The following is a 57671-nucleotide window of genomic DNA, read 5'->3' as shown; positions in this document are numbered from 1 at the left end:
CTCATGACACCGACCCTCCTCCCCGCCCTCCGCGCCGCCGCCGGGGACGCCCCCGCCACCACCGCCGGGCAGGGGCAGCTGATCCTCGCCGCCGTCGTCGGCATCGGCGTGATCGTCGTGCTGATCACCTGGCTGAAGCTGCACCCCTTCGTCTCCCTGCTGATCGGAGCGCTGACGACGGGCCTGATCGCGGGGCTGGCGGCGGCGGACGCGGTCGCCAGCTTCGCGCTGGGGTTCGGCAACACCATGGGCGGCGTCGGCATCCTCATCGGCCTCGGCGCGATGTACGGCAAGCTCCTCGCCGACTCGGGCGGCGCGGACCGCATCGTGGACACCCTCATCGCCCGCTCGAGAACTCGCGCGCTGCCCTGGATGATGGGCTTCGTCGGCGCGCTGATCGGGCTGCCGATGTTCTTCGAGGTCGGGCTCGTGCTGCTGATCCCGGTCGTGATCCTGGTCGCCCGCCGGAGCGGTCTGCCGCTGATGAAGGTGGCGATCCCGACGCTCGCCGGCCTCTCGGTGATGCACGGCCTCGTCCCGCCCCACCCCGGACCGCTGGTCGCGATCGACGCACTCGGCGCGAACCTCGGCGTGACCCTCGCGTTCGGCGTCCTGGTCGCGGTCCCCACCGTCGTCGTCGCCGGCCCGCTCTTCGGCCGGGTCGCCGCCCGCTGGGCGCCGGTGGAGACGCCGCCGCTCTTCGGCGAGGGCGCGGGCGAGACGCGCGAGCACCGCCCGGGCTTCGCCGCCGCGGTCGCGAGCATCCTGCTGCCGGTCGTGCTGATGCTGGGCAAGGCGATCGCCGACATCGCGGCCCCGGGCTCCACGGACGCCTGGAAGGGCGCCCTCGACTTCCTCGGCACGCCGACCATCGCGCTGGGGATCGCGCTCCTGGCCGGTCTGGTCCTGCTCGGCCGCGGCGGCCGGATGAACCGCACCGAGCTGCAGGCCTCGCTCTCGAGCTCGCTGCCGCCGATCGCGGGCATCCTGCTCATCGTCGGCGCGGGCGGCGGTTTCAAGCAGGTCCTCGTCGACACCGGGATCGGCGGGGTGGTCGCCCAGCTCGCGGAGGGGAGCGGCGCCTCGGCGCTGCTGCTCGCCTGGCTCGTGGCCGTCGTGATCCGCGTCGCCACCGGCTCCGCGACCGTCGCCACCGTGACCGCCGCAGGGATCCTCCAGCCGCTGACCGAGACCATGGACGGGCCGATGGTCGCCCTCATGGTGCTCGCGATCGGCGCCGGCTCGGTGTTCCTGTCGCACGTCAACGACGCCGGGTTCTGGCTGGTGAAGGAGTACCTCGGGCTCAGCATCGGCCAGACGCTCAAGACCTGGACCGTGATGGAGTGCCTGGTCTCGGTGACCGGGCTCGCCGGGGTCCTCCTGATCGGTCTCTTCGTAGGAGGTATCTGATGACCGCTCTTCCCACCGTCCCCGTCCGCGCCGTCGTCGTCATGGGCGTCTCCGGCAGCGGCAAGTCGACCGTCGCGTCGCTCCTGGCGCGCCGACTGGGCTGGGAGTTCCTCGAGGGGGACGACCTGCACCCGCAGGCGAATGTCGACAAGATGCACGCCGGCATCCCGCTGACCGACGAGGACCGGGCGCCCTGGCTGGCCGAGATCGCCCGCGTGGTGGACCAGCGGATCGCCGCGGGCGGCTCGGTCGTCGTGACCTGCTCTGCTCTGCGCCGCCGCTACCGCGACGTCCTGCGCCGCGACGACCTCGTCTTCGCGCACCTCGCGGGATCGAGGGACCGTATCGCCGGGCGGCTCGCCTCGCGGGTCGGCCACTTCATGCCGACCACGCTGCTCGACTCGCAGTTCGAGGCGCTCGAGCCCCTCGGCGACGACGAGCTCCACGTCACGGTCGACGTGGGCGGCGCTCCGGAGGAGGAGATCGCCGAGATCCTCGGGGGGCTCGGCCTCGCGCCCGCGGGCGCCTAGAGCAGCAGCGACTCCACCGGCACGGCCGGGAGGTCGAAGGCCGCGGCGACGGCGGTGTTCGTCACCCGGCCGTCGTGGGTGCTCAGGCCGCGGGCGAGCGCCGGGTCGGCGGCCAGGGCGGCCCGCCACCCGCGGTCGGCCAGCGCGAGCGCGTAGGGGAGCGTCGCGTTGGTGAGCGCGCGGGTCGAGGTCTCGGGGACGGCGCCGGGCATGTTCGCGACGCAGTAGTAGACGCTCCGGTGCACGGGGAACACCGGGTCGTCGTGCGTGGTCGGACGCGAGCCCTCGAAGCAGCCGCCCTGGTCGATCGCGATGTCGACCAGCACCGAGCCCGGCTTCATCGTGGCGACCATCTCGTCGGTCACCAGCTTGGGCGCCTTGGCGCCCGGGATGAGGACGGATCCGATCACGAGGTCGGCGTCGGCCAGCTGCGCGGCGATCTCGTAGGCCGAGGAGGGGCGGGTCTGGATCGCGCCCTGGAAGCGGTTCTCGAGCTGCGCGAGGCGGGGGAGCGAGAGGTCGACGATCGTGACGTCGGCCCCCATGCCGAGGGCGTTCGCCGCGGCGTGCTCGCCGGCCGTGCCGCCGCCGATCACGACGACCTTCGCCTTCGGAGTGCCGGGGACCCCGCCGAGTAGCGTGCCCCGTCCGCCGACGGCACTCATGAGGTGGTAGGCGCCGACCGTGATCGACAGGCGCCCGGCGACCTCGCTCATCGGCGAGAGCAGCGGCAGCCGCCGGTCGTCCAGCTGGACCGTCTCGTAGGCGATGGAGGTCGTCCCCGCCGCGAGCAGCGCATCGGTGCACGGGCGGGAGGCGGCGAGGTGGAGGTAGGTGAAGAGCACCTGGTCGCGGCGCATCCGCGGGTACTCGGCCTCGATCGGCTCCTTGACCTTGAGGACCAGCTCGGACTCGCCCCAGACCTCGTCGGGCCCGTCGACGACGAGGGCGCCGGCGCGGCGGAAGTCGTCGTCCGACACGCGCGAGCCCAGGCCCGCGCCGGCCTCGACGAGGACCTCGTGGCCGCGGCGCACCAGCTCGTGGACGCCGGCCGGAGTGGCGGCGACCCGGTTCTCGTTGTTCTTGATCTCGGTGGGGATCCCGACGCGCACGGCGGCTCCTTCGCTGCGGCCCGCGGGGCGGGCGGTGGGCGCCGATCCTGCACCGGCTCTGCCCCCATCGTGCGAAGATCGTGCCCGGAGCGGAGGAACTCCGCAGGATCGGTCGGAAGTCACCGCACGGGCCGAAGGTTCGTCGGCGGAGTGAGGGAGCGGGCGCATGCCACCGAAGGATCTGCACGACCTCGACGACCTGGATCCGGTCGATCGGACCCTGGTGCGCCTCCTCCGCGCCGACGCGCGGACGCCCAACAGCCGGCTCGCCGAGCGCGCCGGCATCGCCCCGTCGACCTGCGTCGCACGCGTCCGGGGCCTCGTCGAGCGCGGCGTCATCACCGGCTTCACCGCCGAGCTCGACCCGGCGGCGCTCGGCCTGACCCTGCAGGCGCTGATCAGCGTCAGCATCCGCGTCGGCCAGCGCCAGGCGATCACGCGCTTCGCGGAGGAGATCCGCGCGCTGCCCGAGGTGGTGCAGGTGTTCTTCCTCGGCGGCTCGGAGGACTTCATCATCCACGTCGCGGTCCGCGACTCCAGCGACGTGCGGGACTTCGTGGTCTCGAACCTCTCGGCGAATCCGGCGGTGGCCTCGACGCGCACGAGCCTGGTGTTCGACCACCACCGCAAGGGCCCGGCGGTCCCCGAGTAGCGCGAGCCGGCGCGGCCCGAGCGGCCGCTCGGCCCGCGCCCGTCCCCCGGGGCTAGTGCGCCCCGGGGTTCACGTCGCCGCCCCCGCGCTGCATGAGTCCGGGGATGCGCTTGGCGAGCCCCGGGATCGCCTCGTCCGAGATCGAGATCCGCGTGTCGCGCAGGCGCTGGCGCAGCAGGGTCTCGACGTCCTCCTCCGGTCGCAGCTCGGCGTCGCCGGCGACCTGCAGCAGCAGGCCGCGCAGCTTCTCGTCGAGCTGCGCGTCGTCGCTGCCGTGCTGGATCGGATGGTCCTGGGATGCGTTCGTCATGCCTCCATGCTGGCACCGGCGACCCCGTGCCGAGAGGACTTGCGCCGCGGCAGGATGGTCGCATGCCGTTCACCCGCGCCGAGCTCGCAGCGTTCCAGGACCGCACCGTCGAGGACCTGCTGGGCGACGACGTCCGGCTCCTCTTCGTCGGCATCAACCCGGGACTGTGGACCGCCGCCACCGGCGCGCACTTCGCCCACCCCGGCAACCGCTTCTACCCGGCGCTCGTCGCGGCCGGGATCCTCGAGCGCGCGCCGCGCGTGTCCGAGGGGATGAGCGCCGCGGACCGCGCGGAGCTCGTCTCCCGCGGCGTCGGCATCACCAATCTCGCCTCCCGGGCGACCGCCCGCGCCGACGAGCTGACCGCGGAGGAGCTGCGCGAGGGCGCTCAGCGGCTGGTCGCCACCGTGGGGCGGGTGCGGCCCCGGGCCGTCGCGGTCGTCGGCATCACCGCCTACCGGATCGCGTTCGGACGCCGCAGGGCGGTGCAGGGCAGGCAGGAGGAGGACGTGGCGGGCGCGCCGCTCTGGGTGCTGCCGAACCCGAGCGGCCTGAACGCGCACGACACCGTCGCCTCGCTCGGGCGCGCCTACCGCGAGCCGGCGCTCGAGGCGGGGATCGTCTCTTCCGACGCGCTCCTGCCCGGGGACGTCGGACCCCGCCCGCAGGAATAGCCGTCGACCCCCGGAGGTTGCAGAAGTCCATGAGTATGCATGAAGTCAAGTTCGGCGTCGACACGTTCGGCGACGTCACCGCCGGCCCCGACGGCGCCCCGCTGCCGCACGGCCAGGTCCTCCGCGACGTGGTCGAGGAGGGAGTCCTGGCCGACCGGGTCGGCATCGACTTCTTCGGGATCGGCGAGCACCACCGCGCCGACTTCGCCGTGAGCGCACCGGACGTCGTGCTCGCCGCCATCGCGGCCCGCACCGAGCGCATCCACCTCGGCTCCGCCGTGACGGTCCTCTCCTCGGACGACCCGGTGCGCGTCTACCAGCGCTTCGCCACCCTCGACGGACTCTCCGGCGGCCGGGCCGAGGTCATCCTCGGCCGCGGCTCCTTCACCGAGTCCTTCCCGCTCTTCGGCTACGACCTCGCGCAGTACGAGGTCCTCTTCGAGGAGAAGCTCGACCTCTTCCACGCCCTGATCCAGGGCGGCCCGGTCACCTGGCAGGGCAAGACCCGCCCCGCGCTCACCGAGCAGAGCGTCTACCCGACCCTCGACAACGGCACCCTCCGCACCTGGATCGGCGTCGGCGGCAGCCCCGAGTCGGTCGTCCGCGCCGCCCGGTACGGCTTCCCGCTCGTCCTGGCGATCATCGGCGGCTCGCCGGCCCGCTTCCGCCCCTACGTCGACCTCTTCGGCCGCGCGCTCGACCAGCTCGAGCAGCCCCGCCTCCCGGTCGCCGTGCACTCGCCCGGCTTCGTCGCCGACACCGACGAGGAGGCGCGCGAGCTGTACTTCCCGCACCACAAGGCGATGATGGACGCCATCGGCCGCGAGCGCGGCTGGTCCCCGATGACCCGCGAGCGCTTCGAGGAGGAGGCCGGCCCCGACGGCGCCATCCACCTCGGCTCGCCCGAGACGGTCGCCCGGAAGATCGCGCGAACGGTCGAGGCCCTGGGCATCGACCGCTTCGACCTCAAGTACAGCGCCGGGACGCTGCCGCACCCGGCGATCATGCGCAACATCGAGCTCTACGGCACGCAGGTCATCCCGCGGGTGCGCGAGCTGCTCGCGCACTGACCCCCGCCGGGCGCCCGTTCCCCCGCTGGGCGCTCGGCGCGTTCTGAGCCGACGCGGTGCGCGCTCCCACCGGGCGCCCGGCCCGCGTCGATACACTCGGAACCCCCCGCCCCGACCCTCCCGGAAGCACATGCCCGACAGCCACGCCGCCCGCACCCCCTACGAGGTGCTGGGCGTCGCCGCCACCGCGTCCGACGACGAGCTCCGCCGGGCGTACCGGCTCCGCCTCCGCGAGACCCATCCGGACACGGGAGGCGACGCCGCGTCGTTCCACGCGGTGCAGCTCGCCTGGGAGCGGATCGGCAGCGCCTCCGCCCGCGGCGACTACGACCGAGGCGCTCCCGCCCCCGGGAGGTCCTCCCCGCAGTCGCCGTACACAGGCTCGCCGCGCCCGCAGACCGCCTCGGCCGTGCGCGCCCGCTCCTACGGTCACCCGGGAGGCGCGGCGCGCGAGTACTACCTGCGCCTGGTGCGCGAGTGGCTCGGCCGCGGCGTCGAGACCGAGGACCCCTTCGACCCGGCGATCGTCCGCTCCGCTCCTCGCGAGATCCGCTCCTGGCTCGCGAAGGCTCAGGCCGAGGAGGCGACGGCCGCGCTCGTCGGCGCGCTCGGCATCGCCTACACGATCTGGAACGACGTCGCGGTCGGCGACGGCGGGCTCAAGATCGACCACCTCGTGCTCGGGCCGGCCGGCCTGCTCGCGCTGACCTCCGCCGACTGGGGCGACCCGGTCCGCCTGAGGAAGGGCGAGCTCGAGGGCCCCGGGATCGCCGAGGACGAGAAGCCGATCGCCTCGCTCGCGAAGGCCGCGCGCCGTCTCGGCCGCGAGCTGGGCGTCCGCTTCTCGACGAGCGTCGTGGTCGTGCCGGACGACGCGCTGGAGCAGCCGTTCGAGCAGGTCGAGCGCGGCCGGCACCAGGGCGCCGTCGTCATCCGCCGCTCGCTGCTGCCGCAGCTGCTGCGCTCCGGCACGGACGACCCGCGGCTCGGCGGGTACGGCGAGTCGTTCGAGGTCCGCACCCGCGTGCAGAACCGCATCCGCTTCGTCTGACACCGCGCTAGCCGCCGCTCGCGACCGGGGCAAGGGGTTAGCGCGCATCCGGCCCCCCGCCCACCATGGGACGTGCCCCCGGGCATCCCACGACGAGCGGAACGAGGACGGACCATGGTGCGATTCGGATACACCCTGATGACCGAGCAGAGCGGACCCAAGCAGCTGGTGGGCTACGCGGTCGACGCCGAAAGGCTCGGCTTCGAGTTCGCGGTCTCGAGCGACCACTACTCGCCGTGGCTGACCGAGCAGGGGCACGCCTCCTACGCCTGGACGCTGCTCGGAGCGGTCGCGCAGGCCACGTCGACCATCGACCTCACGACCTACGTCACCGCGCCGACCATCCGCTACCACCCGGCCGTGGTGGCGCAGAAGGCTGCGACGCTCGCGATCCTCTCCGACGACCGCTTCACGCTCGGCCTCGGCTCGGGCGAGAACCTCAACGAGCACGTCGTCGGCGAGGGCTGGCCCTCGGTCGCCGTGCGCCAGGACATGCTCGAGGAGGCCGTCCACCTCATCCGCGAGCTGCACACCGGCGAGCTGGTGACCTGGGAGGGCGAGTACTTCCGCGTCGACTCCGCCCGCATCTGGGACCTGCCGGACACGCCGGTCGAGATCGGCCTGGCGGTCTCGGGGGAGAAGTCGATCGCCCGCTTCGCGCCGATCGGCGACCACCTCATCACGACCGAGCCCGACGCCGAGCTGATCTCGCAGTGGACCGCGGTCCGCGGTGCGGACGCCGCCCCCTCGCGCACGATCGGCCAGATCCCGATCTGCTGGGCGCCGGACAAGGAGCAGGGAGTGGCGCTGGCCCACGAGCAGTTCCGCTGGTTCGCCGGCGGCTGGGCGGTCAACTCCGATCTGCCGACCCCCGCCGGCTTCGCCGGAGCGAGCCAGTTCGTGCGCCCGGAGGACGTCGCCGAGCAGATCGCCTGCGGCCCCGACCTCGACGAGCTCGCCCAGAGCTTCGTGCCCTACATCGAGGCGGGCTTCACCGACATCGCCCTCGTCCAGGTCGGCGACGAGCTGCAGCAGCGGTTCCTCGACGAGGCGGCGGAGGGGCTCCTGGAGCGCCTGCGCGCACTCGCCCCCTGAGGCCGCCGGCGGGTCGCGCGGTCAGAATCCGCGGAGGCGCTCGATGTCGCGCCGGTCGCGCTTCGTCGGGCGGCCCGCTCCGCGGTCACGGACGATCACGCCCGGCGCGGACTCCCGGGGTGGCGGCGGGGGCGTCCGGTCCTCCATGCACTCGGCGGCCACCGGCGCACCGACCCGCTTGACCACGAGTCCGCGGACGATCAGCTCCCGGTCGAAGCCGCCGATCCGGGCGCGGACCTCATCGCCCACCCGCACGGTCTGCGCCGCCTTGGCCCGCTCGCCGTTGACGCGGATGTGGCCGGCCCGGGCCGCGGTCGTCGCGGCGGAGCGCGTCTTGTAGATGCGCACCGCCCAGAGCCACGCGTCCACCCGCACGGCACCGGTCACCGGGATCTGCATCCCCCCAGTCTACGAACGGCGCCCGCTAGCCACCCACCCCGCGGTCCTACACTGGCCGCCGACAAGGAGGTTCCCATGAACCGAGACGACAGCATCTACACCGGAGCGGACGACGCGCTGCGGAGCGGCGACGACCGCATGGTCGCGGCGAACGACAGCTCCGGAGCCGGCGGAACCCGCGGCGACGTCGGCATGAGCACGACGAGCGGCGAGGGCACCGGGGTCCCCACCCGCGGCGCGCCTCCGCAGAGCGGATCCCCGTCCGAGCTGCGCCCCACCGGCTTCCCGCACGCGGGCCTGGAGTTCTCGCTCGTCCCGTCCGGGCACGAGGAGTGGCGGATCGAGCACCCGGGCGGTCGCACCGTCGGCGTCCTCGCCGTCATCTCGCACGCGGGCGAGGAGTCGGAGGCCGTGTTCGTCACGCGCCGCGTCGGCTCCGAGGACGCCGTGGCCGAGGGCACCGACTGGCGCGGCATCGTCTCGGCCGTGATCAACGACGAGGCGGCGGACGAGCGCGATCCGGTCCAGCTCGACCCCACCGTCGAGCACGTCCGCGGCGGACTGATCAGCCGCGGCCCCGCGGACGTCGACGGCCTCTCCTGAGCCCTCTCTCCTCCGGGACGCCGTCCGCGCTCGGCGCGGGGCGTCCCACGGAGGAGGGTCGGACGCTCAGCGGGCGAGCAGCGCGGCGTTGATCCGGGCCGAGAGGTCGGCGTCGACGCGGCGGTCGGTCCCGTCGACGGCGCGGACGGGAGCGGCGTTGCGCGCGCTCGAGACCAGCCACGCCGCGTCCGCCGCCTCCAGATCGCCCGAGCGCAGCGGACGCACCGCCGTCCCGAGGCCGAGGCCCGGCGCGAGCGCGAACAGGTCGGCCTGCGTGGTGCCGGGCAGCAGCCCGAGGCTCGGCGGAGGAGTCACGAGCTCCCCGCCCGTCAGCAGCACGAGGTTCGAGGTCGGCCCCTCGAGCAGGTAGCCGTCGCTCGACACGAACAGGGCGTCGTCGGCACCGCGCCGGGCGGCCTCCCGCGCGGCCGCACGGTTCACCGCGTACGAGAGCGTCTTCGCGCCGGCGAGCAGCCAGGGGGACGTCGACTGCACGTCCGAGCGCAGCCCGCGGTCCAGGAGCACCACGCGCAGGCCGTCGCGGCGGGCCGGGCCGAAGTCCGGGCTGGTCTGGACGAAGACGACGCCGGTGGGCCGCCCGCCGCCCTCGACGCCGCGGGTCAGGATCGTCTTCACCATCGCCTCGGCGACGGGCGGGTGCGCGGCCACCGCCGCTCCGATCGCCTCGAGCCAGGCGGGCCGGTCCGGCCGGGGCAGGTCGAGCATCCGGGCCGAGCGCTCGAAGCGGTCCAGGTGCGCGTCGAGCGCCTGCAGCCGTCCGTCGACCAGGTTGATCGTCTCGAACACGCCGTCGCCGCGGGTGAAGCCGAGGTCGGTGACGTCCAGATCGCCGCGCCCGCTCGGATCGATGCGGTGCGCGGGTCCTCCCGGCGAGTGCGCCTCGGCGTCGAGGGAGGGCCGGTCGAGGACGACGAGGGTCTCAGCGGGCATGGGCGGTGCGGTCCTTCCGGGAGCGGCGGCGGGGGAAGAAGCGGAGCAGCGCGATCGTCAGCAGGGCGCCGATCAGGGAGCCGCTGCCGTTCGAGACCAGGTCCTGCACGTCGGAGACGCGGGTCGGCAGCCACAGCAGCTGCGCGGTCTCGACGGCCGCCGACACGGCGAGCCCGATGGCGGCGGCCCACAGGCGGCGCCCCGCCGGCAGCTGCGCGGCGATCAGCGCACCGAGCGGCACGAAGAGCAGCACGTTCGCGGTGAACTCCGCCACGTCGAAGTCGAACCAGCCGGTGAGCGGCGTGGAGGCGAGGAAGGCGATGATCCCGCGGATCAGCGCGTTGGGCTCCCCGGCCGGGTAGGGCGCGGGCGTCAGCGTGATCAGGGCGATCAGCGCGAGCCAGGCGAGCGTCGCGAGGCGGAGGGGTCTCGAGCGGCGCATCGTCCGATTCTGCCAGCCCGTCGGGGTCGGGCGCGGCGGGCGCGGTGTGGGAGGCTGGAGGGCATGACCAGCGAGGACCCCGGCGCGGACGCCGTGCTCCCGCGCCACCCCTTCGACGCGTCGCTCGGCGACGGCTGGGTCGAGATCGGCGACGGACGCCGCTTCTGGGGGCGCTTCGGCGCCGCCGGCCTCCTCCTGCGCGATCCGTCGGGACGCGTCCTGCTCCAGCACCGCGTCAGCTGGAGCCACTTCGGCGACACCTGGGGGCTGCCCGGCGGCGCCCGTCACCCCGAGGAGACGGCCTTCGAGGCGGCCCTCCGGGAGTCGGAGGAGGAGGCGGGCGTCCCCGCCGACCTGATCCTGCCCGTGCTCTCCAGCGTCGTCGTGATCGGACCGTGGAGCTACTCCACCGTCCTGGCCGAGTCCCGCGAGCACTTCACTCCCCGCATCAGCGACGCCGAGAGCACCGAGCTGCGCTGGGTCGCCCCCGACGAGGTCGACTCCCTGCCGCTGCACCCGGGCTTCGGAGCGGCCTGGCCGGGTCTGCGCGCGCTCGGCTCCTCGATCCCGGTGCTCGTCGTGGACGCCGCCAACGTGGTCGGCTCACGCCCCGACGGCTGGTGGCGCGACCGCGCCGGCGCCGCGGAGCGCCTCCTCGCCTCCCTGGCCCGCCTCGCGGAGGCCGGCGTCCCCGGCCGTCTCCTGGGGATCGACGCCGACACGGTCTGGCCGCGCATCGCCGTGGTGCTCGAGGGAGTGGCGCGCGCCGCCCGTCCGGAGGCGGGCGCTCTCACGGAGCGGCTGACGGTCCACGCGGCCGACGGCTCGGGCGACGACGCGATCGTCGAGCTGGTCGGCGCGCTCGAGACCGCGGTCGTCGTGACGGCCGACCGTGGACTGGCCGCCCGCGTCGAGGCGCTCGGGGCCGCCGTGGTCGGTCCGAGGTCGCTGCTCGACCTCCTCGATCCCGCCCGGGAATAGGCCGCGGGGGCACCCGGTTGCATCCCCCATGGCTACGACTGCGATGACCCTCGACTCCCACGACCAGACGATCGCCGACGGCATCGTCCTCATCGACTTCTGGGCCGACTGGTGCGGCCCGTGCAAGCAGTTCGCTCCGGTCTTCGAGGCCACGAGCGAGAAGAACGCCGACATCACCTTCGCGAAGGTCGACACGGAGGACCAGCAGCAGCTCGCCGCGAGCTACGGCATCTCCTCCATCCCCACCCTCGTGGTGTACCGCGACGGGATCCCGCTGATGGCTCAGCCCGGCGCCCTGCCCGCCCCCGCGCTCGACAACCTGATCGAGCAGGTCCGCGGCCTCGACATGGTCGAGGTGCGCCGTCAGTACGAGGAGGCGAAGGCCGCTCAGGAGGCCGGCGTCGCCCCGCAGGCCTGATCCGCCCGGCGCCTCGACCCGCTCCGCAGGCGGGAGGCGCCCGCAGACGCACGAGAACCCCCGGCAGCCGTGAGGCCGCCGGGGGTTCCGTCGTTCCGAGCCGGGATCAGCCGGTGTTCTGCAGACCTGCCGCGACTCCGTTGACCGCGAGCAGGAGCAGCCGCTGGTTCTGCTCCGTCCCGGATCCGCCCGGGTCGGTGCGGAGCGCCTTCAGTGCGCGCAGCTGCAGGAGCGAGAGCGCGTTGACGTACGGGGTGCGCAGGCGCACGGCACGGCCGAGCACGCGGTGGCCCGTGAGCAGGCTCTCCTCGCCGGTGATCGAGAGCACCCACCGGCGGGTGAGCGCCATCTCGTCGAGCACGAGTCCGGCGAGGTCGTCGCGGGAGTCGAGGGCGAGGTAGCGGCGGGCGATGCCCTCGTCGGTCTTCGCGAGCGACATCTCGACGTTGTCGACCATCGTCGTGAACAGCGGCCAGGAGGCGTAGGCCTCGCGGAGCAGGTCGAGGTCGCCGACGGCCTCGAGCGCGCTGCCCAGCCCGAACCAGCCGGTCAGGTTGACGCGGGCCTGGGTCCAGGCGAAGACCCACGGGATCGCTCGCAGGTCCTCGAGCGACTCGACGGAGAGGCCGCGGCGGGCCGGACGCGAGCCGAGGGCGAGCAGGCCCACCTCCTCCTGCGGGGTGACCCGGGCGAACCACGGCGCGAAGCCGTCGGCCTTCACGAGCTCGAAGAAGCGGCGGCGCGACTCGCGGTCCATCGTCGCCGCCACCTCGGCGAAGCGCTCCGCGGCGCCCGCGTTGCGCTCGCCGACAGCGGGGGAGGAGGCGAGCAGCGTCGCTCCCGCCACCTGCTCGATGTGCCGGGTGGCGATGTCCGGGTTGCCGTAGCGGGCGAAGATGACCTCGCCCTGCTCCGTCAGCTTGAAGCGGCCGTCCACCGATCCGGGCGGCTGCGCGAGGACGGCCCGGTTGGCCGGCCCGCCGCCGCGGCCGAGCGCTCCGCCGCGCCCGTGGAACAGCGTGAGCACGATGCCCTCGTCGGCCGCCCACTGCGCGATGCGCGCCTGCGCGTCGTAGAGCGCGAGCGTCGCCGAGACCGGTCCGACGTCCTTCGACGAGTCGGAGTAGCCGAGCATCACCTCGAGCCGGTTGCCGGTGGCCGCGAGGCGCGCCTGCACCTGGGGGAGGCGGATCATCTCGGCGAGGATGTCGGTCGAGGCGTCGAGGTCGGCGAAGGTCTCGAAGAGCGGGACCGCGTCGATGATCGGCGGCTTGCCGTCGGTCGCCGCCTCGGCCAGTTCGAAGACCGTCCGCAGGTCGTCGGCCGACTGCGTGAAGGAGACGATGTACCGCCTCGCCGCGTCGGTGCCGAAGCGCTCCTGGACCTTCGCGATCGCCCGGAACACCGACAGGACCTCGAGGCCGCGCTCGTCGAGCTCCTCGCCGGCGCGGATCGCGGCGATCGTCTCGCGGTGCACCTTCGAGTGCTGGCGCACCTCGATCTCGGCGAGGTGGAAGCCGAAGGTCTCGAGCTGCCAGACGAAGTCCTGGAGGTCGCCGTAGGCGGCGCGGACGTCCTCGGCCTCGACCAGGGACTCCTGGAGGGTGCGCAGCTCGGCCAGCAGCTCGGCGGCGGCGGAGTAGGCCAGCGGCCCCTCGGACCGGGTCGCGGCCAGGCGCTCGGCCGCGAAGAGCAGGACGCGGCGGTGCGCCTCGTTGGGCGAGCGCTCGGCGATGTCGGCGGCGAGCTCGGGAGCCCGCTCGACGCAGGAGGCCCAGAGCGCCTCGACGGCGGCCGACGGGGGAGTGGTCGACGCGTCGAGGGTCAGCGCGCGGCCCACGCGGCGGGCGACCCGCTCGAGGCCCATGAGGACGTGCTCGGAGGCGATGTCCACCGCAGCGAGGGTCGTCTCGGCGGTGACGAAGGGATTGCCGTCGCGGTCGCCGCCGATCCAGGTGCCCAGGCGGACGAAGGCCGGTGCGACCGGAGCCCGGGTGCCCGAGCCCTCGCCGAGCAGAGCGTCGTCGAGGCGGCGGTAGACGCGGGGGAGCACCGAGAACAGCGACTCGTCGAAGACGCTCATCGCGGTGCGCACCTCGTCGAGGGGAGTGGGCTTGGACTCGCGCAGCGGAGCGGTGCGCCACAGCGTGTCGACCTCGGCCAGCAGCTTGCGGCGGATCTCCACCAGCACGACGCCGCCCATGCGCGGGTCGTCGCGCTGCTCGAGCAGGTCGCTGATGCGGCGGATGGACGAGGCCACTGCGCGGCGGCGCGCCTCGGTCGGGTGCGCCGTGAGGACCGGGCGGAACTCCAGTCGGGACAGGCGCGCGAACGCCTCGTCCTCCCCGAGCTCCCCGGTCAGCCGGCGCATCGAGGCGAGGATCGAGTCCTCGGGCGACTGCGCGCCGGCGTCGGCCTCGCGCCGGCGCAGCACGCGGACGCGGTGGAACTCCTCCGCCACGTTGACGAGGTGGAAGTAGCAGGTGAACGCCCGGGCGACCTCCTCGGCGCGCTCGAGCGTGAGCGAGGCGACGAACTCCTCCGCCTCCGCGGTCCCGGCGGCGTCGCCGCTGTCGTAGGCGCTGATCGTGAGCGCGCGCAGGCGCTCCACGTCCTCGTAGAGGGAGGGCTCGCCCGACTCGCGGAGCACCTGGCCGAGCAGCTCGCCCAGCAGGTGGACGTCGGCGCGGATCCTCTCGTCGAGCGGAGGCGCGGTCGTCCCGTCGGCGGAGGAGGGGGCGGTGGCGGAGGCGGGTGCTGCGGTCGCGGCGGACGCGTCGGAGAACGGATGCACGGGAGAGACCTTAGCGGCGGTGCGTATCGAGCACATGACGCCTGCGTCACGATCCGAACTGGAATGATCGAGGGGTGACCGTGACAACCGCACCCCCCGCTCCCGCCGTCCAGACCGAGCAGGCGGCACCCCATGTCGTCGTGCTGTTCGGCGCCGTCGGCGACCTGGCCCGGCGCAAGCTCATCCCGGGGATGGCCCACCTCGCGCTCTCCTCCCTCGCACCGGACCTGCAGATCGTCGGCACCTCGCTCGAGGAGCACGACGACGCCTCGTTCCGCGCCTTCGCGAAGCTGGCCTACGACGAGTTCGGGAGCCGCTCCCTGACGCCGGCGCAGTGGGACGAGTTCGCGTCCAAGCTCCGCTACGTCCCGCAGTCCGCCGGTCCGGCCGCGCTGGCCGCCGCCGTGACCGACGCCGAGGCGGTCCTCGGCCCGGACGTGAGCCGGCTGCACTACCTCAGCGTCCCGCCCAGGGCAGCTCTCTCCGTCGTGCGGATGCTCGCCGAGGCCGGGCTGGTCGAGCGCTCGCGGATCATCATGGAGAAGCCGTTCGGCGTCGACCTCGAGAGCGCGGTCGTCCTCAACGCGGAGCTCCACGAGACCTTCAGCGAGGAGCAGATCTTCCGGATCGACCACTTCCTCGGCAAGGAGCCGGCGCAGAACATCCTCGCCTTCCGCTTCGCCAACGGCCTCTTCGAGCCGATCTGGAACCGCAACTTCATCGATCACGTCCAGATCGACATCCCCGAGCGCCTGACTCTCGACCGCCGCGCCGAGTTCTACGAGTCCACCGGCGCCTACAAGGACATGGTCGTCACCCACCTCTTCCAGGTGCTGGCGTTCATGGCCATGGAGCCGCCGACCGCGCTGGAGCCCCAGGCCATCAGCGAGGAGAAGAACAAGGTCTTCCGCTCGATGCGTCCGCTCAACCCCGAGAACGTGGTGCGCGGCCAGTACATCGGCTACCGCGACGAGCCGGGCGTCGCCGCCGACTCCGAGACCGACACCTTCGTCGCGCTGAAGTGCGAGATCGACAACTGGCGCTGGGCGGGAGTGCCGTTCTACCTCCGCACCGGCAAGCGGATGGCCGAGGGTCAGCGCATCATCTCGATCGCGTTCCGCGAGCCCCCGAAGAGCATGTTCCCGCAGGGCTCCGGAGTCGGTGCCCACGGCCCGGACCACCTCACCTTCGACCTGGCGGACGCCTCGAAGGTCTCGCTCTCGTTCTACGGGAAGCGCCCCGGTCCCGGCATGCGGCTCGACAAGCTGAGCATGCAGTTCGCGCTCCAGGAGACCGACCGCGCGGGCGACGCGCTCGAGGCCTACGAGCGCCTGATCCTCGACGCGATGCGCGGAGACCACACGCTGTTCACCACCGCGGAGGGCATCGAGCGGCTCTGGGAGGTCTCCGCGCCCCTCCTGCAGGATCCGCCGCCCGTCCGTCTCTACGCGCCCGGCTCCTGGGGGCCGAACGCGATCCACCAGCTGATCGCGCCGCACGCCTGGCGCCTGCCGTTCGAGCGGGTCTGGCGCGACAAGCGCTGACCACGCCGCCGTGCGCCCCGCCTAGGCTGGGCGCATGGCGCGCACCGGTGAGGACCGGATCTGGACGGTCCCGAACGTCCTCAGCATGGTGCGCCTCGCGCTGGTGCCGGTGTTCCTCGTGCTCGTGGTCCTCGGCGAGGACGCGCTCGCGCTCCTGACCCTCGTCGTCTCGAGCCTCACCGACTACCTCGACGGCTGGATCGCGCGCCGCTTCGACCAGATGACGCGCCTCGGCCGCGTCCTCGATCCGGCCGCCGACCGCCTCTACATCTTCGCCACCGTGTTGGGCCTCGCGGCCCGCGGACTGGTGCCCTGGTGGCTGGTCGCCGTGCTGCTCGCCCGCGACCTGATGCTCGTGGTCCTGGCGGTCGTCCTGGCGAACAACGGCTACGGACCGCTTCCCGTGCACCACCTGGGGAAATTCGCGACCTTCTGCCTCTTCTACGCGCTCCCGCTGATCATGCTGGGGCAGGCGTTCCCGGCCCTCGCGCCCGCCTCGCTCCCCATCGCCTGGGCCTTCGCGCTGTGGGGCGCATTCCTCTACTGGTGGGCCGGGATCGTCTACGCCGTCCAGACGCGGGACCTCGTCCTGGGGGTCCGCACAGGTGCTCAGGGGTCCGACGAGGGTCACGATTCGGATACGCTGACCTGATAGGAGGTACGTCTTGGTCGAGCCCGTCGGTGGAGCATCATCCGCCCAGCACAATTCCGTTCCCGGTGAGCCGTCGACGGAGACGACTCTGACGTTCACCGACGACATCGGTGCCCAGCTCGCCGCTCTCGACAACCGCGCGTCCCGCGAGGAGGCCGAGGCCGTCGGGGCTCTGCCCTCGGGATCCGCGCTGCTGGTCGTGCGCCGCGGACCGAACACCGGCGCCCGCTTCCTCCTCGACACCGACTCCACGACGGTCGGCCGTCACCCCGACGCGGGCATCTTCCTCGACGACGTCACGGTCTCGCGCCGGCACGCCGAGTTCGTCCGCCGCGGCACGGCGTTCGAGGTCCACGACCTCGGCTCCCTGAACGGCACCTACTTCGACGGGGTCCGGATCGAGTCCGCGATCCTCACCGACGGCTCCGAGGTGCAGGTCGGCAAGTTCCGACTCACCTTCTACGCGTCCCGCGCCGACCTCGTCGCCGCTCCGGACGCGTGAGCCGTGGGCCGCTCCTCCGCGCGCGCCCTCCCCACCGGCTCCGCCGCTCTGCTGAGCATCGGGCAGGTGCTGGCCAGGCTGACCAGTGAGTTCCCGGACGTCACCCCGTCCAAGCTGCGCTTCCTCGAGGAGCAGGGGCTCGTCTCGCCGGCCCGCACCGACTCCGGCTACCGCAAGTTCTCGGGCTCCGACGTCGAGCGGCTCCGGATGATCCTCGCTCTGCAGCGCGACCACTACCTCCCCCTCAAGGTCATCCGCGGATACCTCGACGACATCGACGCCGGACGCGAGCCCGCCCTGCCGGCCGGTGTCGGGGGTCCGAGCGCCTCGCTCCTCGGCCCCGCCACGCGGTTGACCCGCGAGGGCCTCGCGGCCGAGTCCGGTGCCACGCCCGCTCTCGTCCAGGAGGCCATCGCCGCCGGGCTCGTGCGGGGCGGCGACGTGTTCGGGGACGAGGCCGTGACGACGCTCAAGGCGCTCGTCGACCTCGGCCGATCCGGTATCGAGCCCCGCCATCTCCGACCGCTCCGCGTCGCCGTCGAGCGCGAGATGTCGCTCATCGAGAGCGTCGTCGCCTCCAGCGCCCGCCGCGGAGAGGCGTCCGGCTCCGCCGGCGCTGCCGAGAACGCGGTGGGGCTCGCGACCCAGCTGGGCACGATCCGCGGGGCGATGGTGCGCAGCGCCCTCTCGCGGATCGCCCGCTCGTGAGGGCCGCGCCGCCGGCCGTCGGGCGGCCCGTGCGACACGCCGCGGCGCCGAGGCCGATGTCGTTTACTCGGCCTGCGCCGGTCGGTACGGTAGGGAGCGCGTTCGGAGGATCCGGCGTCCGGATCCGAGAGGCACAGGGATGAGAGAAGTCAGCCGCGACGTCAGCGGCCAGCGCGACCTCGTCCTGTTCACCGACGGACTGCCCGAGCTCGACGCCGACGCGGGCTACCGCGGGGCCGTCGCGGCGCGCGCCGCGGGGATCACCTACCGGCAGCTCGACTACTGGGCGCGGACCGAGCTCGTCGAGCCCACCGTGCGCGGCGCGTCCGGCTCCGGAACGCAGCGCCTCTACGGCTTCCGCGACATCCTCGTGCTGAAGCTGGTCAAGCGCCTGCTCGACACCGGGATCTCGCTCCAGCAGATCCGCACGGCGGTCAACCAGCTCCGCGAGTCCGGGGTCGACGACCTCGCGCAGACGACCCTGATGAGCGACGGCGCGAGCGTCTACCTCTGCACCTCGAACGACGAGGTCATCGACCTGCTCAGCCGCGGCCAGGGCGTCTTCGGCATCGCCGTCGGCAAGGTCCTCCGCGAAGTCGAGTCGAGCCTCGTCGAGCTCGACCATCAGTCGGTCGACCCGGGCGACGAGCTCGCCCAGCGCCGCGCCTCCCGCCGCGTCGGCTGACCGCCCACCCCTCGCGGGTCGGCCGCGGCCCCGGGGACTCCGGGGTCTCCTCCGCGCGCTCAGCTGATCAGGAGCGGACCTGCCTGCAGCCGTGCTGAGCGGGCAACGGGCGGCACCCGAGTCTCACCGAGCTGGTCGAATGGCGGGCCCCGCCCGCGTGATCCGTCCGCCGGACGCGAGCTCCCCGCCGATCACGCCCGCTAGCATGCGGGTCCGATGACGGGCTCCGTCCGTGTCCCGCCCTGCGGATCCGACGATGGGCTACGCCCGCGCATCGAGAGCCCGCGCTGAACTCCGACGCCGAGCGTCTGCCGGCGCCGTCCCTGGCACTCCTCGAGCACCGAGCATCGCCCGCGTCCCGAGACCTCGAGCCGGGGAAGTCCGGCGGACCCGCCGGCCCTAGGTCGCGGCGGGGACCTGCTCGCCGATGCGTCCGGTGCGGATGACGCGGTCGAGCAGCAGGTCGAAGTTGTGCGCCATCTCCTGGGCGCTCTCCCCGGGCCAGACGTGGACGGGCTTCGCCGCGCCCTGCGCCTGCTGGAGGGAGGTGCGCTCCGGGAGCTGCGGGCTGAGGACGAGCGGCCCGAACATGTCGCGCAGCTCCTTGATCCGGAACTGGTGCTCCAGCGACTGGACGCGGGCGCGGTTGACGATGATGCCCAGCGGCTGGAGGCGCGGGCTGAGTCCGCGGCGGATCTCCTCGATCGCCCGGAGCGCCCGGTCGGCGGCGGCCACCGAGAACAGGCCCGGCTCCGTGACGACGGCGACGCGGTCGCTCGCGGCCCAGGCCGTGCGGGTCAGGGCGTTGAGCGACGGGGCGCAGTCGATCAGCACGAGGTCGTAGTCGGCCTCGACGCTCGCGAGGGCCTCCTCGAGCTTCCAGATGTCGCGGATGCTGGGGTGCGGCCCGTCGAAGTTGATCGCGGAGGGGCTGCCGATCAGCACGTCGATCGTGCCGTGGTGCTCCTTGGTCCAGCCGGAGGGGGCGATCGCCGAGCGGACGATCTTCTCCTTCGGCGACGTCAGGACGTCGGCAATGTTAAGGTGGCCGGCGACGTTGATGTCCATTCCGGTCGACACGTCGGACTGGGGATCGAGGTCGACGACCAGCGTTCGCAGGCCCTTCGAGAACGCCGCGGATGCAAGGCCGAGCGTCACCGTGGTCTTGCCGACGCCGCCCTTGAGGGAGCTCACGCTGAGTACATGCATGGCTGACTACTTTACGTTCCTCCGGGCGGCAGAACCTAACCGTTCGCTGCACGCGCCGTCCGCGCCGCATCCGGAAGCGGGCCGCACTAGCAGTCGGAGCGCGCTCCGACCAAGCCGCCCGGCGCGATCCGGGCCCGCCGGTACACTCGTCCTGAGCGGAAGGAGGCTCGTTCGCATGGATGAGCGCAACGACGAACAGCCCGACACCGGCACCGGTCCCACGCCGCGGACCGCCATGGACGCGGCTCGGGAATCGGGTCAGTACTCCCCGCGAGCGAGCGACACCGCTCCGACCCTCCTGCCCGACGGCGTGCGGATCACCCCGCCCGGCCCGCGGCGCCGCTCCACCGCCCCCGCTCCGGTCGAGGACGAGGACGAGGACGCGATCGACGTCGGCCGCCTCGGCCTGCCGCCCTCGCGCTCGCGCGCTCTCGTGCCCCCGGAGCCGAGTCCTGCTCCGACCCCCTCACCGGCTCCCGCTCACCCGTCCGGCGCGAACGGACCGGTCTCGGCGGGGATCTCCGCCCGAGCGGAGTCCGCCGAGAAGCCCGCGGCGTCCGAGTCCGCGGGGGAGCCCGCCGCCGTCCCCACGCGCCGCGACCGCCTCCGCGCCGAGTCCTCGAGCGCCGCTCCCGCCCCGTCCGCGCCGAGCGCCGCCGTCCCCGAGTCGGCGTCGATGCTCACCCCGGACAGGCTCCTGGAGGTCAACCGCAAGACCCGTCCCGCTCCCACGGGCGGCTGGCGCCGCTTCCTCTACGGCCTGACCTTCCACACGGTCAACCTCGGCGACTCCGCGAAGGTGAAGGCGTGGAAGGCGATGGACGAGCGGATCGGCCGGCAGTTCGAGGGCGGCACCCGCTTCGTCCCGGTCATGACCCGCAAGGGCGGCGTCGGCAAGACCACGGTCACGACGCTCCTGGGCATGGCCCTCGCCGACGCGCGCGAGGACCGCATCATCGCGGTCGACGCGAACCCCGACCGCGGCACCCTGGCCGAGCGCGTCCCCAAGCAGACGCGGGCGACCGTCCGCGACGTCGTGAACCGCGCGGCCGGCGTGACCGGGTTCACCGAGTTCTCGACGATGGTCTCCCGCGACGAGACCCGCCTCGACGTCCTCGCCTCCGACACCGACCCGCAGCTCTCCGAGGCCTTCGACGAGGACGACTACAACGTGGTCGCCGACCTGGTCGAGCGCTTCTACTCGATCATGCTCACCGACTGCGGCACGGGCATCGTGCACTCGGTGATGCGGCCCACGCTGCAGCGCGCCGACACGGTGGTGATCGTCTCGGGCGGCAGCGTCGACGAGGCCCGCCTGGCCTCCGAGACCCTCACCTGGCTGGACGCGAACGGCTACGGCGCCCTGGTGCGCAACGCGGTCGTCGCGCTCAACACGGCGACGCAGGGCACGAGCCTGGTGAAGCTGGAGGAGATCGAGTCGCACTTCCGCTCCCGCGTCCGCGACATCGTCCGGATCCCCTACGACCCGGTGCTCGCCGCCGGCTCCGTGGTGAAGTGGGAGCAGCTGCGCGAGGGCACGAAGGACGCCGCGCGCCTGCTCGCCGCGCTCGTGGTCGAGGGCATGCCGGTCCGACGTGTCTGAGCCCCGGGCTTCCGGGGCGGCGTCCGCCGCGCACCAGGACCGCACCGACGGGCCCGACGCGTCCACCGACGCCTTCGACCTGATCGTCATCGGGGCCGGCTCCGGCAACTCGATCGTCGGTCCGGAGTTCGACGGCCTGCGGGTCGCGATCCTCGACGACGGGGAGTGGTTCGGCGGCACCTGCCTCAACGCCGGCTGCATCCCGACCAAGATGTTCGTCCACGTCGCCGACGTGGTCACCGACGTCGACCAGGGCGGCCCGATCGGCGTCCACTCCCGCCTCCGCCGCCCCGAGTGGGCCGAGGTGCGCAACCGGGTGTTCGGCCGGATCGACGCGATCAGCGAGGGCGGTTTCGAGTACCGCGATCAGCGCTCCCCGAACGTGACCGTCCTCCGCGAGAGCTTCGGCTTCGAGTCGCTCGGAGACGGCGACCGCCCGCACGTCCTCGTCAGCGCCAGCGGTGCCCGCATCAGTGCGCCGCAGGTGGTCGTGGCCGCCGGCTCGCGGCCCAGGCCGCTCCTCGCCGCGTACGAGCCGGACCCCCGCATCCAGGACTCCTCCTCCGTCATGCGGCTCGACGAGCTCCCCGAGCGGATGCTGATCCTCGGCGGCGGCGCGGTAGCCGTCGAGTTCGCCCACGTCTTCTCCTCCTTCGGCACGGCCGTGACCGTCGCCGTCCGCGGCGACCGCCTCCTCCGCGCCCTCGACGAGGACGTCTCGCGCCGGTTCACCGGGATCGCCGCCGAGCGGTACACGGTGCTCACCGGAGTGAGCGCCGAGAGCGTCGACGCCCGCCCTGACGGGCTCCGCGTCGCCCTCAGCGACGGCACGACGGTCGAGACCGACCTGCTCCTCGTCGCCCTCGGCCGCGACCCCAACAGCGACACGGTCGCCGCCGCCTCCGTCGGGATCGATCTGCACGAGGACGGCCGGATCAGCGTCGACCCCGAGCAGCGCGTCCTTTCCGGCGGACGCCCCGTGCCCGGCCTCTTCGCCCTCGGCGACGTGTCGTCCCGCTGGCAGCTCAAGCACGTCGCCAACCACGAGGCGCGCCTCGTGGCGCACAACCTCCTGCACCCGGGCGAGATGCTCTCCGACACCCTCTCGCCGGTGCCCGGCGCGATCTTCGCCCACCCGCAGATCGCCCACTTCGGGCTCACCGCGGCCGAAGCGCGAGACCACGGCCTGGACGTCGTCACCGTCACCCAGGAGTACGGCTCCACCGCCTTCGGCTGGGCGCTCGAGGACGACTCCAGCGCCTGCCTCCTGGTCGTCGGACTCGACGGCGCCCTCCTCGGCGCGCACATCATCGGGCCGCAGGCCAGTATCCTCATTCAGCCGCTCGTCCAGGCCGCCAGCGCCGGCACCGGCATCCGCGGACTCGCCCGCAGCCAGTACTGGCCGCACCCCGCAGCGAGCGAAGTCGTCGAGAACGCCCTCCTGAGCGCGGAGGAGGCCCTGAGGGAGCGCACCACATGACCGAACGCCAGATCCGCATCTTCGGGGACCCGGTGCTGAAGACCCCGTCCACGACCATCGAGACGGTCGACGCCGGCGTCCGCGGCCTCGTCGAGGACCTCGTCGACAGCGTCCGCCCGCCCGGACGCGCCGGCGTCGCAGCCCCCCAGATCGGCGTCAACCTCCGCGCCTTCAGCTACAACGTCGACGGCGTCATCGGCTACATCCTCAACCCCGAGATCATCGAGCTCAGCGGAGACCCGCAACCGGTCGACGAGGGCTGCCTCTCCGTCCCGAACCTCTGGTACCCCGCGATCCGCTACCCGCACGCGAAGGTCCGCGGCACCGACCTCGACGGCAACGAGATCGTCCTCGAAGGCGACGGCCTCATGGCCCAGGCCCTCCAGCACGAATGCGACCACCTCGACGGACGCCTCTACCTCGACCGCCTCTCCAAGGACGACCGCCGCGCCGCCATGAAGGCCGTCCGGGAATCCGACTGGTTCTGAGTTGGATTCCGAGCCGGTCCTTGCCCGGCTCGGCGCGGTCGGCTTTTCGAGGTGGGCGCGTTCGGTGGAGCGTCGTGCGTTCCGCCGACGGGAAAGCGCTGGGACGCGCTTTCCCGGATACGGCTGTGTCGAGGGGGGGCGGTCCCTGCCCGGCCCGGCGCGGTCGGCTTTTCGAGGTGGGCGCGTTCGGTGGAGCGTCGTGCGTTCCGCCGACGGTGAAGCGCTGGCACGCGCTTCACCGGATACGGCTGCGTTGAGGGGGGAGCCGGTCCCTGCCCGGCCCGGCGCGGTCGGCTCAGCGAGGTGGGGGCGTTCCGTGGAGCGTCGGGCGTTCCGCCGACGGGAAAGCGCTGGGACGCGCTTTCCCGGATACGGCTGTGTTGGTGGGGAGCCGGTCCTTGCCCGGCTCCACGCAGTCGGCCGCTCGAGGTGGGCGCGTTCCATGGAGCGTCGTGCGTTCCGCCGACGGTGAAGCGCTGGCACGCGCTTCACCGGATACGGCTGTGTTGAGGGGGAGCCGGTCCTTGCCCGGCTCCGCGCGGTCGGCTTTTCGAGGTGGGCGCGTTCGGTGGAGCGTCGTGCGTTCCGCCGACGGTGAAGCGCTGGGACGCGCTTTTCCGGATACGGCTGTGTTGAGGGGGAGCCGGTCCTTGCCCGGCTCCGCGCGGTCGGCCTTTCGAGGTGGGCGCGTTCCGTGGAGCGTCGTGCGTTCCGCCGACGGGAAAGCGCTGGGACGCGCTTTCCCGGATACGGCTGTGTCGAGGGGGAGCCGGTCCCTGCCCGGCCCGGCGCGGTCGGCACCGCGACAGGGGCGCGTCGAGGAGAGCGTCGGGCGTTCTGCCGACGGGATAGAGCTGGGCGCGCTGTCCCGGAGGCGGCTGCGATCGGGACGGCCTGCTGGTGACGCGGGGAGAGCGCGGGGTCAGCGGAGGGAGATGCCCTCGGTGGCGGGGGCGGCGGAGTAGACGGCGGCGATGGTGTCGGCGAAGTCGGCGAGGATGACGTTGCGCTTGATGCTCATCTTCGGAGTCAGGTGACCGCTCGCCTCCGTGAACTCGGTCGGGAGGATCACGAACTTCCGGATCGACTCGGCGCGGGACACGCGCTCGTTCGCCGCATCGACGGCCCGCTGCACCTCGGCCAGAACGACCGGGTTCACGGCCGCGTCCTCGAGTGAGAGGCCCTTGTCCTGCCCGTTGTTCGCGAGCCACGTCGGCAGCATCTCGGAGTCGAGCGTGACCAGAGCAGCGATGAACGGGCGCTGATCGCCGACGACGACGACCTGGCCGACCAGCGGGTTCGCGCGGATCGGATCCTCCAGCGCCGCCGGAGCGACGTTCTTGCCGCCGGCGGTGACGATGATCTCCTTCTTCCGCCCGGTGACGCGCAGGTACCCGTCCTCGTCCAGGGTTCCGAGGTCGCCCGTGCGGAACCACTCGCCGTCGAACGACTCGGCCGTCGCCGCCTCGTTGTTCCAGTAGCCGCCGAAGACGTCGATGCCGCGCACCTGGATCTCGCCGTCGCCCGCGATCCGGATCGAGACCCCGGGCATCGCCGGGCCCACCGAGCCGATCTTGAACCGCTCGGTGCGGTTGACGGTGGCGGGCGCCGTCGTCTCCGTGAGGCCGTAGCCCTCGAGGATCTTGATGCCGAGGCTGTGGAAGAAGTGCCCGAGCCGGTCTCCCAGCGGCGCCGAGCCGGACACCGCGAAGCGGACGTTCCCGCCCATGGCGGTGCGCAGCTTCGAGTAGACGAGCCGGTCGAAGAGGAGGAACTGCAGCTTCAGCGCGAGCGGCACCGAGCCCGCCTCGAGCGCCATCGAGTGTGCGACGGCGACGTCGGCCGCGCGGCGGAAGATCTTCCCCTTCCCCCCGGCCTCGGCCTTCTGCTCGGCGGAGTTGTAGACCTTCTCGAACACGCGCGGCACGGCCAGGAGGAACGTCGGCTTGAAGGACGCGAGCGAGGGGAGCAGCTGCCTGGTGTCGGCCTGGTGCCCCACCTTCACCCCGCCGTGCACGCAGAGGATCGCGATGAAGCGGGCGAACACGTGCGCGGTGGTGATGAACAGCAGCGTCGACGCGCCGGGCTGGTGGATCAGCTCCGTCAGGGCGACCGCCGAGTTGCGGCTGAGCTCGACGAAGTTCGAGTGCCGGATGATGCAGCCCTTGGGGCGGCCGGTGGAGCCGGAGGTGTAGATGATCGTCGCGATGTCGGTGCCGGTCGCCAGCGAGCGGCGGCGCTCGATCTCGGCATCCGGCACGTCGATGCCGCGGGCGACGAGCTTGTCCAGATCGCCCAGCCCGATCTGCCAGGCGAGGCGGACCTCGGGAAGGTCGGCGCGGATCTCGTCGAAGCGGGCGAAGTGCTCGGGGGTCTCGACGATCACGGCGTGCGCGCCGGAGTCGGCGAGGTTCCACTGCACCTGTGCGGGAGAGGAGGTCTCGTACACCGGGACGAGGACCCCGCCGGCGAACCAGACGGCGAAGTCGATCAGCGTCCACTCGTAGCGAGTCTTGCAGATCAGCCCGACCTTCTCGCCCGGCTCGAGGCCGGCGGCGACGAAGCCCTTCGCGAGGGCCGTGACCTGGTCGAGGAACTCCTGCGCCGTCACATCGCGCCAGCCGTCGCCGTCGGGCAGCGCGAAGAGCGGGCGATCGGGCGTCTCGCGGACGCGGTCCAGCAGGAGGGCGGTCGTGTTGGCCTGGGGATCGGCCGGAACCACCAGGGGGGAATCGAACTGGTCCACGGCAACTCCTTCGGTACCTGAATGAACGTCGTCTCCACCCTACCGGCGCGGCGCAAGCTGTGGATCCGTTCAGGGTAACGATCCAGCGGTGGCTCCGCGAGGAGGGCCGACACGCGTCGCCGGGTCTCGCCGCTGAGCCGCATCGGAGCGCTCGCGGTCACTACACTCGTCCTGGCCGCCGCTCAGGGCGGCCCGCCGACGCTGCCGCGCCGGTGGCGACGGGAAGGCGGTTCGCGTGCACGCGATCGGGATCGACATCGGCGGCACGAAGATCGCCGGAGCCCTGGTCGACGAGTCCGGGGGGATCCTCCGCGAGGACCGTCGGCCCACTCCTGCCGGGCACCCCGAGCTGATCGTCGATGTCGTGGTCGAGATGGTCGAGCATCTGCGCTCCGGCCTGCTCCCGGGAGACGTCTCCGCGGTCGGAGTCGCAGCCGCCGGCTTCATCGACGCCTCGCAGTCGATCGTCTACTACGCCCCGAACATCAACTGGCGCAACGAGCCCTTCCGCGAGAAGCTCTCGGCCCGCATCGACCTGCCGATCATCATCGAGAACGATGCGAACGCCGCCGGCTGGGCCGAGTTCCGCTACGGCTCGGGCCGCCTCGTCAGCGACATGCTGATGCTCACCATCGGCACCGGAGTGGGTGGCGCGATCGTCATCAACGACCGGCTCCTCCGGGGCGGCTTCGGCGCCGCGGCCGAGATCGGGCACATGCGCGTCGTCCCCGGAGGCCTGCCCTGCGGCTGCGGCGCCCGCGGCTGCATCGAGCAGTACGGCTCGGGCCGCGCGCTCCAGCGCTTCGCCGGCGAGCTGGCCGACGCGGGCGGGATCGGCCAGGGCATCGCCGACGCCCGCGCCCGCAACGGCGGCGAGCTGAACGGCCACCTCATCTCCGAGCTGATCACCGCCGGCGACCTCGGCGCCCTCGCGGCGCTGCGACAGCTCGGCCACTGGCTGGGCGAGGCGGCGGCCAGCCTGAGCGCCGTCCTCGACCCGCAGATGTTCGTCATCGGCGGCGGAGTGGCGCAGGCGGGCGACCTCCTGCTGGACCCCATCCGCCAGGCCTACCTCGACAACCTCCCCGCCCGGGGCTACCACCCCGAGCCCGAGTTCCGCATCGCGGAGCTCGTCAACGACGCCGGAGTCGTGGGGGCCGCCGACCTGGCGCGCCTGCACGCGAGCTCCCTCTAGCGGCACCCGCCGCACCCGATCCGCCGCACCGCCGAGGAGCCCGATGTTCTACTGGTTCATGAAGCACATCGTCGCGGGCCCGCTCCTGAAGACGATCTTCCGGCCGTGGGTGGTCGGCGCCGACAAGGTGCCGCAGAACGGCGGCGTGATCCTCGCGAGCAACCACCTCTCCTTCATCGACTCCGTGATCCTCCCGCTGGTGATCGAGCGGAACATGGTCTTCCTCGCCAAGAGCGACTACTTCACCGGCAAGGGCCTCAAGGGCTGGGCGACGCGGACGTTCTTCACCGCCACGGGGATGCTGCCCATCGACCGCTCCGGTGGCAAGGCGTCGGAGGCCTCGCTCAACACGGGCCTCCGCGTCCTCGCGGGCGGCCACGCCCTGGGCATCTATCCCGAGGGCACGCGCAGCCCCGACGGCCGCATGTACCGCGGCCGCACCGGTGTCGCGCGCATGGTCCTCGAGGCCCGCGTGCCCGTCATCCCGGTCGCCATGATCGACACCGCGCGCATCATGCCCATCGGCAAGCGCCTGCCGAAGCTGGGCCGCATCGGCATCGTCTTCGGGGAGCCGCTCGACTTCAGCCGCTTCGAGGGCATGGAGGGCGACCGGTTCATCCTCCGCTCGATCACCGACGAGATCATGTACGAGCTCCTCGCCCTGAGCGGCCAGGAGTACCTCGACGTCTACGCGACCTCGGTCAAGGAGAAGCGCGCGGCCCTCACCCGCTGAGCGCCCGCTCGACGCCGGGGCCCCCTCCCGGCCGAGCGCCCTGCCAGGCGATAAGCTCGTCAACCGCTGCCGTCCGTCCGGACGGCAGCCCTCCGCGCGCCGCTGGCGCCCGTCAGAACCGGGAACACCCTCGTGGTCATCGATCCGAACGAACCGTACGTCCTCGCCGCCCCCTCCGTGGTCGCCGGCCTGGACTATTGGCGCGAGCTCGAGATCAAGCAGCAGCCGCAGTGGCCCGATGCGGAGGCCGTGCGAGCGGCGTCCGCCGAGGTGGCCGCGCTCCCTCCGCTGGTGTTCGCCGGCGAGGTGGACCAGCTGCGCGAGCGTCTCGGAGCCGCGGCCCGCGGCGAGGCGTTCCTCCTGCAGGGCGGCGACTGCGCCGAGACCTTCGCCGGAGCGACCGCCGAGCAGATCCGCAACCGCGTCAAGACCGTGCTGCAGATGGCCGTCGTCCTGACCTACGGCGCGAGCATGCCCGTCATCAAGATGGGCCGGATGGCCGGCCAGTTCGCGAAGCCGCGCTCGAGCGACCTCGAGACCCGCGGCGACGTGACCCTGCCCGCCTACCGCGGCGACATCGTCAACGGCTACGACTTCACCCCGGAGTCGCGCGCCGCGGACCCGCGCCGCATCGTGCAGGGCTACCACACCGCCGCCTCGACGCTGAACCTCATCCGCGCCTTCACGCAGGGCGGATTCGCCGACCTGCGCCTCGTCCACTACTGGAACAAGGGCTTCACCGAGAACCCGCAGAACCAGCGCTACGAGCAGCTGGCCCGCGAGATCGACCGCGCGGTCAAGTTCATGGTGGCGTGCGGGGCCGACTTCGAGGGCATGAAGCGCACCGAGTTCTACACCGGCCACGAGGGCCTGCTGATGGACTACGAGCGCCCCATGACGCGCATCGACTCGCGGACCGGCACGCCGTACAACACCTCCAGCCACTTCATCTGGATCGGCGAGCGCACCCGCGAGCTCGGCGGCGCGCACGTCGACTTCCTGTCGCGGGTGCGCAACCCGATCGGCGTGAAGCTCGGCCCGTCGACCACGCCCGAGACGATGCTCGAGCTGATCGACAAGCTCGACCCCGAGCGGGAGCCCGGTCGCCTCACCTTCATCACCCGCATGGGTGCCGGGAGGATCCGCGACGCCCTCCCGCCGCTGCTCGAGGCCGTCAAGCGGAGCGACGCCCTGCCGCTGTGGGTGACCGATCCGATGCACGGCAACGGGCTGACGACGCCGACCGGCTACAAGACCCGTCGCTTCGACGACGTGGTCGACGAGGTCAAGGGCTTCTTCGAGGCGCACCGCGCCGCGGGGACGCACCCGGGCGGCATCCACGTCGAGCTCACGGGCGACGACGTCACCGAGTGCCTCGGCGGCTCGGAGCACATCGACGAGGCGACGCTCGCCACCCGGTACGAGTCGGTCTGCGACCCGCGCCTCAACCACATGCAGTCGCTCGAGCTCGCGTTCCTCGTGGCGGAGGAGCTCCGGGGCCGCGCGATCTGATCCGACCCCGACCGCCGGTCGAGTCCTCGTTGAGGGCTCGACCGGCGGCGTCAGGTCGTGATGGTGATCGACAGCTGGATCGTCGTGCCGCGCTGCACGAGATCGCCGGCCTTGTTGGACTGGTTCGTGACCTTGGTCAGCTCGTTCGGCGCCGCGTCGATCAGCGGGCCGAGCGTCGTCAGGGAGTAGCTCCACGACAGGTCCGCCGCCTCGAGGGCCGCCTTCGCCTCGTCGCGGTTCATCCCCACGACGTTCGGCACGGCGACGGGCTCGGGCCCCTTCGACACGACGACCGAGACGGTGTCGCCGGTCACGGCGGGCGCCTCCGGGTTCGCCTGCGTGAGGACGACGCCCGCGGCCACGGTGTCGCTCCAGTCCTCGCCGCTGCGGTCGAGGGCGAGACCGGCCGCCTCCGCCTTCGCCGTCGCGTCGTCGATCGAGAGGCCGACGACGTTCGGGATCGGTCCGAGGCTCACCACCATCGCGATGGTGCTGGTCTCGGACATCGTCTCGGGCAGCGCCGATCCGTCCGGCAGCGAGGCGGAGACGACCACACCGGCGTCGACGTCGGCGTCGAAGATCTTCGAGACGTCGCCGACGGTGAAGGAGCCTCCCGTCACCGCGGCGGCAGCGTCGGCCTCCGAGAGGCCGGCGAGAGACGGGACCGGCAGCTGGCGCGGCCCGCTCGAGACGGTCAGCGTGATGACGGAGCCCTTGTGCACCCCCTGCCCGCCGGGCGGATCGGAGCTCACCACCGTCCCCGCGGGCACGGTGAGGTCGGGCGTCTCCTGCGGCTGCACCTCGAAGCCCTGCGCCTGCAGCTGGGCCGTCGCGTCCTGCTGCGACTGGCTGACGACGTCCGGGATCGACACGATCGCGCCGGGTCCCTCGCCGAACCACCAGGCCGTCCCGCCGCCGATGAGCGCCAGGAGGAGCACGACCACCGTGAGCAGGACGCCGCGACGCCGTCGGACGCGGCGCCTGCTCGCGAGCCGGGCGACGGTGTCGTCGTCCTCGTCGACCACGAGTACCGCTCCGGGCGCCGGCGCCGGGTCGAAGACCGAGGTCTGCCCGGGCTCCGCCGGATCGAAGACGGCCGTCGCGGGCGCCGGATCGGCGACCGGCGCCGGGAGCGGGGTGACCGCCTGCGTGTCGCCGCGGCGGTCGCTCGGTGTGATGCCCATGAGCCGCTCGGCCTCGAGCAGCTGCGCGAGCATGACACCGGCGTCGCGGGGCCGCATGTCCGGGTCGCGCTCGGTCGCCCAGAGGACGAGCTCGTCGAGCGAGGTGGGGACGGAGGCGACCGTCGCGCTGGGGTACGGGACGGAGTCGTTCGCGTGCTGGTACGCGATCTGCATCGGCTGCTCGCCCGTGAAGGGCTGCTCTCCGGTGAGCATCTCGTAGATCATGATCCCGATGGCGTAGATGTCGCTGCGGGTGTCGGCGGTGCCCCGCGTGACCAGCTCGGGGGAGAGGTAGGCGATCGTGCCGAGGAGGGCCTGACCGGAGGCGGTGTTGGCGGAGGCGGCGCGCGCGAGGCCGAAGTCGCCGATCTTGATCCGGCCGTCGTCGGCGAGGAGCACGTTCTCGGGCTTGAGGTCGCGGTGGAGGATCCCGGCGCGGTGCGCGGCGGCGAGACCCGAGAGCACGGAGTGCATGATGTCGACGACCTGCTGGGCGGTCAGCCGGCCGCGCTCCTTGAGCAGGTCGCGCAGGGTGATCCCGGGAAGGTACTCCATCACCAGGTAGGCCATGTCCGAGTCCTGGCCCTGGTCGAAGACGCTGACCACGTTCGGGTGGGCGAGACGGGCGGCGGAGCGCGCCTCCTGGACGAAGCGGTTCTTGAACGTCGCGTCGTCGGAGAGGTGGCCGTGCATGACCTTCATCGCCACGCGGCGCTCGAGGCGCTGGTCGTGCGCGAGGTAGACCGTCGCCATGCCGCCGCGGGCGATCCTCGAGCGCACCTCGTACCGGCCGTCGACGAGACGGCCGAGGAGGGGGTCGAGCTGGCTGGTGGTCACGCGACGAGTCTAGGCAAGACCCCCGGGGGAACCGGTGAGCGACGCCCGGGCGGCGCAGGACGGGCCCGACTCCTTCTCCGGACGCCCGCAGTTGGCGGCACTCCGGGCTCGTGGCAGTCTTGACGCGTGACCGACTCGTCCGCTTCCCCCGCCACCTCGACCGATTCCGAGCTCGAGTGGCTGACCGTCCCCGACCTCGTGGAGCTGACCGGGCTCGGCGCCGGCCGGGTCCGCCGCCTCCTCGAGGAGCGCCACCTGCTCGGCACCCGCCGCGACGGCGTGCTGAAGGTCCCCGCCCTCTTCCTCCGCGACGGGGAGCCGATGAGCGAGATCCGCGGCACCGCGATCCTGCTCGCCGACTCCGGCTTCACCGACGACGAGGCGGTCGACTGGATGCTGACGGTCGAGGAGAGCCTGGGCACGAGCCCGATCGTCGCCCTCCGCGCCGGCCGCAAGGCCGAGGTCCGGCGGGTCGCCCAGGCCCTGGCCTGATCCCGCCGGTCCGCTCCTAGGAGGTGCGGACCGTGACCTGGGCGGCCAGCTCGCGCAGCTCCGCCACGCCCTCCGTGCGGAGCGGCGCGTCGGGGAGGACCGCGATCGCCGCGGCCACCTCCTGGTCGATGCGATCCTCGAGCCGCTCGAGGGCGCCGCTGCCCGCGATGATCTCCTGCGCCCGCGCGATGGACGCCGCGTCGGCGTCGCTCCGGCCCACGACCGCGTCGAGCTCGGCCCGCTCGCCCGGCGAGCACGCGCCGCGGGCGAGGCCGAGCAGCACGGTGCGCTTGCCCTCCCGCAGATCGTCGCCGGCCGGCTTTCCCGTCACCGCCGGGTCGCCGAAGACTCCGAGGACGTCGTCGCGCAGCTGGAAGGCGATCCCGACCGGGAGCCCGAAGCGGCGCAGGGCGTCCAGCTGAGCGTCGTCGCCGCCGGCGAGGGAGCCGCCGATCACCAGCGGCGCCTCGATGCTGTACTTCGCGCTCTTGTAGACCACCACCCGCTCCGCCCGCTGCAGGTGCTCGTGCTCGGGGTGCTGCACCCACGCGCTCTCCTCGAGGATGTCGAGGTACTGGCCCAGCGTGACCTCGGTGCGCATCAGGTTGAACTCGGCGCGCGCGCGCTCGGCCGCGACTCGATCCCCGAGCGACCACTCCGCCGCGGCGAAGATCTCGTCCGACCAGACCAGGAGGAGGTCGCCGAGGAGGATCGCGGAGGAGCGGCCGAACTCGTCGCGGTCGCCGGTCCAGCCGCCGTCGGCGTGGAAGGAGGAGAAGCGCCGGTGGGCCGCGGGAGCGCCGCGGCGGGTGTCGGAGTTGTCGATCACGTCGTCGTGGACGAGGGCGGCGGCGTGGAACAGCTCCAGCCCGGCGCCCACCCTCGCGATCGGATCGGAGCCGCTCGGATGGGCTTCGCTCGAGGTGCTCGACACCGCGTTCCAGCCCGCCTCGCAGAAGCGCGCGCGGAACCGCTTGCCCCCGCTGAGAAAGTCCCGCGAAAGGTCGCCGAGGGCGGAGACGTCCTCTCCTATGGAGCGCAGAATTGGCGTGCGCCCGGTGAGGAATTCATCGATTCGGAGCTGGACGCGATCGACCAGTCGAGAGCTGTGGTTCACCCGACCAGCCTATGCACCGAAGGTGCCTGGTGCCCGCGTCGGGCTCGGTCTACACTGAAGCGCCGCCCGACCGGTCGAGCCCAGACGCCGCCTATTCCGGTGCCGATCCCCGAAAGGGTCGACGCCGCACCCTGAAGGGGTCACGATGCCGCTTTCGGAACACGAGCAACGGCTCCTCGATGAGATGGAGCGGAACCTCTACCAGAACGACGCCGATTTCGTGGCGGCGGTCGGCAAGGGGCGCGGCGGCACCAACTACCGGGCCCTCGTGCTCGGCATCCTGCTCGGCATCCTCGGTCTCGCCGTGCTCGTCGCGGGCGTGGTCGTGCGCCAGCCCCTCGTCGGCATCCTCGGGTTCGCCTTCATGCTCGGCGGCGTGATCGTGGCCATGCGCCCGGCCGCCGGCGGCTCCGCTGAGCCCGACCTGCCCGACGTCGGCCGTCCGTCGAAGCCCCGCTCGGGCAACCGCCAGGGGTCCGGCTTCATGGACCGACTGAACGACAGATGGGACAACCGCGGAGACGGGCGCGGCTAGCCCCCCCTCCGCTCCACCACAGGGTCGATCCTCACGGATCGGCCCTTTTTTCGTGCCCGCGGCCTCCCTCCCGCGACCTTCCCCCTCCACTTCGCCCCGCTGTCGCGATTCCGCGGAAACACGCGGATGACCGGGGCCTCTCCGGCGCGCCCCGCGCCGCGCCGGGGTTGTGAGTGGGGGGAAGTGGAGTACTGTGGAGGACACACCATCCTTGGCCGGAAGAAGTGGGGGGCAGTCCGTGTTCCTCGGCACCTATTCCCCCAAGCTCGACGAGAAGGGCCGCGTGATCCTCCCCGCCAAGTTCCGCGACGAGCTCTCCTCCGGAGTCGTCGTCACGCGCGGCCAGGAGCGGTGCCTGTACGTGTTCAGCCAGGCCGAGTTCGAGGTGATGCACGAGAAGATCCGGCAGGCGCCGGTGACCAGCAAGCAGGCGCGGGACTTCCTCCGGGTGTTCCTCTCGGGCGCGAGCGCCGAGACGCCGGACAAGCAGAACCGCGTGACCCTCCCGGCTCCGCTGCGCGCCTACGCCGGCCTCGACCGCGACCTCACCGTCATCGGCGCGGGCAACCGCGCCGAGATCTGGGCGCAGGGCGCCTGGGAGACCTACCTGCAGGAGCAGGAGTCCGTGTTCTCCGACACCCAGGAGGAGGTGATCCCCGGCCTGTTCTAGGTCCTGTCGCGCGACTCCCAGCCACTCGGCGCCCGGACGCACCTTCCCCGGTGTCCGGACGCGAGGTGGATGGGGATCGGACGACAGGAACGGGAACGGCGGGACCGCCATGGCAGAGAACACTCCGAAGGACGCTCCGCGCCCGACCGAGGAGCGGCACCTCCCGGTGCTGCTCGAGCGCTGCGTCGAGCTCCTCGCTCCGGCGCTGGAGCGCGACGGGGCGGTCGTCGTCGACGCGACGCTCGGCATGGGCGGGCACTCGCTCGCGCTGCTCGAGCGCTTCCCCGGCCTGCACCTCGTGGGCCTGGACCGCGACCCGGAGGCGCTGCAGCTCGCGGGGGAGCGGCTCTCCGCCCACGCCTCCAGGATCGACCTCGTGCACGCCGTCTACGACGAGCTGCCCGACGTGCTCGACGAGCTGGGCATCGACACGATCGACGGAGCGCTCTTCGACCTCGGCGTCTCCTCGCTCCAGCTCGACGAGACCGAGCGCGGGTTCTCCTACTCCAAGGACGCGCCGCTCGACATGCGGATGGACTCGACCGCCCCGCTCACGGCGGCGAGCATCATCGCCGACTACGACGAGACCGCCCTGCGCCGCATCTTCCACGAGTACGGCGAGGAGCGCCTCGCCGCGCGCTACGCCAAGAAGATCGTGGAGGCCCGTCGCGAGGCTCCGCTGGAGCGCTCCGGCCGTCTCGTCGAGATCATCCAGGCGGCGACCCCGGTCGCGATCCAGCGGAACGGCCACCCCGCCAAGCGCGTCTTCCAGGCGCTGCGGATCGAGGTCAACCAGGAGCTGTCCGTCCTCGAGCGGGCGATCCCCGCCGCGCTGGGCCGGATCAACGAGGGCGGGCGGATCGTCGTCGAGGCGTACCAGTCGCTCGAGGACCGGATCGTCAAGCGCGCGCTCCAGGCCGCGTCCTCCTCCACCGCCCCGGCCGGCCTCCCGATGGAGCTGCCGGAGCACCGACCCGAGTTCCGACTCGTCATCCGCGGAGCCGAGCTCGCCTCCGACGACGAGAAGGCCCGCAACCCCCGAGCGACACCCGTGCGTCTGCGCGCGGCCGAGAGGATCAGGAGCACCGCATGAGCGCCACCGCCGTCATCGACCCCGCCGTCATCGACACCGCCCGCCGAGCACGCCCCGAGGAGGAGGCGCCCCGCCCCCGCATCGAGGCCGTCCCGGCCGGTCAGGCGCAGTCGCGCCCGAAGCTCGTCTACGGGATCGTCGCCGTCGCCGGCCTCTTCGCGATCATCGTCGTCCAGCTCCTGGTGAGCGTCGGCCTCTCGCAGGGGGCCTACCAGATCTCGGCGCTGCAGACCGAGCAGAAGTCGCTCACCCGCAGCAACGCGGAGAAGCAGGACGCCGTCGACACGCTGAGCTCGCCGCAGAACCTCGCCACCGCCGCGCAGGGCCTGGGCATGGTCGCCAATACCGCGCCGGTCTACCTCCGCCTCTCGGACGGCGCCGTGCTGGGCGACCCCTCCTCCGCCGCGTCGAGCGAAGTCGCGGGCACCGCCTCCGCGCCGCTCGTGCCCAACGCCCTCGTCCCGGCTCTCCAGCCCGGCGCGAGCGCGTCCTCCCCGGCTGTCGACGGCGCGGCCGTACCGTTGCAGGGCGAGCTGCCCGCGCCCATCACGCACTGACGCACGGCGTCGCGGTCCGCCTCCGTGCGGGCACCCGCCCCGCGGGGCGCACGACGACCATCCGGACCCGACGAACGGCGGCCCGCCCGCCCGGAGCAAGAAGGACACCGCCGCAGTGAGACACCACCGCTCGAGCAGACGCCGCACGGCCGTCACGTTCGTCATCATCGTCGCCGTCGTCGGACTCTTCATCGGCAAGCTGGTGGACATCCAGATCGTGCGGGCGAACGAGCTCACCGATGCGGCCGCCCAGAACCAGTCGAACAGCGTCGTCACCTACGGCCAGCGCGGCCCCATCGTGGACCGCTCCGGGACGGTGCTCGCGGACACCACCACGCGCTACCGGCTGACGACCTCGCCGAAGAACGTGGCCGAGTTCCCGCGCGAGCTGGGCGAGGACCAGAAGGTCATGGTCAGCGTGCAGCAGGCCGCCTCCGAGATCGGCGCGATCACCGGGCAGTCGGTCGAGCAGATCACCGGAGCGGTGGACGCCGTGCTCGCGAAGGACGCCAAGGCCAACTACCTGATCCTCTCGGAGGGGCTCGACCTCGAGGCCTACCAGAAGCTCGTCGCGCTCGACATCCCGTGGACCTACTTCGAGACCCAGCAGGGACGCAGCTACCCCAACGGCGCGGTGGCCGGCAACCTCGTCGGCTACGTCGGGGCGGACGGAGCGGCCCAGGAGGGCATGGAGTACGCGGAGAACACCTGCCTCGCGGGGCAGAACGGGTCCGAGAGCTACGAGCGCAGCGCCGACTACGTCCGGATCCCGGGCAGCACCGTCTCGGAGACCCCGGCCGTCGACGGCGGGACGCTGAAGCTCACCATCGACTCCGACCTCCAGTACTACTCCCAGCAGGTCCTCTCGCAGCGCGTCGCCGAGGTCGGCGGCAGCTACGGGATCGTCGTGGTGCAGGAGGTCAAGACCGGCAAGCTGCTCGCCGTGGCCGAGACGCCGACCGTCGACCCCAACAACGTCGAGGCGAGCGCCTCCGCCGACCGCAGCTCGCGCGCGTTCCGCGCGCCGTTCGAGCCGGGCTCGACCTTCAAGCCGATGACGGCCGCGATGCTGATCGACCAGGGCCAGGCGGGCCCGACGACCCAGGTCGTCGTCCCGGACTCCTTCGAGAAGGACGGCGCCTCCTTCAGCGACGATTTCGCGCACACCCCGACGAACTACACGCTGACCGGCATCCTCAAGGACTCGTCGAACGTCGGCATCTCGATGCTCGGCTCCCGCCTGTCGGCCCAGACCCGCTACGACTACCTGCAGAAGTTCGGTCTCGGCACGCCCACCACGAGCGGCTTCCCCGGCGAGGAGGGCGGCCTGCTCGCCGACTACCAGGACTGGGACAACCAGACGAACTACACGACGATGTTCGGCCAGGGCGTCTCGGCGACCGCGGTGCAGGTCGCGAGCATCTACCAGACGCTCGGCAACGGCGGAGTGCGGCTCCCGTCGCAGCTGATCGACGGCTGCACCACGGCCGACGGCTCCGTCGTGGACGTCCCCGATGCGACGGGCACCCAGGTGGTGTCGAGCTCGGCCGCGAAGCAGGTCGTCGACATGCTGCAGACGCACTACAACGAGGGCTGGCTGGCGAACGACATCCATGTCGACGGCTACAACATCGCCACCAAGACCGGTACCGCGCAGCAGCCCGACGGGAAGGGCGGCTACTCGAAGAGCTACACCGTCTCGCTCGCCGGGCTCGCGCCGGCGGAGGACCCGGAGTACGTCGTGACGGTCACCATCGCCGATCCGGTTAAGATGAACACGTCCCAGGCGACGGCTCCCGTCTTCCAGCAGGTCATGACCCAGGTGCTCAAGACCAACCGGGTGGAGCCGTCCACGGTGCCGCCCGTCCAGTACCCCACGACGTGGTGAGCCCCGCCGGGACCACGATCCACGCACCAGAACGAGAGAAAGAGCGGGCAGTGCACGACCCTCGCCCGCAGTCCTCCCTCCGCCCCGAGCACCCCGTGCCGCGGAGCCTCTCGCAGCTCGTGGCCGAGTTCTCCCTCGGCCCGGTCCGCGGCCTCGAGGGCGTCGAGGTGAGCGGAGTCACGCTGGACTCGAACCAGGTCGAGTCCGGAGACCTCTACGTCGGTGTCGCAGGACGCCGTGCCCATGGCGCGGCCTTCGCGTCCGCCGCCGCGGCGTCCGGAGCCGTCGCCGTGCTGACCGATCCCGCCGGAGCGGAGCTCGCCGCCGACAGCGGCCTGCCCGTGCTGGTGACCCCCGACCCGCGGGCCGCCCTCGGCGACGTCGCCGCGTGGATCCACCGCACCCGCGAGGACGTCCCGACGCTCTTCGGCGTGACGGGGACCAACGGCAAGACGAGCGTCGTCTACATCCTCGACGCGCTGCTGCGCCGGCTCGGAGTCGTCTCCGGCCTCAGCTCCACCGCCGAGCGCCGGATCGGCGACGTCGCCGTGGTCAGCTCGCTGACCACTCCCGAGGCGAGCGAGCTGCACGGCCTGCTCGCGCGGATGCGCGAGTCCGCCGTCCGCGCGGTCTCCATCGAGGTGTCGGCGCAGGCGATCACGCGGCACCGGATCGACGGCCTCGTCTTCGACGTCGTCGGCTTCACGAACCTCAGCCACGACCACCTCGACGACTACTCCGATCTGCGCGAGTACTTCGAGGCCAAGGCGGACCTCTTCGAGCCGGAGCGCGCACGCCGCGGCGTCGTCACGGTCGACAGCGCCTGGGGGCGCGAGCTCGCCGAGCGCAGCCGCATCCCCGTCGCGACGCTCGCCGGCTCGCCGGTCGTCGGAGTCGCCCCGACGACGCCCGCCGACTGGTCGATGACGGTGCTGGACGCGACGCCCGACAGCACCACCTTCCGCCTGGAGGGGCCCGAGAACCGCTCCGTCGTCGTCACCGTCTCGCTGATCGGCTGGTACATGGCGTCCAACGCGGCGCTGGCGATCGTGATGCTGGTGGAGTCGGGCTTCGACCTGGACGCCGTCGCGCACGCGCTCGAGGACAGCCGTCTCGACGTCTACATCCCGGGCCGCGCCGAGCTCGTCTCGGGGGAGCGCGGACCGCGCGTCTACGTCGACTACGGCCACACCCCCGACGCGTTCCAGAACGCGCTCGAGGCGCTGCGGACCATCACGCCCGGCCGCCTGTTCATGGTGTTCGGGGCGGACGGGGACCGCGACACGACCAAGCGGAGCGATATGGGCGCCATCGCCGCCCGCCTCGCCGACGTCGTGGTCGTCACCGACTTCCACCCGCGCTGGGAGGATCCGGCCGCCATCCGCGCCGCGCTCCTCCAGGGCGCCCGGGCCGCCGTGCCCGACCGGGAGATCCACGAGATCGCCGACCCGCGCGCTGCCGTGCGCGCCGCCGTCGCCCTCGCGCGCGAAGGGGACTCGATCCTCTACGCCGGGCCCGGCCACGAGGACCACCAGGAGATCGCAGGAGTGCACATGCCGTATTCGGCCAGAGACGACGTCCGTCACGCGCTGCGCGAGGCGGGCTGGCTGTAGATGATCGCCCTCACCCTCACCGAGATCGCCGAGGCCGTCTCCGGACGCCTCCACCTGGCCGGCTCGTCCGCCACGGCCGCCACCGTGATCGACGGAGCGACCGAGACCGACTCCCGCGAGATCGCGCCCGGCGGCATCTTCGTCGCCAAGCGCGGCGAGCACACCGACGGCCACCTCTTCGCTCCCGCCGCTCTCGAGCGCGGTGCCGCGCTCCTCATCGTGGAGCGCCCGCTCGACCTCGACGTGCCGCAGGTCCTCGTCGACGACTCCGTGGAGGCGCTCGGCGCGCTGGCGACCGAGGTCGTCCGGCGCGTCCGCGCGAAGGGCGGGCTCACCGTCATCGGCGTCACCGGCTCGAACGGCAAGACGACGACCAAGAACCTCCTCCGCACCGTCCTCGAGCGGGTCGGCGAGACGGTCGCTCCGCGCGGATCCTTCAACAACGAGGTCGGCGCGCCGATCACGATGCTCCAGGTGTCCGAGTCGACGCGCTTCCTCGTCGCCGAGATGGGCGCGAGCGCGGTCGGCGAGATCCGCCGCCTCGTCCGGATGGCCAGGCCCGACGTCGGCGTCGTCCTCGCCGTGGGCCTCGCGCACGCCGGCGAGTTCGGCGGGATCGAGCGCACGCTCGAGGCCAAGACAGAGATGGTCGCCGACCTCACCGCCGACGACGTCGCCGTGCTGAACGCCGACGACGGCCGGGTCGCCTCGATGGCGGGCCGCACCGCCGCCCGGGTCCTCTGGTTCGGCCGCGGCGAGAGCGCGGACGTCCGCGCCGTCGACATCGACGCGACCGCCGACGGCACCCGCTTCGCCATCGAGGTCTCGGCGGGGGAGGGCCGCGAGGCCGCTCGCGCCGAGCTCCTGCTGCGCGTCCTCGGCGAGCACCACGTGATGAACGCCCTCGCGGCGACCGCCGCCGCGCTCTCTGTCGGAGTGGCGCTGCCCGCGATCGTCGAGGCTCTCGCGACCGTCACCCTCGCCGAGCGCGGCCGCATGGAGGTCCTGGGCGGCGAGGACGTCCGCGTCATCAACGACGCGTACAACGCGAGTCCCGACTCCACCGCGGCCGCCCTGCGCACCCTCGCCCAGATCGCGAAGCCCGGGGGGCGCACCGTCGCCGTCCTGGGAGAGATGAGCGAGCTCGGCGAGTGGGCCGACGAGGAGCACGAGCGCGTGGGCCTTCTGGCCGTGCGCCTCAACATCTCCCAGATCGTGGTGGTGGGCCGAGGCGCCCGCCGGATTCACGTCGCGGCCGAGCGCGAGGGGTCGTGGAGCGGCGAGTCCGTCTTCGCGGAGACCTCCGACGAGGCGTTCGACCTCCTCGAGGACTACCTGCGACCCGACGACACCGTGCTGGTCAAGTCGTCCAACTCCGCGGGGCTGCGCTTCCTCGCCGACCGTCTCGGGGAGCGTCACCGATGAGGGCACTCCTCCTGTCCGGCGCGTTCTCCGGAGCCTTCACGCTCCTGATGACGCCCCTGTTCATCCGCCTCTTCCACCGCCTGCAGTGGGGCCAGTTCATCCGCGAGGACGGACCGAAGTCGCACCACGTCAAGCACGGCACGGCGACGATGGGCGGCATCGTCATCATCATCGGCACCGTGGTCGGCTACTTCCTCGGGATGCTGTTCGGCAACCGGGCGATCGCGCCGTCGGCCCTGCTGGTGCTCTTCATGATGGTCGGGCTCGGACTCGTCGGCTTCGTCGACGACTTCCTGAAGACCCGCAACCAGCGCAGCCTCGGCCTCGGCGGCTGGGCGAAGATCGCCGGCCAGGTCATCGTCGCCGCGGCCTTCGCGGTGATCGCGATCATGGTCCGCGACTCCAACGGGCTCACCCCCGCGTCCACCTCGATCTCGTTCATCCGCGACCTGCCGTTCGACTTCGCCTCCCTCGGCTGGATCGGCATCGGCCTGTTCGTGCTGTGGATCTGCATCATCGTCACCAGCACGTCGAACGGCGTGAACGTCGCCGACGGGCTCGACGGACTCGCGACCGGGTCCTCGATCCTCGCGATCGGCTCCTACGTCATCATCGGGTTCTGGCAGTCGAACCAGTGGTGCTTCGACCAGCACCTCAACCCCGAGGTCGTCGACAAGTGCTACCAGGTGAGCGACCCGTTCGACCTGGCCATCATCGCGGCGGCCGTCTCCGGTGCCCTGGTGGGCTTCCTCTGGTGGAACACCTCGCCGGCGCAGATCTTCATGGGCGACACCGGCTCGCTCGGCCTCGGCGGCGCGCTCGCGGCCCTGGCGATCCTCACCCGCACCGAGCTGCTGGTCATCCTCATCGGCGGCCTGTTCGTCATCGTGACCGGCTCGGTCATCCTCCAGCGGATCTACTTCAAGCTGACCCGGGGCAAGCGCATCTTCCTGATGAGCCCGCTCCACCACCACTTCGAGCTCAAGGGCTGGGCCGAGATCACCGTCGTGGTCCGGTTCTGGATCATCGCCGGCATCTTCGTCGCCGCCGGAGTCGGGCTCTTCTACCTGGAATGGCTGTCGCTGGCATGACCGATCCCGCCCGTCCCGACTCCCTCCGCAGCTGGCACTCGGACTGGCGCGGCCTGCGCGTCGCCGTGCTGGGCCTGGGCGTCACCGGGTTCTCGGTGGCCGATACCCTGACCGAGCTCGGCTCCGAGGTGCTGGTCCTCGCCGACCGCGCCGACGAGGAGCGCGAGCGCCTCCTCGAGGTGATCGGCGCCCGCCTGCACCGGGCCGACCGCCTCGACTCCGCTCCGGAGGAGCTGCACGCGTTCGCACCTGAGCTGGTCGTGGTGTCGCCCGGCTTCCGGCCGACGCACCCGATCCTCGTGTGGGCGGCGGAGTCCGGGATCCCCGTATGGGGCGACGTCGAGCTCGCCTGGCGCGTCCGCGACAAGGTCGTGCGCGCCGACGGCACTCCGGCAGACTGGGTGGCCGTCACCGGCACCAACGGGAAGACCACGACCGTCCAGCTCACGGCGACGATGCTCGTGGCCGGCGGCCTCCGCGCCGCCCCCTGCGGCAACATCGGCGTGCCCGTGCTCGACGCGGTCCGCGACCCGCAGGGCTTCGACGTCCTCGTCGTGGAGCTCTCGAGCTACCAGCTGCACTACCTGGGCGCGATCGAGCCAATCGCGAGCGCGTGCCTCAACATCGCCGACGACCACCTCGACTGGCACGGCTCGTTCGACGCCTACCGCGCGGCCAAGGGCAAGGTCTACGCCGGCACCCGCGTCGCCTGCGTGTACAACCGCGCCGACGCGGCGACCGAGCAGATGGTGCTTGACGCCGAGGTGGTGGAGGGCGCCCGGGCGATCGGGTTCGGCCTCGGCGTGCCCGGCCCGAGCGACTTCGGGATCGTCGACGGCATCCTCTGCGACCGCGCCTTCCTCGAGGACCGCCGCACCAGTGCCCTCGAGATCACCACCGTGGACGAGCTCGCCGCACGGAACCTCGCCGCTCCGCACATCGTCCAGAACGTGCTCGCCGCGGCAGCGCTCTCCCGAGCGTGCGGGATCGAGGTCACGGCCGTCCGCACCGCGCTGGCGTCCTTCGAGCTCGACGCCCACCGCATCCAGGTCGTCGCCGAGCACGACGGGGTGACCTGGGTGAACGACTCCAAGGCCACGAACCCGCACGCCGCCGACGCCTCGCTGCGCGCGTACCCGTCGGTCGTCTGGGTCGTCGGCGGCCTGCTCAAGGGCGTCGACGTGGACGCCCTCGTGGCCGCGCACGTCGGCCGCCTGCGGGGCGCCGTGGTGATCGGCGCCGACCGCTCGGCGCTGCTCGCGGCATTCCGACGACACGCGCCCGCCCTCCCCGTGAGCGAGGCGGTGCCGGACGACACTGGTGCGGTGATGCAGGCGGCCGTCGAGGCGGCCGCGACGCTCGCCCGCTCGGGGGACGTCGTCCTGCTCGCACCCGCCGCGGCCTCGATGGACCAGTTCCTCGACTACGCGGCTCGGGGCCGCTCCTTCGCGGCCGCCGTGGCGACACACCTGGGAGGGGGAGCCGATGACCGCTCCGACGACGAGCCGCCCCGCGGGCCGCTCGCGCACTGAGCCGCGCGGGAAGGACCGGAGCGGGGCCCGCTCCGCGCGGATCGTCCTCTCGAAGGTCTTCGCCTCCCACTCGCCGAACTTCTACCTCCTCTTCGGAACCACGCTCTTCCTGGTGCTGTTCGGACTGACGATGGTGCTCTCCTCCTCGTCGGTCACCTCCTACGTGTCGAGCGACGACTCCTTCGGGGGCTTCCTGCGCCAGGGCGGGTTCGCCCTCCTCGGGATCCCGATGATGCTGGTGGTCTCGCGGCTGCCCCTCGGCGTGTGGAAGCGCGTGACGCCGATCCTGCTCATCGCCGGCTGCGTCCTCCAGTGCCTCGTGCTCTTCACGCCGCTCGGCGACTCCGTCGGCGGGAACCGCAACTGGATCCGCCTCGGCGCCTTCAGCATGCAGCCCTCCGAGATCATCAAGCTCGCGCTCGCCCTCTGGCTGGGGCTCCTGCTCGCCCGCCGCTACCGGTCGCCGAAGGACTGGAAGGACGCGCTCATCCCCGTCCTGATCGTCGGCGGCGCAGCGATCGGACTGGTCCTCATCGGAGGCGACCTGGGCACGGTCGTGATCATGGCGGGCATCGTCCTCGCCGCGCTCTTTTACGCGAACGTCCAGATGAAGGTCCTCGTGCCGATCGTGGTGGTCGGCGCGATCGGAGCGGTGCTGTTCGCCGTCTCCAGCGACAACCGCCTCACCCGGATCATGTCCTTCCTCGGCGACTGCTCCAACGTCGAGGAGTACCAGAACTCGTGCTGGCAGCCGGTGCACGGCACCTGGGCGATGGCCTCCGGCGGGATCTTCGGCGTGGGCCTCGGCAACTCCAAGGCCAAGTGGTCCTGGCTGCCCGCCGCAGACAACGACTACATCTTCGCCATCATCGGCGAGGAGCTCGGGCTGATCGGAGCGATCGTCGTCCTGGCGCTGTTCGTGGTCCTCGCGGTCGCCTTCTTCCGCGTCATCCACGCGTCCTCCGATCCGTTCGTGCGGATCAGCACCGGCGCGATCATGGTCTGGCTGATCGGCCAGGCGTTCGTCAACATCGGCGTCGTCCTGGGGGTGCTCCCGGTGCTGGGGGTCCCGCTGCCGCTGATCTCCTCCGGAGGCACCGCCCTGCTCAGCTCGCTCCTCGCCATCGGCGTCGTCCTCTCCTTCGCCCGCACCCAGACCGCGCCCCTGCCCGGCGCTGGCGTGCTGCGCCGCAGGAAGGCGGCGGCGGAGTGACCCGCTACCTGCTCGCCGGCGGCGGCACCGCCGGCCACGTCAATCCGCTGCTCGCGACGGCCGATGAGATCCGCAGGCGGAACCCGGACGACGAGGTGCTCGTGCTCGGCACCGCCGAGGGGCTCGAGGCCCGCCTCGTCCCCCTCCGCGGCTACGAGCTCTCGGTGATCCCGCGGCTGCCGTTCCCGCGCCGTCCGAACGCGGCGGCGCTGCGGTTCCCCGGAGCCTTCCGTGCGACCATCGCCGGCATCGTCCGGACGATCCGCGACCGGCGGATCGACGCGGTGGTCGGCTTCGGCGGGTACGCGGCAGCACCCGCCTACCTGGCGGCGCGCCGCGCCGGCGTCCCCTTCACCGTCCACGAGGCCAACGCGCGCCCCGGGCTCGCCAACCGTCTCGGCGCGCGCGCGACCCGCTCGGTCGGCGTGGCCTTCGAGGGCACGCCCCTGCCGCACGCGCGGGTCGTCGGCATGCCGCTGCGCCGCGAGATCGCCGAGCTCGACCGGGCCGCGCGCCGCGACGAGGCGATGGCGGCGCTGGGCCTCGACCCGTCCCGGCAGACACTCCTGGTGACCGGCGGCTCCCTCGGCGCTCGACGGATCAACGCGACGGTGCACGCCGCCGCCCGGGATCTCGTCGCCACCGGCTTCCAGGTCCTCCACATCACGGGCGACCGTGCCGAGATCACGGACCCGGGGGTGGCCGGCTACCACCTCCTCGCCTACTGCGACCGGATGGACCTCGCGCTGTCCGCCGCGGACGTGGCCGTCTCCCGCGCGGGGGCGGCGACCGTCAGCGAGCTGACAGCCCTCGGCCTGCCCGCGGTCTACGTCCCGTACCCGGTCGGCAACGGCGAGCAGCGCTACAACGCGCGCGGCGTCGTCGACGCCGGGGGAGCGGTCCTCGTCGAGGACGCCGCCTTCCTCCCCGGCTGGGTCCAGCGGGAGCTCGTACCGCTCCTGGGCGACACCGCCCGTCGCGACGAGATGGCGCGCCGGGCTGCCCGCGTGGGAGTCCGCGACGGCTCCGGGCGGCTCGTCGACCTGATCGAGTCGACCCTCTCCGCTCCGCGCTGAGCCCGCTCCGCGCGGCTCGTGAGAGCACTCCCGCCCACCGTCTACACTGATCCGGCGCACCGCGGGAGGCCCCTCCCGCCCGCCGCGACCCACCCGAAAGCGAGAGCCCCGTGATCAAGCCCGACCTCGGCATCACCGTCCCCGACGAGCTCGGCTCGGTCCACTTCATCGGCATCGGCGGCTCCGGGATGAGCGGGATCGCCCGGCTGTTCCACCACGCCGGGCACCGGGTCACCGGGTCCGACGTCCGCGAGTCCCACCCCATCGAGCAGCTGCGGGAGCTCGGCGTCCCGGTCGCCATCGGCCACGACGCGGCGAACCTCGGGGACGCCGAGGCGGTCGTCGTCACCTCCGCCCTGTGGCCCGACAATCCCGAGTACCTACTCGCGAAGGAGCGCGGCCTGCCCGTGCTGCACCGCTCGCAGGCCCTCGCCTGGCTGGTGCGCGGCAGGCGCCTGGTCGCGGTGGCCGGAGCGCACGGCAAGACCACGTCGACCGGCATGATCGTCACCGGCCTGCTCGGCGTCGACGCCGACCCCAGCTTCGTCAACGGCGGCATCATCGAGAGCCTCGGCACCTCCTCCGCCGCCGGCTCCGGCGAGGTCTTCGTCGTCGAGGCCGACGAGTCGGACGGCAGCTTCCTCCTCTACGACACCGCGGTCGCCCTCATCACGAACGTCGACCCGGACCACCTCGACCACTACGGATCGCTGGAGGCGTTCGAGGAGGCCTTCGTCACCTTCGCCTCCTCCGCGAGCGAGCTCGTCGTCATCTCCTCCGACGACCCCGGCGCCGTCCGCGTCACCGAGCGGCTGGTCGGCGGACGGGTGCTGACCTTCGGCGAGGCCGAGGGGGCGGACGTCCGCGTCGTCGACCTCGACCTCGTCGGCCCCGTCGGCTTCTCGGTCGAGTACGAGGGCAGGCGCTACTCGGCCCGCCTCCGCATCCCCGGCCGGCACAACGCGATCAACGCGGCCGGCGCGTTCGCAGTGCTGGTGGGCCTGGGCTTCGATCCGGCCGCCTCGCTCGAGGCCGTGTCGGCGTTCGGAGGCACGGAGCGCCGCTTCGAGCTGCACGGAGCGGTCCGCGGAGTCAGCGTCTACGACGACTACGCCCACCACCCCACCGAGGTGGCCGCCGCCCTCTCCGCCGCGCGCACCGTGGTCGGCGAGGGCCGCATCATCGCCGTGCACCAGCCGCACCTCTACAGCCGCACCCGCCTCTTCGCCCGCGAGTTCGCCGAGACGCTCGAGCGCTACGCCGACGAGACGATCGTCCTCGACGTCTACGGGGCGCGCGAGGATCCGGAGCCCGGAGTGACCGGAGCGCTGGTCAGCGAGAAGTTCGCCGACCCGTCGCACGTCTCGTTCGTCCCGGACTGGGCGGAGGCGGCCCGCCTCACGGCCGGCATCGCGCGCGAGGGCGACTTCGTCATCACCCTCGGCTGCGGCGACGTCTACCGGATCATCCCGCAGGTGCTCGAGTCGCTCGGCGCGAGCGAGGCCGCGCCGGTCGCACGATGACCGCGGTCCTCGCGCCCGAAGCGGGGGAGCGGCCGTGAAGCGGCCCGACGGCGGACGCCCTCCGGCGCCCGGTCGGAGCGTCCCCGCGCGCGGCGGCGAGCCGGAGCCGGACACCGAGCCGATCCGGATCGTCACCGCGATCCGCGTGGACCCGGAGCCGGCCGAGCGCACTCCGTCGCGCGCGGGCGCGGTCCGCCGCACCCTCTCGGGCCTGCGCCTGCCCGGTGCCGAGAACCGGGCCGTCTCCCGGGCCGCCCGCGAGCGGAGGCGCTACGAGCGGGGGGAGGTCCGCCGCTTCACGAAGCGCGCGCGTCGGCGCCGCCTGATCGCCCTGGTCGTGGCCGGATCGCTCGTCGCCCTCGCCCTCATCGTCGGAGTCGCGGCCTTCTCGCCGCTCATGGCCGTGCGCACGATCGAGATCTCGGGCACCCAGCGCGTCGACGCCGCCGCCCTGCAGAGCGAGCTCGACGACCAGCTCGGCGTCCCGCTCACCCTGGTGGACCGGGACGAGGTCGGCCGCGTGCTGGGCGCGTCCCCGCTCATCCAGAGCTACTCGGTGCAGACCCGGCCGCCGAGCACCCTCGTGGTGTCGATCGTCGAGCGCACGCCCCTCGGCGTGATCGCGGCGGGGGGCCGCTTCGAGCTCGTGGACGCGGCCGGAGTCGTCATCGAGACGGCGGACTCGGCGCAGCCCGGCTACCCGGTCCTCACCACCGCGTCCGGCGACGCCTCGGGAGCCGGCTTCCGCGCGACCGCGCGGGTGCTGCGCTCCCTGCCCGCGTCGCTCGCTCCGCAGGTGACGGCCGCCACGGCCACGACCGGCGACGACGTCTCGCTCACCCTGCAGAACGGCACGGAAGTCGTCTGGGGCGGGTCGGACGAGTCGGCGCTCAAGGCCGTCGTGCTCGAGAAGCTGATGGCCGCGACCGACCCCGCCGTCGTCGGCACTTACGACGTGTCCTCGCCCCAGGCCGCCGTCGTGGCGCCCCGGCCCTGACCGGCGACGGATCCGCGCGTTCTTTCGAGCGTTGCGGGCGTGTCTGCTGGGAGCGCGACCGGACTCCGCCTACCGTCGGAGCCGAACCCCAAATGCATACTCAGCATAACTTTAAGCCTCAACTACAGGTTTAAGGTTCAGCCCGGAGGCCGGAGACGTGACTTCAAACCAGAACTACCTCGCCGTGATCAAGGTCGTCGGCATCGGCGGTGGTGGCGTCAACGCCGTCAACCGCATGATCGAGCTCGGCCTGCGCGGTGTCGAATTCATCGCGATCAACACGGACGCCCAGGCGCTCCTGCTCAGCGACGCCGACGTCAAGCTCGACGTGGGCCGCGAGCTGACCCGCGGACTCGGTGCCGGCGCCGACCCCGAGGTCGGCCGCCGCGCCGCCGAGGACCACGCCGAGGAGATCGAGGAGGTCCTCGCGGGGGCCGACATGGTCTTCGTCACCGCGGGCGAGGGCGGCGGCACCGGCACCGGCGGCGCGCCCGTCGTCGCGCGGATCGCCAAGTCGATCGGCGCCCTCACCATCGGCGTCGTGACCAAGCCCTTCGGGTTCGAGGGACGCCGTCGGCAGACGCAGGCCGAGGCCGGCGTCGCGACGCTGAAGAACGAGGTCGACACGCTCATCGTCGTCCCGAACGACCGCCTGCTCGAGATCAGCGACCGCGGCATCTCGATGCTCGAGGCCTTCGCGACCGCCGACCAGGTGCTCCTCGCCGGCGTCCAGGGCATCACCGACCTGATCACCACGCCCGGCCTGATCAACCTCGACTTCGCCGACGTGAAGTCGGTCATGCAGGGCGCGGGCTCGGCGCTGATGGGCATCGGCTCGTCGCGCGGCGCCGATCGCGCGATCAAGGCGGCCGAGCTGGCCGTCGCCTCACCGCTGCTCGAGGCCAGCATCGACGGCGCGCACGGCGTGCTCCTCTCGATCCAGGGCGGCTCGAACCTCGGCATCTTCGAGATCAACGACGCGGCGCGCCTCGTCCAGGAGGCGGTGCACGCCGAGGCGAACATCATCTTCGGTGCCGTGATCGACGACACGCTCGGCGACGAGGTGCGCGTCACCGTCATCGCCGCGGGCTTCGACGGCGGAGAGCCGGGCGGGACCGCTCAGGCCGCGATCGCCCAGCCGCGCCAGCAGCAGAGCTCGGCGGGCGAGTCGGCCGCCGAGCCCGTCCCGGCTCCCGCCGCCGCCCCTGCGGCCGGCTCGATCTGGTCGAGCACCCCCGTCGCCGCCCCGGCCCCTGTCGCCGACCCGTCCTTCGACGACGACGACAGCGACCTGGACATCCCCGACTTCCTCAAGTAGTCGTGCCGGATCCGGAGCTGGCCGCGCGCTGGGCCGAGGTCTCCGAGCGGGTCGCCGACGCGACCCGCTCGGCCGGTCGCGAGGCGTCCTCGGTCACGACCATCGTGGTGACCAAGTTCCACCCCGTGTCGCTGCTCCGCGACCTCCTCGAGCTGGGCGTCGTCGACTTCGGCGAGAACCGGCACCAGGAGGCGCAGGAGAAGTCGGCCGAGCTGGCGGGGACCGCTGCGCGCTGGCACTTCATCGGGCAGCTCCAGAGCAAGAAGGCGCGCCAGGTGCGCCGCTACGCCGACGCGGTCCACTCCGTCGACCGGCTCGCGCTCGTCCCGCTGCTGGAGGCGGGGGAGGAGCCGCTCGACGTGTTCCTGCAGGTCAACCTCACCGAGGATCCCGACCGCGGGGGAGCGTCGCCCGCCGACGTCGAGCCCCTCGCCGAGGCTCTCGCCGGGGCGCCCGGCCTCACGCTGCGCGGCGTGATGGCGGTCGCTCCGCTGGACGAGGAGCCCCGTCCGGCTTTCGCCCGGCTCCGGTCGATCTCCGACCGCGTGCGCGCCGTCGAGCCCTCCGCCACGGCGATCTCGGCGGGCATGTCGAACGACTTCGCCGAGGCGATCGCGGAGGGTGCGACACACCTGCGAATCGGATCGGCAATCACCGGAGAACGCCCCGCCCGCACCTAACCTCGTGGTGACCCACCTGTGGGAGCACACACGACACGGAGGACACCCCATGGCCAACCCGCTGAAGAAGACGATGGTCTACCTCGGACTCGCCGACGAAGAGGTCGAGTACGAGCGCGCAGAGCCCGTCGAGGCGGCCCCGGCGACGGCCCACCGCGCACCGGTCTCCCCGGTGCAGCCCGTCCCTCCCGTCGAGCCGGTGCAGCAGCCCCGCGCGACGGTCACCCCGCTCCGCAAGCCCACCCCCCAGACCCCGAAGGCGACGGCACCCGCCGAGATGAACGAGATCCTCACCGTCCACCCGAAGCAGTACCGCGACGCGCAGGTCATCGCGGAGAACTTCCGCGACGGCATCCCCGTGATCATCAACCTCTCGCAGATGAGCGATGCGGACGCCCGCCGCCTCATCGACTTCGCGAGCGGACTCTCGCAGGGCCTCTACGGCCGCATCGAGCGCGTGACGAGCAAGGTCTTCCTGCTCTCGCCGTCGCACATCACCGTCGCCGGCGACTCCGCCTCCGCCGAGAGCGACGCCGACGCGTCGTTCTTCGCGAAGTCCTGATCCCGGGGAGCCCTGGCCCCCGGTGACCTCCGTCGTCTCGCTCCTCGGGAGCGTCCTGTACTTCGTGCTGCTGCTCTACTTCTTCGCGATGTGGGCGCGGTTCGTGCTCGACCTCGTCCGCGTGATCCGACGCGACTGGCGCCCCCGCGGTGCCGGCCTCGTCGCCGCGGAGGGCGTCTACACCGTCACGGACCCGCCGATCGGCTTCTTCCGACGCCTGATCAAGCCGGTCTCGATCGGTCCGATCGCGCTCGATTTCGGCTGGAGCCTCACCATGCTCTGCGTCATCGTGGGCATGTACATCGCCACGTGGCTCCAGCGCGCCTGACCGTCCCTGTATCGTTGGCACGTCCGGACGTTCCCCGCGGTGTCAGCACTGCGCCGTGCGCCTGAAGTTGCTAGCTTTAGTCGCGCGTTGTTAAACGTGTACCTACTTGAAATCGAAGGTGGAAAGCCATGGCGCTCACTCCCGAAGACGTTGTCAACAAGCGGTTCCAGCCGACCAAGTTCCGTGAGGGATACGACCAGGACGAGGTCGACGACTTCCTCGACGAGGTCGTCGTGGAGCTCCGCCGCCTGAACCAGGAGAACGAGGAGCTTCGTCAGCGCCTCTCCTCCGGCGACAGCCGCCCCTCGGACGCCCGAGTCTCCGACGCCCCGCGCGAGAGCACTCCTGCTCCCGCCCCGGTGGTCGACGAGGCACCCGAGCCGGAGCCGCAGCCCGAGCCCGAGCCCACCCCGGCTCCCGCACCGGTCGTCGCTCCCGTCAGCTCCTCGCAGTCGGCTCCGGTCGACGAGGCCGAGAGCTCCAGCGGACTCCTGCAGCTCGCCCGCCGCCTCCACGAGGAGCACGTGCGCGAGGGTGCCGAGAAGCGCGACGCTCTCGTCGCCGAGGGCCGTGCCACGGCCGCCCGCATCGTCGCCGAGGCCGAGGCCAAGCAGCGCCAGCAGGTCGCGAAGCTCGAGGAGGAGCGCGCGACGGTCGAGCACCGCATCGACGAGCTCCGCACCTTCGAGCGCGAGTACCGCCAGAAGCTGAAGAGCTACATCGAGGGCCAGCTCCGCGACCTCGACACCCAGCCGGCGTCGACGGAGTCCTCGCTGTCGGGCTTTGGGGCGTAGTCCCGCCGCAGCGGACGTCAGGCCGAGGGTGCTCGTCACCCTCGGCCTCGTCGCGCTCGCGGTCTTCGCGATCGATCAGACCGCGAAGTTCCTGGTCACGACGAACCTGACCCTGGGCGAGGACGTCCACGTCCTCGGCGACGTCCTGATCCTGCACTACGTGAAGAACCCGGGTGCCGCCTTCTCCCTCGCGAGCGGGTCGACCTGGATCTTCTCGATCATCGCGGCGTGCGTCGTCGTCGCCGTGATCTGGTTCTCGCGCCGGATCCGCTCCACCGCGTGGGGCGTCTTCTTCGGCCTGCTGCTCGGCGGCACCCTCGGCAACCTCTTCGACCGGCTGTTCCGAGAGCCCTCCTTCGGGCTCGGACACGTCGTCGACTTCCTCTTCACGCCGTGGCTGCTCCCGGCGATCTACAACGTCGCCGACATCGCGATCTGCACGGCGATGGCGCTGTTCGTCCTCCTGAGCGTGCGGGGCGTCGGCCTCGACGGCACCCGCGAGCGCGCGGGCCGCGACGAGCAGGAGCAGGTCGTCTCCGAGGACGGCGCTCCCGCCGCCCCCGGAGCGGGCGCCCCCGCAGCGGCCTCCTCCGTCGAGGAGGCGGCCCGCGACGCCGACCGCCCCGGCGGACGCTGATGGCGCAGTCCCGAGAGCTGCCGGTCCCGGACGGGCTCGACGGCCTCCGCGTGGACGCGGCCGTCGCGAAGCTGCTCGGCTTCTCGCGCACCTTCGCGGCCGAGGTCGCCGAGGCGGGCGGAGTGAGCGCCGACGGACGGGTCCTCGACAAGAGCGACCGCGTGCGCGCCGGCACCTGGCTGAGCGTCGAGTGGAGCCCGCGCGAGGAGCCGCGGATCGTGCCGATGGCGGTCCCCGGCCTCGGCATCGTGCACGACGACGACGACATCGTGGTGATCGACAAGCCCGTCGGAGTGGCCGCGCACCCCGCCGTGGGCTGGGAGGGACCGACGGTGCTCGGCGCCCTCGCCGCCGCGGGCTTCACCGTGTCGACCTCCGGTGCGGCCGAGCGCGCGGGCATCGTGCACCGGCTCGACGCCGGCACGAGCGGCCTCATGGTCGTCGCGAAGTCCGAGCGCGCCTACACGCACCTCAAGCGCGCGTTCCACGACCGCACGGTCGAGAAGGTCTACCACGCGGTCGTGCAGGGCCACCCCGACCCGCTCGCCGGGACGATCGACGCCCCGCTCGGCCGCCACCCGTCCTCGGACTGGAAGTTCGCGGTCCGCGCCGACGGCAAGCCCTCGGTGACCCACTACGAGACGATCGAGGCCTTCCCGTTCGCCTCCCTCCTCGAGATCCACCTCGAGACCGGCCGCACCCACCAGATCCGCGTGCACATGGCCGCCCAGCGCCACCCGTGCGTCGGCGACGCCATGTACGGCGCCGATCCGACCCTCTCGAAGCGGCTCGGCCTCACCCGCCAGTGGCTCGACGCGGTCCGGCTCGGCTTCACCCACCCGGGCTCGGGGGAGTGGGTGCAGTTCGAGGCGTCCTACCCCGACGACCTGGTGCACGCCCTCGAGGTGCTGCGCGGGGAGTGATCCGCGCTCTCCCGGCCGGACCCGCGTCCGGCGCGGTTAGACTTCTTCCCGCCGTGTCCACGGGCCCTCCCGGGTCGCCGGCCATTCCTCCCCTGCCCGCAGTCCGCCGGAGGCGCATCCTTGCCGAGTAACGATTCCTTCGTCCACCTCCACGTGCACAGCGAGTACTCGATGCTCGACGGTGCAGCGCGGGTGAAGCCGCTGATCGACGCGGCGGTCGAGGAGGGCATGCCGGCCATCGCCGTGACCGACCACGGGAACGTGTTCGGCGCCTTCGACTTCTGGCGCACCGCGACGGCGGCGGGGATCAAGCCGATCATCGGCACCGAGGCCTACCTCACCCCGGGGACGCACCGCTCCGACAAGACCCGCATCCGCTGGGGTGACGGCGGAGGGGACGACGTGTCCGGCTCCGGCGCGTACACCCACATGACGCTGCTCAGCTCGACCACGACGGGCATGCACAACCTCTTCCGCCTCTCCTCGCGCGCGTCGATCGAGGGCTACTACTTCAAGCCGCGCATGGACCGCGAGATCCTCTCGCAGTACTCCGAGGGCCTGATCGGCACCACGGGCTGCCCGAGCGGCGAGGTCCAGACGCGCCTGCGCCTCGGCCAGTACAAGGAGGCCCGCCAGGCGGCCGCCGACTACCGCGACATCTTCGGCAAGGAGAACTTCTTCGCCGAGATCATGGATCACGGCCTCGACATCGAGCGGCGGGTGATCGGCGACGTCATCCGGCTCGCGAAGGACCTCGACCTCCCGCTGGTCGCCACCAACGACCTGCACTACACGCACGCGCACGACGCGACCTCGCACGCGGCGCTGCTCTGCGTGCAGTCCGGGACCACCCTCGACGACCCCAAGCGCTTCAAGTTCGACGCGGACGAGTTCTACCTCAAGTCGCCGCGCGAGATGCGCCAGGTCTTCCGCGACCACCCCGAGGCCTGCGACAACACGCTCCTCATCGCGGAGCGCTGCGACGTCCAGTTCGACACCTCGGCGAACTACATGCCGCGCTTCCCGGTGCCGGAGGGCGAGACCGAGGACACCTGGTTCGTGAAGGAGGTCGAGGCCGGACTGCGCGAGCGCTACCCGGACGGCATCTCCCAGGAAGTGCGCGACCGGGCGGACTACGAGACCCGCGTCATCCTGCAGATGGGCTTCCCCGGCTACTTCCTCGTCGTCGCCGACTTCATCAACTGGTCCAAGCGCAACGGGATCCGCGTCGGTCCCGGCCGCGGCTCCGGTGCCGGCTCGATGGCGGCCTACGCGATGAAGATCACCGACCTCGATCCGCTGCGCCACGGCCTGATCTTCGAGCGCTTCCTCAACCCCGACCGCGTGTCCATGCCCGACTTCGACGTCGACTTCGACGACCGTCGCCGCGGCGAGGTCATCCGCTACGTCACCGAGAAGTACGGCGACGAGCGCGTCGCGCAGATCGTCACCTACGGCACCATCAAGGCGAAGCAGGCTCTCAAGGACGCCTCGCGCGTCCTCGGCTTCCCGTTCGGGATGGGCGAGAAGCTGACGAAGGCCATGCCGCCCGCGATCATGGGCAAGGACATCCCGCTCAGCGGCATCAACGACCCCGCCCACGCGCGCTACAAGGAAGCGCTCGACGTGCGCAACGTCATCGCCGAGGACCCGCAGGCCAAGCTGGTCTTCGACACCGCGCTCGGGCTCGAGAACCTCAAGCGCCAGTGGGGCGTGCACGCGGCCGGCGTCATCATGTCCAGCGATCCGCTGCTGGACATCATCCCGATCATGAAGCGGGAGCAGGACGGCCAGATCGTCACGCAGTTCGACTACCCCGCGTGCGAGTCGCTCGGGCTGATCAAGATGGACTTCCTGGGGCTGCGGAACCTCACGATCATCGACGACGCCCTCGACAACATTCGCGCCAACCGCGGACAGGACCTCGTGCTCGAGGACCTCGAGCTCGACGACCAGGCCGCCTACGACCTCCTCGCCCGCGGCGACACGCTCGGCGTGTTCCAGCTCGACGGCGGCCCGATGCGCGGCCTTCTCCGACTGATGAAGCCCGACAACTTCGAGGACATCTCCGCAGTCCTCGCGCTCTACCGGCCGGGCCCGATGGGCGCCGACTCCCACACCAACTACGCGCTGCGGAAGAACGGCGTGCAGGAGATCACCCCGATCCACCCGGAGCTCGAGGAGCCGCTCTCGGAGGTGCTCGGAGGGACCTACGGCCTGATCGTGTACCAGGAGCAGGTCATGTCGATCGCGCAGAAGCTAGCGGGCTTCACGCTCGCGCAGGCCGACCTGCTGCGGCGCGCGATGGGCAAGAAGAAGAAGTCCGAGCTGGACAAGCAGTTCGAGGGCTTCTCGGGCGGCATGATCGCCAACGGCTACTCGATGGAGGCCGTCAAGACCCTCTGGGACATCCTGCTGCCCTTCTCCGACTACGCCTTCAACAAGGCGCACTCGGCGGCGTACGGCGTCGTCTCCTACTGGACGGCGTACCTCAAGGCGCACTACCCCGCGGAGTACATGGCCGCGCTGCTCACCAGCGTCGGCGACTCCAAGGACAAGATGGCCGCCTACCTCAACGAGTGCCGGCGGATGGGGATCAAGGTGCTCCCGCCGGACGTCAACGAGTCGATCGGCTTCTTCACCGCAGTCGGCACCGACATCCGCTTCGGCCTCGGCGCCGTCCGCAACGTCGGCATGAACGTCGTCGAGGGCATCCGGGCCGCCCGCGAGGAGAAGGGGCGCTTCGAGACGTTCCACGACTTCCTCCGCAAGGTGCCGCTGCAGGTGACCAACAAGCGCACCATCGAGTCGCTCATCAAGGCCGGCGCCTTCGACTCGCTCGGCTCGACCCGCCGCGCCCTGGTCGAGGTGCACGAGGACGCCGTCGAGGCGGCGGTGGGGGAGAAGCGCAACGAGGCGAACGGCCAGGTCGGCTTCGACTTCGACAGCCTCTGGGACGAGCCGCAGGCCGCGATCCAGGTGCCCGAGCGGCCCGAATGGGCCAAGCGCGACAAGCTCGCCTTCGAGCGCGACATGCTCGGGCTCTACGTGTCCGACCATCCGCTCGCCGGACTCGAGACCGAGCTCGCCAAGCACTACAGCACCACGATCGCCGACCTGCTGATCTCGGAGACGATCGCCGACGGCGAGACCGTGGTCGTCGCGGGCCTCGTCACGAGCGTCCAGCACCGCATGGCCAAGGCCTCCGGCAACCAGTACGGGATGATCCAGGTCGAGGACTTCGGCGGCGAGATCACCTGCATGTTCATGGGGAAGGCGTACCAGGAGTTCGCCCCGGCGCTCACGAACGACTCCATCGTCGTCGTCAGAGGCCGCGTCAGCATGCGCGACGACGGGATGAATCTGCACGCGTTCAGCCTGTTCGCGCCCGAGATGAGCCAGGACGGCGACTCGGGACCGCTCACCGTCTCGATGCCCGAGTCGCGCGCGACCACCGACACGGTCTCGCAGCTCAGCGACGTGCTCATCCGCCACTCCGGCCAGACCGAGGTGCGCCTGAAGCTCATCAAGGGCGACACGGCCCGCGTGTTCGAGGTGCCGTTCCCCGTGCGCATCACCCCGGACCTCTTCGGCGAGCTGAAGAGCCTGCTGGGGCCGAACTGTCTGTATTGAATTCCGAGCCGGTCCCTGCCCGGCTCGGCGCGGTCGGCTGGGGAGGGTGGCCGGGTCGGTGAGAGCGTCGTGAGTCCGGCTACGACGATCCGCTGACACGCGGATCGCCGGTTCGCGGTGTCTGTGGCGAGCCGGTCCCTGCCCGGCTCGGCGCGGTCGGCTGGGCAGGGTGGCCGGGTTCTCAAGAGCGTCGTGCGTACGGCTACGGCGATCCGCTCGAACGCGGATCGCCGGTTCGCCTCGGAGGGTCGGGCGAGAGGGTGGCGGATCGGAGTGCGAGCCTGCGGCCGCCGGTGTCCTCCTGGTGGTCGAGGAGCGCCTCCGCGCCGCGTTCTCGGACGTCGGCGATCAGCTCGGCGACGACGGGCCCGACGGAGGCGGACGTGCCCGGATTGCGGGGCATG

The 57671-nt window shown here is 72.1% G+C and carries 54 protein-coding genes; 43 read left to right on the top strand and 11 right to left on the bottom strand.

The genetic code is table 11. From position 1 onward, the window contains the following. The first annotated feature begins 3 nt into the window (after positions 1–3). Positions 4–1410, top strand: coding sequence for a GntP family permease (locus C5D09_RS09465; protein ID WP_104269165.1), 1407 nt, complete (start codon positions 4–6; stop codon positions 1408–1410). Next, positions 1410–1940, top strand: a complete 531-nt coding sequence (locus tag C5D09_RS09460; RefSeq protein ID WP_104225392.1) for a gluconokinase — start codon at positions 1410–1412, stop codon at positions 1938–1940. The genes C5D09_RS09465 and C5D09_RS09460 overlap by 1 nt, the downstream gene beginning before the upstream one ends. On the opposite strand, the gene ald is transcribed toward C5D09_RS09460, so the two are convergent. Beyond that, positions 1937–3052 (bottom strand): alanine dehydrogenase, encoded by a 1116-nt coding sequence (ald, locus tag C5D09_RS09455; protein ID WP_104269164.1) that lies wholly within the window; start codon positions 3050–3052, stop codon positions 1937–1939. The two genes, C5D09_RS09460 and ald, sit on opposite strands and share 4 nt — an antisense overlap. 166 nt (positions 3053–3218) lie before the next feature. Between ald and C5D09_RS09450 the strand changes: the two genes are divergently transcribed. Then, positions 3219–3704: an Lrp/AsnC family transcriptional regulator gene (locus C5D09_RS09450; RefSeq protein ID WP_104222560.1), complete on the top strand. Its 486-nt coding sequence runs from the start codon at positions 3219–3221 to the stop codon at positions 3702–3704. 52 nt (positions 3705–3756) lie between these two features. Here C5D09_RS09450 and C5D09_RS09445 read toward each other — a convergent pair whose 3' ends face one another. Then, positions 3757–4014: a hypothetical protein gene (locus C5D09_RS09445; protein WP_104269163.1), complete on the bottom strand. Its 258-nt coding sequence runs from the start codon at positions 4012–4014 to the stop codon at positions 3757–3759. Positions 4015–4076: 62 nt separating this feature from the next. Here C5D09_RS09445 and C5D09_RS09440 point away from each other — a divergent pair, with 62 nt between their 5' ends. From C5D09_RS09440 to C5D09_RS09425, 4 genes are all read left to right on the top strand, one after another. Then, complete coding sequence (locus tag C5D09_RS09440) at positions 4077–4688, top strand: mismatch-specific DNA-glycosylase (RefSeq protein ID WP_104269162.1); 612 nt, start codon at positions 4077–4079, stop codon at positions 4686–4688. Between the two features lie 35 nt (positions 4689–4723). Next, positions 4724–5758, top strand: a complete 1035-nt coding sequence (locus C5D09_RS09435) for an LLM class flavin-dependent oxidoreductase (protein WP_104269161.1) — start codon at positions 4724–4726, stop codon at positions 5756–5758. Positions 5759–5888: 130 nt separating this feature from the next. Next, positions 5889–6809: a DnaJ domain-containing protein gene (locus tag C5D09_RS09430; protein ID WP_104269160.1), complete on the top strand. Its 921-nt coding sequence runs from the start codon at positions 5889–5891 to the stop codon at positions 6807–6809. 114 nt (positions 6810–6923) lie between these two features. Continuing rightward, a complete protein-coding gene (locus C5D09_RS09425; protein ID WP_104222565.1) occupies positions 6924–7904 on the top strand; it encodes a TIGR03557 family F420-dependent LLM class oxidoreductase in 981 nt (326 codons plus the stop codon). 21 nt (positions 7905–7925) lie between these two features. Here C5D09_RS09425 and C5D09_RS09420 read toward each other — a convergent pair whose 3' ends face one another. After that, the gene (locus C5D09_RS09420; protein WP_181027140.1) at positions 7926–8303 is read right to left on the bottom strand and encodes an RNA-binding S4 domain-containing protein; all 378 of its coding nucleotides are present in this window, start codon (positions 8301–8303) and stop codon (positions 7926–7928) included. A gap of 75 nt (positions 8304–8378) precedes the next feature. On the opposite strand from C5D09_RS09420, the gene C5D09_RS09415 reads away from it, so the two are divergent. Beyond that, a complete protein-coding gene (locus C5D09_RS09415; RefSeq protein WP_104225386.1) occupies positions 8379–8906 on the top strand; it encodes a hypothetical protein in 528 nt (175 codons plus the stop codon). A 66-nt stretch (positions 8907–8972) separates the two neighbouring features. Here C5D09_RS09415 and C5D09_RS09410 read toward each other — a convergent pair whose 3' ends face one another. Continuing rightward, positions 8973–9857, bottom strand: coding sequence for an aminotransferase class IV (locus C5D09_RS09410; protein ID WP_104269159.1), 885 nt, complete (start codon positions 9855–9857; stop codon positions 8973–8975). Continuing rightward, positions 9847–10299, bottom strand: coding sequence for a VanZ family protein (locus tag C5D09_RS09405; protein ID WP_104269158.1), 453 nt, complete (start codon positions 10297–10299; stop codon positions 9847–9849). Before C5D09_RS09405 ends, C5D09_RS09410 begins: the two co-directional genes overlap by 11 nt. A 63-nt stretch (positions 10300–10362) precedes the next feature. On the opposite strand from C5D09_RS09405, the gene C5D09_RS09400 reads away from it, so the two are divergent. Both C5D09_RS09400 and trxA read left to right on the top strand, forming a co-directional pair. Next, entirely contained in the window at positions 10363–11280 is a 918-nt protein-coding gene (locus tag C5D09_RS09400; protein WP_104225383.1) for an NUDIX domain-containing protein, read from the top strand. Between the two features lie 28 nt (positions 11281–11308). Continuing rightward, positions 11309–11698, top strand: coding sequence for a thioredoxin (gene trxA / locus C5D09_RS09395; RefSeq protein WP_104222570.1), 390 nt, complete (start codon positions 11309–11311; stop codon positions 11696–11698). A gap of 106 nt (positions 11699–11804) precedes the next feature. On the opposite strand, the gene C5D09_RS09390 is transcribed toward trxA, so the two are convergent. Then, complete coding sequence (locus C5D09_RS09390; RefSeq protein WP_104269157.1) at positions 11805–14528, bottom strand: phosphoenolpyruvate carboxylase; 2724 nt, start codon at positions 14526–14528, stop codon at positions 11805–11807. Between the two features lie 44 nt (positions 14529–14572). Between C5D09_RS09390 and zwf the strand changes: the two genes are divergently transcribed. The 5 genes from zwf to C5D09_RS09365 all read left to right on the top strand — a co-directional run bounded on the left by zwf (position 14573) and on the right by C5D09_RS09365 (position 18583). Next, positions 14573–16036: a glucose-6-phosphate dehydrogenase gene (gene zwf, locus C5D09_RS09385; RefSeq protein WP_104225448.1), complete on the top strand. Its 1464-nt coding sequence runs from the start codon at positions 14573–14575 to the stop codon at positions 16034–16036. A 34-nt stretch (positions 16037–16070) separates the two neighbouring features. Beyond that, a complete protein-coding gene (locus tag C5D09_RS09380; RefSeq protein WP_104222572.1) occupies positions 16071–16688 on the top strand; it encodes a CDP-alcohol phosphatidyltransferase family protein in 618 nt (205 codons plus the stop codon). Positions 16689–16701: 13 nt separating this feature from the next. Beyond that, positions 16702–17190 carry an FHA domain-containing protein gene (locus tag C5D09_RS09375; RefSeq protein ID WP_104222573.1) on the top strand — a complete coding sequence of 163 codons (489 nt, stop codon included), beginning with the start codon at positions 16702–16704 and terminating at the stop codon, positions 17188–17190. Positions 17191–17193: 3 nt separating this feature from the next. After that, entirely contained in the window at positions 17194–17898 is a 705-nt protein-coding gene (locus tag C5D09_RS09370) for a MerR family transcriptional regulator (protein ID WP_104222574.1), read from the top strand. 139 nt (positions 17899–18037) lie between these two features. Further along, positions 18038–18583, top strand: coding sequence for a MerR family transcriptional regulator (locus tag C5D09_RS09365; RefSeq protein WP_104222575.1), 546 nt, complete (start codon positions 18038–18040; stop codon positions 18581–18583). Between the two features lie 399 nt (positions 18584–18982). On the opposite strand, the gene C5D09_RS09360 is transcribed toward C5D09_RS09365, so the two are convergent. Next, entirely contained in the window at positions 18983–19792 is an 810-nt protein-coding gene (locus C5D09_RS09360; protein ID WP_104222576.1) for a ParA family protein, read from the bottom strand. A gap of 175 nt (positions 19793–19967) precedes the next feature. Between C5D09_RS09360 and C5D09_RS09355 the strand changes: the two genes are divergently transcribed. The 3 genes from C5D09_RS09355 to def are packed head-to-tail and all read left to right on the top strand — an operon-like array spanning position 19968 to position 23363. Next, positions 19968–21395 (top strand): MinD/ParA family protein, encoded by a 1428-nt coding sequence (locus C5D09_RS09355; protein ID WP_258066964.1) that lies wholly within the window; start codon positions 19968–19970, stop codon positions 21393–21395. Then, positions 21388–22875 (top strand): mycothione reductase, encoded by a 1488-nt coding sequence (locus C5D09_RS09350; protein ID WP_104269156.1) that lies wholly within the window; start codon positions 21388–21390, stop codon positions 22873–22875. The genes C5D09_RS09355 and C5D09_RS09350 overlap by 8 nt, the downstream gene beginning before the upstream one ends. Continuing rightward, the gene (def, locus tag C5D09_RS09345; RefSeq protein WP_104250747.1) at positions 22872–23363 is read left to right on the top strand and encodes a peptide deformylase; all 492 of its coding nucleotides are present in this window, start codon (positions 22872–22874) and stop codon (positions 23361–23363) included. Before C5D09_RS09350 ends, def begins: the two co-directional genes overlap by 4 nt. A 922-nt stretch (positions 23364–24285) precedes the next feature. Here def and C5D09_RS09340 read toward each other — a convergent pair. Next, on the bottom strand, positions 24286–26109 hold the full coding sequence (locus tag C5D09_RS09340; RefSeq protein ID WP_104269155.1) for a long-chain fatty acid--CoA ligase: 1824 nt from the start codon (positions 26107–26109) through the stop codon (positions 24286–24288). Between the two features lie 235 nt (positions 26110–26344). Here C5D09_RS09340 and C5D09_RS09335 point away from each other — a divergent pair, with 235 nt between their 5' ends. The 3 genes from C5D09_RS09335 (at position 26345) to C5D09_RS09325 (ending at position 29549) form a co-directional block, all read left to right on the top strand. Next, complete coding sequence (locus C5D09_RS09335; RefSeq protein ID WP_104269154.1) at positions 26345–27304, top strand: ROK family glucokinase; 960 nt, start codon at positions 26345–26347, stop codon at positions 27302–27304. Positions 27305–27347: 43 nt separating this feature from the next. Continuing rightward, on the top strand, positions 27348–28037 hold the full coding sequence (locus C5D09_RS09330) for a 1-acyl-sn-glycerol-3-phosphate acyltransferase (protein ID WP_104222581.1): 690 nt from the start codon (positions 27348–27350) through the stop codon (positions 28035–28037). Positions 28038–28214: 177 nt separating this feature from the next. Next, on the top strand, positions 28215–29549 hold the full coding sequence (locus C5D09_RS09325; RefSeq protein ID WP_104269188.1) for a class II 3-deoxy-7-phosphoheptulonate synthase: 1335 nt from the start codon (positions 28215–28217) through the stop codon (positions 29547–29549). 50 nt (positions 29550–29599) lie between these two features. On the opposite strand, the gene pknB is transcribed toward C5D09_RS09325, so the two are convergent. Further along, positions 29600–31570: a Stk1 family PASTA domain-containing Ser/Thr kinase gene (gene pknB / locus C5D09_RS09320; protein ID WP_104250750.1), complete on the bottom strand. Its 1971-nt coding sequence runs from the start codon at positions 31568–31570 to the stop codon at positions 29600–29602. A gap of 126 nt (positions 31571–31696) precedes the next feature. Here pknB and C5D09_RS09315 point away from each other — a divergent pair, with 126 nt between their 5' ends. Continuing rightward, positions 31697–32062, top strand: coding sequence for an Rv2175c family DNA-binding protein (locus C5D09_RS09315; protein WP_104222583.1), 366 nt, complete (start codon positions 31697–31699; stop codon positions 32060–32062). Between the two features lie 16 nt (positions 32063–32078). On the opposite strand, the gene C5D09_RS09310 is transcribed toward C5D09_RS09315, so the two are convergent. Then, entirely contained in the window at positions 32079–33179 is a 1101-nt protein-coding gene (locus C5D09_RS09310) for a polyprenyl synthetase family protein (protein WP_104225375.1), read from the bottom strand. A gap of 145 nt (positions 33180–33324) precedes the next feature. Here C5D09_RS09310 and C5D09_RS09305 point away from each other — a divergent pair, with 145 nt between their 5' ends. The 21 genes from C5D09_RS09305 (at position 33325) to dnaE (ending at position 57267) form a co-directional block, all read left to right on the top strand. Further along, on the top strand, positions 33325–33714 hold the full coding sequence (locus C5D09_RS09305) for a DUF3040 domain-containing protein (protein WP_104269153.1): 390 nt from the start codon (positions 33325–33327) through the stop codon (positions 33712–33714). Positions 33715–33952: 238 nt separating this feature from the next. Continuing rightward, positions 33953–34384 carry a division/cell wall cluster transcriptional repressor MraZ gene (mraZ, locus tag C5D09_RS09300; protein WP_104222586.1) on the top strand — a complete coding sequence of 144 codons (432 nt, stop codon included), beginning with the start codon at positions 33953–33955 and terminating at the stop codon, positions 34382–34384. 109 nt (positions 34385–34493) lie between these two features. Next, positions 34494–35477, top strand: a complete 984-nt coding sequence (gene rsmH / locus C5D09_RS09295; protein WP_104250752.1) for a 16S rRNA (cytosine(1402)-N(4))-methyltransferase RsmH — start codon at positions 34494–34496, stop codon at positions 35475–35477. Beyond that, positions 35474–36034, top strand: coding sequence for a hypothetical protein (locus C5D09_RS09290; protein WP_104222588.1), 561 nt, complete (start codon positions 35474–35476; stop codon positions 36032–36034). Before rsmH ends, C5D09_RS09290 begins: the two co-directional genes overlap by 4 nt. Positions 36035–36149: 115 nt before the next feature. After that, positions 36150–37922, top strand: coding sequence for a penicillin-binding protein 2 (locus tag C5D09_RS09285; protein WP_258066963.1), 1773 nt, complete (start codon positions 36150–36152; stop codon positions 37920–37922). Between the two features lie 50 nt (positions 37923–37972). After that, positions 37973–39535: a Mur ligase family protein gene (locus tag C5D09_RS09280; RefSeq protein WP_104233349.1), complete on the top strand. Its 1563-nt coding sequence runs from the start codon at positions 37973–37975 to the stop codon at positions 39533–39535. Next, positions 39536–40960 carry a UDP-N-acetylmuramoyl-tripeptide--D-alanyl-D-alanine ligase gene (gene murF / locus C5D09_RS09275; RefSeq protein ID WP_104269152.1) on the top strand — a complete coding sequence of 475 codons (1425 nt, stop codon included), beginning with the start codon at positions 39536–39538 and terminating at the stop codon, positions 40958–40960. After that, positions 40957–42051, top strand: coding sequence for a phospho-N-acetylmuramoyl-pentapeptide-transferase (gene mraY, locus C5D09_RS09270; protein WP_104222591.1), 1095 nt, complete (start codon positions 40957–40959; stop codon positions 42049–42051). Before murF ends, mraY begins: the two co-directional genes overlap by 4 nt. Beyond that, a complete protein-coding gene (gene murD / locus C5D09_RS09265; protein ID WP_258066962.1) occupies positions 42033–43583 on the top strand; it encodes a UDP-N-acetylmuramoyl-L-alanine--D-glutamate ligase in 1551 nt (516 codons plus the stop codon). The genes mraY and murD overlap by 19 nt, the downstream gene beginning before the upstream one ends. Then, positions 43537–44796, top strand: coding sequence for a putative lipid II flippase FtsW (gene ftsW / locus C5D09_RS09260; RefSeq protein WP_104222593.1), 1260 nt, complete (start codon positions 43537–43539; stop codon positions 44794–44796). The genes murD and ftsW overlap by 47 nt, the downstream gene beginning before the upstream one ends. Then, positions 44793–45872, top strand: a complete 1080-nt coding sequence (gene murG / locus C5D09_RS09255) for an undecaprenyldiphospho-muramoylpentapeptide beta-N-acetylglucosaminyltransferase (protein ID WP_104269151.1) — start codon at positions 44793–44795, stop codon at positions 45870–45872. Before ftsW ends, murG begins: the two co-directional genes overlap by 4 nt. A 110-nt stretch (positions 45873–45982) precedes the next feature. After that, entirely contained in the window at positions 45983–47395 is a 1413-nt protein-coding gene (gene murC, locus C5D09_RS09250; protein ID WP_104269150.1) for a UDP-N-acetylmuramate--L-alanine ligase, read from the top strand. 34 nt (positions 47396–47429) lie between these two features. Then, positions 47430–48392, top strand: coding sequence for a cell division protein FtsQ/DivIB (locus C5D09_RS09245; protein WP_104269149.1), 963 nt, complete (start codon positions 47430–47432; stop codon positions 48390–48392). A gap of 157 nt (positions 48393–48549) precedes the next feature. Further along, positions 48550–49710 carry a cell division protein FtsZ gene (gene ftsZ, locus C5D09_RS09240; RefSeq protein ID WP_104269148.1) on the top strand — a complete coding sequence of 387 codons (1161 nt, stop codon included), beginning with the start codon at positions 48550–48552 and terminating at the stop codon, positions 49708–49710. A 2-nt stretch (positions 49711–49712) separates the two neighbouring features. Next, entirely contained in the window at positions 49713–50390 is a 678-nt protein-coding gene (locus tag C5D09_RS09235) for a YggS family pyridoxal phosphate-dependent enzyme (RefSeq protein ID WP_104222598.1), read from the top strand. Positions 50391–50439: 49 nt separating this feature from the next. After that, complete coding sequence (locus C5D09_RS09230; protein ID WP_104222599.1) at positions 50440–50952, top strand: cell division protein SepF; 513 nt, start codon at positions 50440–50442, stop codon at positions 50950–50952. 22 nt (positions 50953–50974) lie between these two features. Further along, positions 50975–51280 carry a YggT family protein gene (locus C5D09_RS09225; RefSeq protein ID WP_258059242.1) on the top strand — a complete coding sequence of 102 codons (306 nt, stop codon included), beginning with the start codon at positions 50975–50977 and terminating at the stop codon, positions 51278–51280. Positions 51281–51408: 128 nt separating this feature from the next. Continuing rightward, the gene (locus C5D09_RS09220; RefSeq protein ID WP_104222600.1) at positions 51409–52074 is read left to right on the top strand and encodes a DivIVA domain-containing protein; all 666 of its coding nucleotides are present in this window, start codon (positions 51409–51411) and stop codon (positions 52072–52074) included. A 28-nt stretch (positions 52075–52102) separates the two neighbouring features. Beyond that, positions 52103–52711 (top strand): signal peptidase II, encoded by a 609-nt coding sequence (gene lspA / locus C5D09_RS09215; RefSeq protein WP_104261661.1) that lies wholly within the window; start codon positions 52103–52105, stop codon positions 52709–52711. Further along, complete coding sequence (locus tag C5D09_RS09210) at positions 52711–53634, top strand: RluA family pseudouridine synthase (RefSeq protein ID WP_104261660.1); 924 nt, start codon at positions 52711–52713, stop codon at positions 53632–53634. The genes lspA and C5D09_RS09210 overlap by 1 nt, the downstream gene beginning before the upstream one ends. A 171-nt stretch (positions 53635–53805) precedes the next feature. Then, on the top strand, positions 53806–57267 hold the full coding sequence (gene dnaE, locus C5D09_RS09205; protein ID WP_244229655.1) for a DNA polymerase III subunit alpha: 3462 nt from the start codon (positions 53806–53808) through the stop codon (positions 57265–57267). Between the two features lie 202 nt (positions 57268–57469). Here dnaE and C5D09_RS17705 read toward each other — a convergent pair. Beyond that, positions 57470–57671: hypothetical protein (locus C5D09_RS17705; protein WP_219813062.1), on the bottom strand; the 202-nt coding region annotated here is incomplete at its 5' end.

Source organism: Rathayibacter sp. AY1C9 (genome assembly GCF_002932315.1).
Lineage (GTDB): Bacteria > Actinomycetota > Actinomycetes > Actinomycetales > Microbacteriaceae > Rathayibacter.
Note: the sequence above shows the minus strand (reverse complement) of the source record. Positions and strands in the feature narration are given on the sequence as shown.

Bases quoted from the DNA above. Each gene is read 5' to 3' on its own strand.
- C5D09_RS09355 (WP_258066964.1), top strand. From the start codon at position 19,968: ATGGATGAGCGCAACGACGAACAGCCCGACACCGGCACCGGTCCCACG.
- C5D09_RS09425 (WP_104222565.1), top strand. From the start codon at position 6,924: ATGGTGCGATTCGGATACACCCTGATGACCGAGCAGAGCGGACCCAAG.
- C5D09_RS09405 (WP_104269158.1), bottom strand. From the start codon at position 10,299: ATGCGCCGCTCGAGACCCCTCCGCCTCGCGACGCTCGCCTGGCTCGCG.
- C5D09_RS09450 (WP_104222560.1), top strand. From the start codon at position 3,219: ATGCCACCGAAGGATCTGCACGACCTCGACGACCTGGATCCGGTCGAT.
- C5D09_RS09435 (WP_104269161.1), top strand. From the start codon at position 4,724: ATGCATGAAGTCAAGTTCGGCGTCGACACGTTCGGCGACGTCACCGCC.
- dnaE (WP_244229655.1), top strand. From the start codon at position 53,806: ATGCTCGACGGTGCAGCGCGGGTGAAGCCGCTGATCGACGCGGCGGTC.
- C5D09_RS09415 (WP_104225386.1), top strand. From the start codon at position 8,379: ATGAACCGAGACGACAGCATCTACACCGGAGCGGACGACGCGCTGCGG.
- C5D09_RS09430 (WP_104269160.1), top strand. From the start codon at position 5,889: ATGCCCGACAGCCACGCCGCCCGCACCCCCTACGAGGTGCTGGGCGTC.
- C5D09_RS09330 (WP_104222581.1), top strand. From the start codon at position 27,348: ATGTTCTACTGGTTCATGAAGCACATCGTCGCGGGCCCGCTCCTGAAG.
- C5D09_RS09220 (WP_104222600.1), top strand. From the start codon at position 51,409: ATGGCGCTCACTCCCGAAGACGTTGTCAACAAGCGGTTCCAGCCGACC.
- C5D09_RS09445 (WP_104269163.1), bottom strand. From the start codon at position 4,014: ATGACGAACGCATCCCAGGACCATCCGATCCAGCACGGCAGCGACGAC.
- C5D09_RS09420 (WP_181027140.1), bottom strand. From the start codon at position 8,303: ATGCAGATCCCGGTGACCGGTGCCGTGCGGGTGGACGCGTGGCTCTGG.
- C5D09_RS09460 (WP_104225392.1), top strand. From the start codon at position 1,410: ATGACCGCTCTTCCCACCGTCCCCGTCCGCGCCGTCGTCGTCATGGGC.
- C5D09_RS09305 (WP_104269153.1), top strand. From the start codon at position 33,325: ATGCCGCTTTCGGAACACGAGCAACGGCTCCTCGATGAGATGGAGCGG.
- C5D09_RS09380 (WP_104222572.1), top strand. From the start codon at position 16,071: ATGGCGCGCACCGGTGAGGACCGGATCTGGACGGTCCCGAACGTCCTC.
- C5D09_RS09230 (WP_104222599.1), top strand. From the start codon at position 50,440: ATGGCCAACCCGCTGAAGAAGACGATGGTCTACCTCGGACTCGCCGAC.
- rsmH (WP_104250752.1), top strand. From the start codon at position 34,494: ATGGCAGAGAACACTCCGAAGGACGCTCCGCGCCCGACCGAGGAGCGG.
- C5D09_RS09410 (WP_104269159.1), bottom strand. From the start codon at position 9,857: ATGCCCGCTGAGACCCTCGTCGTCCTCGACCGGCCCTCCCTCGACGCC.
- def (WP_104250747.1), top strand. From the start codon at position 22,872: ATGACCGAACGCCAGATCCGCATCTTCGGGGACCCGGTGCTGAAGACC.
- C5D09_RS09290 (WP_104222588.1), top strand. From the start codon at position 35,474: ATGAGCGCCACCGCCGTCATCGACCCCGCCGTCATCGACACCGCCCGC.
- C5D09_RS09360 (WP_104222576.1), bottom strand. From the start codon at position 19,792: ATGCATGTACTCAGCGTGAGCTCCCTCAAGGGCGGCGTCGGCAAGACC.
- C5D09_RS09390 (WP_104269157.1), bottom strand. From the start codon at position 14,528: ATGTGCTCGATACGCACCGCCGCTAAGGTCTCTCCCGTGCATCCGTTC.
- murF (WP_104269152.1), top strand. From the start codon at position 39,536: ATGATCGCCCTCACCCTCACCGAGATCGCCGAGGCCGTCTCCGGACGC.
- C5D09_RS09210 (WP_104261660.1), top strand. From the start codon at position 52,711: ATGGCGCAGTCCCGAGAGCTGCCGGTCCCGGACGGGCTCGACGGCCTC.
- C5D09_RS09465 (WP_104269165.1), top strand. From the start codon at position 4: ATGACACCGACCCTCCTCCCCGCCCTCCGCGCCGCCGCCGGGGACGCC.
- C5D09_RS09365 (WP_104222575.1), top strand. From the start codon at position 18,038: ATGAGAGAAGTCAGCCGCGACGTCAGCGGCCAGCGCGACCTCGTCCTG.
- C5D09_RS09440 (WP_104269162.1), top strand. From the start codon at position 4,077: ATGCCGTTCACCCGCGCCGAGCTCGCAGCGTTCCAGGACCGCACCGTC.
- trxA (WP_104222570.1), top strand. From the start codon at position 11,309: ATGGCTACGACTGCGATGACCCTCGACTCCCACGACCAGACGATCGCC.
- ftsW (WP_104222593.1), top strand. From the start codon at position 43,537: ATGACCGCTCCGACGACGAGCCGCCCCGCGGGCCGCTCGCGCACTGAG.
- murD (WP_258066962.1), top strand. From the start codon at position 42,033: ATGGCTGTCGCTGGCATGACCGATCCCGCCCGTCCCGACTCCCTCCGC.
- C5D09_RS09400 (WP_104225383.1), top strand. From the start codon at position 10,363: ATGACCAGCGAGGACCCCGGCGCGGACGCCGTGCTCCCGCGCCACCCC.
- mraY (WP_104222591.1), top strand. From the start codon at position 40,957: ATGAGGGCACTCCTCCTGTCCGGCGCGTTCTCCGGAGCCTTCACGCTC.